This window comes from Sphingomonas sp. Leaf28 (assembly GCF_001421685.1).
Classification (GTDB): domain Bacteria; phylum Pseudomonadota; class Alphaproteobacteria; order Sphingomonadales; family Sphingomonadaceae; genus Sphingomonas; species Sphingomonas aurantiaca.
The window spans coordinates 228,148-283,840 of sequence record NZ_LMKX01000009.1 but is presented as its reverse complement, the minus strand read 5'-3'; the positions used below and the strand labels follow the sequence as shown (position 1 = coordinate 283,840).

Sequence of the window (55,693 nt, the reverse complement as noted above, 5' to 3'; positions counted from 1 at the left end):
ATAGTCGTCGCTCGCCGCACGGGTGCGATGCGTCGTCGGCGCAGGCCGTGGCACCGGTTGCGCGGACGGCACCGGCGAGGGCGCCGCAGCCGGCGGACGGACGACGATCGCCGGCGGCATCAGCGCCGGATGCTCGCACAGCCGTTCGAGCTTGCCCACGAGCGCGGCGCCGAACCGCCCCGACAGCGCCCCCGCCGACGGCTTGATCAACGTCTCCGCCGCCCCCAGCGCAAGCGCCTGGACGGAGGCCGCCGCGCCATCGTCGGCGGAGGACGACACGATCAGCACCTTGGCCCCCTGCCCTGCCGCGATCAGGTCGGGGAGCGCGGTAAGCCCGTCGACGCCCGGCATCTCGATGTCGAGCAGGATGAACTCGACCGTCGCGCGCCCCAGGAACTCCAGTGCTGCCTGCGCCGTGCCCACCGCGCCCACGACCGAGAACCGGTCGCTCGCATCGATCAGCCGCGCGATCACCGCACGCGCGACCACCGAATCATCGACGATCAGAACGCGCGCGAAACCGTCCGCCTGGGGGCCGGCACGATCGGGTCGCGGGACTGGGGGGGACCGACTGGCCATCGTCCGGACCGGATCAGGCCATGCCGACGATCTGGAGCTTCGATTCGAGCGTCTCGCGATCGAACGGCTTCATGACATACTCGTCCGCCCCCGCCTCGATCGCCGCGCGGATATACGCCATGCCGTTCTCGGTCGTGCAGAACACCACCTTCGGCCGGCTCGGGACATCGGCCTCGCGCAGCGCGCGCAGGAAATCCATCCCGCTCATGACCGGCATGTTCCAGTCGAGCAGGATCACGTCGGGGATCGACGCCATGCACGCGGCCAGCGCCTCGCGGCCATCACAGGCTTCGGTCACGGTAAAGTCGAGCGTCTCCAGGATATGGCGCGCGACCTTGCGGATCACCTTGGAGTCATCGACGACGAGACAGGTCTTCATGGAAAGCCTTCCGGGGAAAATCGTGAAACCGGTCTGCGCAGGAAAGCGTAAGCACCGGGTTAAACAGGGGAAGATTCAGGCGGCCAGGGCAGTGTCCGAAATGATCGCCGCGAGATCGAGGATCAGCAGCGGTTCGCCGTCGCGCTCGACGATACCGATCCCCGCCGACGCCCAGCCGCGATGCAGCGCCATGCCCGACGACAGCGGCAAGCGCTCGGACGGTGCGACGTCCTCGACCGAGTCGACCAGGATCGCGTAATGATGCCCTTCGAAGATGGTGATGACCGCGCGCCTGACGTCGTCCGGGGTCGGCGCCAGCCCCAGCGCGGTGCCGGTGTCGATCACCGTCACCACCCGGCTGCGTAACGCGGCCAGTCCGCGGACGAAGGCCTCCGCACGCGGGACCGCGACGATCTCGCCGATATCGACCACCGATTCGACCTGGGTTGCGGCGATGGCGACGCCGCGCCCTGCGACATGCGCCACCAGGAACAATTCGCTCACATCGCCCTCCGTGCTGCGAGCGCGGCGATCAACGCCGGCCGGTCGTACCGATAGATGCTCGGATCGTCGTCGCGCTCGGCGGTCGGCGTCCGGCGCAGCGTCACGACCGGTGCCAGCGTCTCGCGAACCGGCGAGTCCTCCATCGCGAGCGCCACCGCCGCCGTCTCGCCCGCCGCCAGCGCCGTCACGCAGCGATAGCCCGACGCTTCGAGCGCGGGTTTCAGGAACGTCTCCATCCAGCCCGATCCGTCGACCTGCAACAGGCATACCGGCAGCGAGCCGAGCGTGACCGGCTGCCCGGCGAACAGCGCATGCGGATCGACCAGCTCGATCTGCTCGCCCGCGATCATGACCACGCCGGCGATCGGTCCGGTGCCGCGTGCGGGCGCGATCTCCGCCGGCAGCGCGACGATCTCGATCGCCTCCGCAATCGCATAGGCCATTTCGCTTTCGCCATCGGTCAGCCGCAACACCGCCACCTCGGTGCGCGCACCCAGTTCGGCGACCGCGTGGAGCGGAATGATCGTCTCGCCGATCGACAGGCGCAGCGCCCCGCCCGACCAGCGGATCGCCTCGGTCGGCACCGGCTCGACACGGTCGATCACCGCCAGCGCGATCGCCCGGCGCTGGCCGTCGAGATCGTCGAACAGCAACGCGGGCACCCCCGGCACCACCTCCTCGACCACCGCCGCCGCCGCGATGACGGGCGTGAACCGCAACCCGGCCACCGCGGCGATCCCGGCGGCATCGAGCAACAGCATCGGCAAGCCGTTGTCGGGCAATGTCTTGCCCGCATAGACGCCGGTCGCCATCACCGCGGGCGACGCAGGCTTGACGACGAGCTCCTCGGTGTCGAGCACCGTATCGACGCCGAGCGCATAATCGCCCTCGCGCGTCGAGACGATCACCAGCGTCGGAGGTGAGTCGCCGTTCAGATCCAGCAGTTCGCCCAGCGATACCAGCGGCATCCGCTTGCCGCGCACCGTGACCGTGGCGGCGTCGCCGATCGTCTCGATCCGCACCTGATTGCCGCGAACCATGACGATCTCCTCGATCGCCTGGCGCGGCAAGGCGAACCGCTGCGCGCCCACGCCGACGATGATCGTCGACAGGATCGACAACGTCAGCGGCACATGGATGACGATCCGCAAGCCCCGGCCCGGATCGTTCGTCAGGACGATGCGCCCGCCAATCTGTTCGATATTGGCGCGCACGACGTCCATGCCGACGCCGCGCCCCGAGATGGCGGTGACCGTGTCGCGGCTCGACAGCCCCGGCGCGAAGATCAGGTCGAGCTTGGCGGCCTCGCTCATCGCGGCCAGTTCGGCGACGCCGTACAGGCGCTTTTCGGCGGCCTTGGCGACGATCCGCGCGACATCGATGCCCTTGCCGTCATCGGCGATCTCGATGAGGATCTGGTTGCCCGACTGCCGCGCCGACACGATCAGGCGTCCGGTCAACGGCTTGCCCGCCGCCCGTCGCTCCGTCGGTGTCTCGATGCCATGATCGATCGCGTTGCGGATGATATGGCCGAGCGGATCGCGCATCAGTTCGATCATCTCGCGATCGAGCTCGACATCGGCGCCTTCGATCACCAGGTCGATGCTCTTGGCGAGCTCGGCGCTGGTGTCGCGGACCATCCGCGGCAGTGCCGAGAACAGCGCATCGACCTTTTGCATGCGCGTGCGCGTGACGGTGTCGCGCATGTCGGCGACGGTGAGCGACAGCCGCTCGAGCGCCGCCTCGACCTGCGGATCGACGTCGCTGTCGCGCAGCCGGCGCGCCAGTTCGTTGCGCGCCAGCACCATCTCGGACATGCCGCTCATCATGTGATCGAGCAGGTCGACGTTCAGGCGGACGCTGCGGCTTGCGGCGCGGTTCAGCGGCGCGGCCTGGATCTGTGCGCGTGGCTGCGCATCGGGCGCGAGGGCGGCAATCAGCAAGTCCTCGTCCGCATCGTCGAGCGATGCGCCGGCATCGATCGCCTCGACGATCGCCGCGATCCGATCGACGATCCCCAGCACTGCGTTGACGAGCGCGGTATCGGGCGTGCGCTTGCCGTCGCGAACCGCGGCGAGGACGTCCTCTGCCGCGTGGCTCAGGCGTGCGAGCCTCGGCAGGTCGAGGAACCCGCAACTGCCCTTGACGGTGTGGACGAAGCGGAAGATCGCGTCGAGCCGCGCGCTATCGGCGGGTTCGGCCTCCCACGCGACGATCTCGCCGGCAATCGCTTCCAGCGTTTCGCGCGTCTCGGCAATGAATTCCTGTAAAAGATCGTCCATGCGAGCCCCGCGTTCGAGGCCTGTCATGCACGGTGGAGGTTAAGAGGGCGTTAGCTCTGGCGCAGGAGTGCTGGAACGGCGGACGCTGCGTCAGCGCGCCGCGAAGACCGCGCCGAAGATCATGATTCCCTCGGCCGGCTCGGACATGATCACCGTCCCGCCAGCCTCGGCGACCACCGTGTGGATCAGATAGGCCGCAGCCGCCCGCGGCGTGACGGTCTGGGCGCCTTCACCTTCGACCAGCGTGCGGCGAATCTCGGGGTCGAGGACGATCCGCGCACCCTCGATCTTCACGACGATCTCGAGCTGCCCGTCATTCTCCTCGCCGCCGACCTCCATCGTCCCGCCCCGCACGAGCGATTCGGTCGCGACGAGCACGAGGTTGAGCAGCACCTTCACCGCCGATTTGGGCATTGCCGACGCCTCGACCCCCCAGACGAACGTGATCCGCTTGTTTTCCGCGACCAGCCCCTCGATCGCGTTGCGGGCCTCATGCGTGTCGACCAGCTCGCCGAACCCGCCCGCAGCCCCGAAGGCGAGGCGGAAGAATTTGAGCTTGCTGGCAGATGCGCGCGCGCTGTCGGCCAGCAACTGCATGACGCGCTCGCGCATCGCCGGATCGGTCTCATCGGCAAGCAGCTCCAACCCATTGTTGAGCGCCCCCACCGGCGACAGCAGGTCGTGACACAGGCGCGAACAGAGCAGGCTCGCGAAATCGACCGGGCTGACCGTCATGAAAATCCCCTATTTACGGCGTGTCTTCTGGCGGTGACATTGGCGGCGCGCAAGGGTGGAGGTACGGCACGTCTCTGCCTAACCTCCGTCATCCTGACGAAAGTCAGGATCCAGGGTATCCAGCGCAACGTTCTTGGCTTTGAATCCTGACTTTTGTCACGTTCGTGGTGCGTCGGTATGTCGTGTGTCAAACGCAGCCGATCACCTCCTCGACGAACCCACCGAGCTCGACCGACCGCCAAGCCCGCGCGACACCGCCACCGAGGATCACCCATATCGCCCCGTCGCCCATCGCCTGCGCCGCATCGCGCGGCGAAGGAATCGGCAAGCCCGATGGGTGCGAATGATAATGGCCGATCACCGCCGCGCCACCAGACCTTGCCCGGCGATGTGCCGCGAACAACGCGGTCGGATCGATCTCGAACGCGCGCGCCGGATCGGTCGCGACATTCGCGCACGCCTCCGCCGCCTCGATCCGATCTCCGCCGCCCAGCAACAGCCCGCAGATCTCCGCCTCGGGCGACGCCGCCGCCTGCGCCAACATTCGCTGCAGCACTTCGCTTGAAATTGTCACGCTCATCGCCACATCGCTACGACATGGACCGGGGGGTTTCCATCGTCGAAGCATCGATCACGCCGGCCACGGATGGCTGGCGGCTCGATCGTGCGCTGGCCGAATTGCTCCCGGACATGTCGCGCGAGCGGTTGAAGACGCTGATCGCCGCGGGGCAGGTGACGCTAAACGGCCGCGAATGGCGCGATTCGGCGAAGAAGGCCGCGGCCGGCCAGGTGTTCGCGGTTGCGATCCCGCCGCCGACCCCGTTGCACAACGAAGCGCAGGATATCCCGCTCGTCATAGCCTATGAGGACGACGACCTGATCGTGATCGACAAGCCCGCCGGGCTGGTCGTCCATCCGGCGGCGGGCAATTTCGACGGGACGCTCGTCAACGCGCTGCTCCACCACTGCGCCGGCAATTTGTCGGGAATCGGCGGCGTCGCGCGGCCCGGCATCGTCCACCGTATCGACAAGGACACGTCGGGGCTCATGATCGCGGCGAAGACCGACCGCGCGCACGAAGGTCTGGCCAGGCAGTTCCACGATCACAGCATCGATCGCCGCTACAAGGCGATCGTCGGTGGCATCCCCCGCCCGCCCAGCGGTACCGTCGACGCGCCGCTCGCGCGCAGTCCGCAGAACCGCAAGAAGATCGCGATCGTCGAGGGCGGCAAACGCGCGGTGACGCATTTCTCGACTATAAAGACACTACGCGCTGCAGCGCTGATCGAATGTCGGCTCGAGACCGGGCGCACGCACCAGGTGCGTGTCCACATGGCGTCGATCGGCCATGCCTTGTTGGGCGACCCGGTCTATGGTAGAACAAAGCAGGCTCAGAAGTCGCTGCTCGATACGCTCGGGTTTCGTCGCCAGGCGTTGCACGCGGCGCATCTGGGGTTCATCCATCCGGTGAAAAGCATCGCTTTGGCGTTCGAAAGCGAAATGCCCGCAGACATGCAGGAACTGTTCACCCAGCTTGACGTATAGATAATCGACACCATGCCGCAGTGCGGCAATCGGGGTCAGAAGAAAGGGATTACGACCATGGCAGCCCGCTCCAACGTTCCAGCGACGATTCCTGCGCTCGGCAGCGAGGCGGGTCTCAATCGCTATCTCGCCGAGATCAAGAAATTCCCGCTGCTCAAACCCGAGCAGGAATATATGCTCGCCAAGCGCTTCCAGGAGCATGGCGATACCGAGGCGGCGGCGCAGCTCGTGACCTCGCATCTCCGTCTCGTGGCGAAGATCGCGATGGGGTATCGCGGCTACGGCCTGCCGACGTCGGAGCTGATCTCCGAGGGCAATATCGGCCTAATGCAGGGCGTGAAGAAGTTCGAGCCCGAGCGCGGCTTCCGTCTCGCCACCTATGCGATGTGGTGGATCCGCGCGTCGATCCAGGAATATATCCTGCGTTCGTGGAGCCTCGTGAAGATGGGGACGACCGCCGCGCAGAAGAAGCTGTTCTTCAACCTGCGCCGCATGAAGAGCCGCCTCGATGCATTCGAGGACGGCGATCTGCGCCCCGAACACGTCACCAAAATTGCGACAGATCTTGGTGTGGCCGAAACCGACGTCGTCAGCATGAACCGCCGCATGGCGATGGGCGGCGACACGTCGCTGAACGTGCCGATGCGCGAGGATGGCGAGGGCCAGTGGCAGGATTGGCTGCAGGACGACGCACCGTTGCAGGACAAGATCGTTGCCGATGCGCAGGAGGCGGATGTCCGCCACTCGATGCTGGTGTCGGCGATGGACGACCTCAACGAGCGCGAGCAGCACATCCTGACCGAGCGTCGCCTGACCGACGATCCCAAGACGCTCGAGGAATTGTCGCAAGTCTATAATGTGTCGCGCGAGCGCGTGCGGCAGATCGAAGTACGCGCGTTCGAGAAGCTGCAAAAGGCGATGATGCGGATCGCTGGCGAGAAGCGCCTGCTGGCGGCCTAAGGTGGCGCGCACCGTCGTCATTGGCGGCGGTGCGTCTGGCATTGCCGCGGCAAGAACGTTGCATGATGCTGGGCACGACGTGGTGCTGGTCGAGGCGAGCGATCGCCTCGGTGGCCGAGCCCGTAGCCTCCCCCTTGCGTCACTGCTTTCCCGTCGGGCCGTGATCCCGGACCAGCTCTCCGCCTTCGCGGAAAACCATGTCGACGCCGGTTGCGGCTGGCTTCACTCCGCCCAGCGCAATCCTTGGACTTCGATCGCGGAGGCGACAGGCTTCTCTGTCGATCGCTCCGAAGCGAACTGGCGCACACAATGGCGCGACCTCGGCTTCACATCTGAAGACCAAGCCGCCGCCTCACAGGCGTACCAGTCCTGGAACGCGCGAGCGCAGGACGCGCTGGACGGTCCGGACCGCCCTCTTTCCGACTTCATAGATGCGGACGATAAATGGCGTCCCAAGATCGATGCGATCTCCGGCTACGCCAATGGCGCGAACCTAACCCAGGTCTCGCTGCACGACTGGGCCGCATACGAAGACGCCTCGACCGACGACAACTGGACGGTGAAGGAAGGCTACGGCACGCTCGTTACCAGCCATGCCGCGGGGCTGACCGTCCGCCTCTCGATGCCCGTCACGCGTATCGATCACAGCGGCCGCCGCCTGAGAGTCGACACCCCCGCGGGCACGATCGAGGCGGACCACGTCGTCGTCTGCGTCCCCACGACCGTCCTCGCCACGTCACAGATCGTGTTCGACCCGCCTTTCCCCGACAAGCATGCCGCCGCTGCCGACCTGCCGCTCGGGCTCGCCGACAAGGTGTTCCTCCATGTCGATCGCCCCGAATGGCCTACCAACGCGCATCTCATCGGCAAGCCGTACAGCGCCTGCACCGCAAGCCACCGCCTGTCGCCATTCGGGTGGCCGATCGTCGAAAGCTTCTTCGGCGGCGACTGCGCGGAGATGCTGGAGGATCGCGACGCTGCACAGTTCGCGATCGACGAGCTTGTCGGACTGCTCGGCAGCGACTGGCGCAACCGGTTCACGCCGCTCACCGCGACGCGCTGGCGCCAGGAACCCTATATCGGCGGCAGCTACAGCCATGCGAGGATTAGTAAAGCGGCACAGCGTGGCGTCCTTGCAGCGCCGGTCGATGGCCGCATTCACTTCGCCGGCGAGGCCTGTCACCCGTATGATTTCTCGACCGCACACGGCGCGTATGAGACGGGTGTCGCGGCGGCGCGCGCGATCATTGGCGAGCCCGCCCCGATCGCTTAAGGAGCGGCGATGGGCTTCTTCCGCATTTTCGCCAAGATCGTCTTCGGGTTCGTCCTAGTCACGGTCGCATGGGTCGGCATCTATCGGTTCGTGCCGGTACCGTTCACTTGGACGATGATGGGCGACGTCCTCAACGGGCATGGCGTGACGAAGTACTGGATGCCGCTATCGGAGATGGATCCGGACATGGCGCGCGCTGCGATCGCGGGCGAGGATTCGCGGTTCTGTTCGCATCATGGTTTCGATTTCAAGGCGATCGCGGGTGCGGCGGCGCGCAATGCGCAGGGCGGGCGGATCCGCGGTGGCTCGACGATCAGCCAGCAGACCGCGAAGAACGCGTTCCTGTTCCAAGGCGGCGGCTATGTCCGCAAGGCGTTCGAGGCGTATTTTACGGTGCTGATCGAGGCGCTGTGGCCGAAGCGGCGGATCATGGAGGTGTATCTGAACATCGCCGAGACCGGGATCGGGACGTACGGCGCCAATGCCGGGGCGATCCGCTATTTCAATCATGATGCGTCGAAGCTGTCGCCGACCGAGGCGGGGCGGATTGCTGCGGTACTGCCGCTGCCCAAGAAGCGCGCGGCGATCGATCCGCATGGGTTCGTGCGCAAGCACGGAAACACGCTGTCGCGGCGGATTTCGGTGGTAAGGAATGACGGGCTGGACAGCTGCCTGCGGTGAGGCGGCCAGCGCCGCTAAACTGCCGCCCCGGTGTTGGCCGGGGCGGTACAGCCTAGATTACTGCGTCGACTTCTCGACCGCGTCGCCGGCCTTGTCGGCAGCGCCGCCGACGCTCTTGGCCGCCGAGGTGATCGCTGCGTCCTTGTTGTTCTGCGCGCCCTGGCGGCTGAACAGATAGAAGCCGCCGATCAGCACGGCGATCAGCAGGACGACCGCGATCATCGCGCCGCCACCGCCGCCGCGGCGTTCGATGACGGTGGTGTGGGTGGTCGGGGTCTCGACGATACGCTCTTCGGCCATGTTACTCTCCCTGATAACTGAGAGGCGCAACGCTGGCCGAAGACCGAATGTTCCCGTTCCGAAACGAACCCAAAGTGGTTAGAACGGCAGCTTAAAGCCCGGGGGCAGCTGAAGCCCGCTGGTCATCTTCGACATTTCGGTGCCCGACACCGCGTCCGCCTTGGCGCGCGCGTCGTTGAACGCCGCGGTCAGCAGATCCTCGAGCATCTGCTTTTCGCTCACCTGGATCAGCGAATCGTCGATCGCGATGCCGATGATCCGGCCCTTCGCCGACGCCTTCACCTTGACGAGCCCGCCGCCCGACGCGCCCTCGACCTCGATCGTGTCGAGATTGGCCTGCGCCTTTTCCAGCTCGCTCTGGACGTTCTGCGCCATGGCGAGGATTTCATCGATATTCTTCATGCGTTGCTCCTTTGACCGGGCCAATTTTCCATTCTGGTCTCGGGAAACGCTTCGCGCGCTGCCCGGACCAATGGCGAGTCCCAATATTTCAAACGGTTTGCCTCTTCGGCGGAGTCGGCCTGTTCCTTCAACGTCGGCTCGCCGGGCGCATCGACGATCGACACTTTCCACACGGTCCGCGTTACCGTCTTCAACAGCGTGTTGAGCTCGGCCAGCGTATCCGCCGACACCGGGCGACTGCCGCTGAGGGCAAATTCGGGTGGCGCATAGCTGACGATCCGCGCGCCGTGCCGCAGCCGCGCAGCGATCGCGAGACCACCTTGCTCGTCGAGCAGGTCGACCAGCGCCTCGAACGTCGGCGGCAGGATCGGACCGGTCGGTTCGGGTGCCGTCGCAACGGGGGCGGGCTGGCTGGCGGGGGTTGGCAGCGAGGGGGCGGCAGCGGGGGCCGCACCGCTGGCGATCTGGCGCGCGAGTTCGCCGGGATCGGGCAGCGTCGAGGCGTAGATCGCGCGCAGCAGCGCCATCTCCGCGGCTTCGATCGGCAGCGCGGCCTTGGCGACCTCGTCATGTCCCTTGAGGAACAGCTGCCACAAGCGGTGCAGCGCAGGGTAGCCGAGCGATGCCGCCCATTCCTCGCGTGCGGCGCGTTCCTCGGCCGGCTGCGCGGCGTCGGGCGGCGTGCCGACCTTGGTCAGCGTGATGCCATGGACGGTTTCGAGCAGCGACCGGAGCACTGACAGCGGGTCGACGCCGTAATCATATTGGCGGCGCATCGCGGCTAGCGCCCCTGCCCCGTCGCCGGCGAGGATCAGCGTGAGCAGATCACGCACCGCACCGCGATCGGACAGGCCGAGCATCTGGCGGACCGCATCCGCCGTCACGCCGCCGCCTTCGAGACCCGCATGCGCGATCGCCTGGTCGAGGATCGACAGCCCGTCGCGCGCCGAGCCTTCCGCGGCGCGCGCGATCAGCATCAGCGCCTCGGGATCGGCGACGACGCCTTCCTCGGTCGAGACCCACGCAAAATGCTTGGCGAGCTGTTCGGCGGAGATGCGGCGAAGGTCGAAACGCTGGCAGCGCGACAGGACCGTCACCGGCACCTTGTTCACTTCCGTGGTCGCGAACAGGAACTTCACATGCGGTGGCGGCTCCTCGAGCGTCTTCAGCAGCGCGTTGAACGCGTTCTTCGACAGCATGTGGACTTCGTCGATGATGTAGATCTTGAAGCGCGCGGTGACCGCCGAATAGCGCGACGCGTCGATGATCTCGCGGACGTCGTCGACGCCGGTGTGGCTGGCGGCGTCCATCTCGATCACGTCGATATGGCGGCCCTCGGCGATCGCACGGCAGGGTTCGCAGACGCCGCACGGGTCGATCGTCGGGCCGCCCTGCCCGTCGGGACCGATGCAGTTGAGCGCCTTGGCGATCAGCCGCGCGGTCGACGTCTTGCCGACCCCGCGGACGCCGGTCATCAGGAACGCATGCGCGAGCCGGTCGCGCTTGATCGCGTTGCCCAGCGTCTGCACCATCGCATCCTGCCCGATCAGCTCGGAAAAGGTCTGCGGACGATATTTGCGCGCGAGCACGCGGTAGGCGACATCCCCGGTTTGGGCTGGCGTCTTGGCCGGCTGCGGGGGTTCGCCCAGGTCGAAGGAATCTGACATTGCCGGCGTCATAGCGGGTGTGACGCGCGCTGTCGAAGGGGAGTGAAGTATAGGAAGTATAGACGCTGGGAGAGTTTTGCGCACGGCCTGTTGAGGCGGTGGCGGAGGCGTTCTGGGGAACAGGGTGTGGAGGGCGCGCGGGTCATGCGCCAGTGCTGGCACAGTGGCGGGGTGTAGGACACCGGTTCGGGCTGTCCCGGAAATCTAGAAGAAGGGCGCTGCGGCTAAGCCGCATCGTCAGACGGCGCTTTGCGCCGTTGGCCGCGCTGACATGGCTGCTCGCCATGTTCGCGGTGGGAGCCGGGACGACCCGCGGCGAAATCGTTGTGGCTGCTTCCTTCCGGATCTGACCAAGTTGGCGACGACCACGTCCGCCCGACTCCCGCGGCGCATATGGCGGGGTCGGGCGGGATGATCAAGCCGCTTTAACGCGAGCGGTTGACGCGGACCGTGCGGCAGACGCGCTGGCGGTGGTGATTGCGAACCACGTTGCGGCACACCTGGCGCGTGCGGACGGCGTGACGGCCATAGCCGGGGCGGCGATCATTGTGGCGGACGACCGTACGCTCATGGACGACGGTGCGCTGCGCCGATGCCTCTGCGGCGATCCCGACGGGCGCGAGACCGGTAAGCGCGACGAGGCCTGCTGCGGCGATGGTAAAGAACTTCATGGGGGTCTCCTACGTGACGCAAGTCCCGATGGACTGGCAACCTATGTTAAACAGAGCAGAAGTCGTTACGGTTCCGTATTATCGACGAAAGCAGCGACGAACCGGGCCGTAATAGCCACGCTCGATCCGGCACACGACGCGCGACCGGCCATAGCCGCGCGGACCGCGATACCCATAACCACTGTCGCGATAGCCGCCCCGATAGCCGCCATAGCCACGCCGCGGACCGTTCCAGCCACGGCGGTCGTCCCAGCCGCGGCGGCCATGCCAGCCCCGGTCGCCACGCGGCCCGTGCCAGTCATGATGGCCGCGCGGGCCGTCCCAACCGTAGCGCTGCGCGTCGGCGGGGGCCGCGGCGAACAGCGTTCCCGTGGCCAAGGCGCCAGCGGCGAACATTGCGATGATCTTCATGTCCGGTACTCCTCTCAAGACCTCGTACATTGAGGCGATGAGCGGATAATCGGCTTGCGGGCGTGGACGTTCCCTGAACCGCGCGTTGTCTTCCTGTAAGCTTTGTTGACCTAACCCGGAATCCGAACGGTCAGTCCATCGAGCGCGTCGGTCAGGCGGATCTGGCAGGCGAGCCGGCTGGTCCGCGTGGCGTTGTGCGCGAGATCGAGCATGTCCTCCTCGTCCTCGCTCGCGGGCGGGAGGCGCGCAAAGTCGGTGGGCTCGACGACGACATGGCAGGTCGCGCAGGACAGCTGGCCTTCGCAGGTGCCCTCGAGCGGCTGATTGTGCGCCTGCGCGGTGTCGAGCAATCGGTCGCCTGGGTTGGCTGCGGCCGTCGTGGCGGTGCCGTCGCGGGCGATGAAGCGGACGATCATGGCCATTGTCCCTCGGCAGCGGCAACGATCGCGCCGATCGCATCGCGCAGTTCGGTTTCGGTGGTGTAGCGGCCGAAGCCGAGACGGATGCTGGTGCGCGCCTGCGCTTCGGTGAGCCCGATCGCGCGGAGGACGTGGCTGGACCGACCCGATCCGCTCGCACAGGCCGAGCCCGCGGAGAAGGCGATGTCGCGCAGGTCCGACATCAGCCGGTTCACGTCGAGACCGTCGCGGCGGACGTTCAGGTTGCCGTGATAGCGGTGCTCGGTCGAGCCGTTGACGATCCAGTCGGGGCCGAGACGGTCGAGCGCAAGCGACCGTAGGGTGTCGACATGCGCGGCGTCCTCGATCGTCCGCGCGGCCATCAGCTTGGCCGCGACACCGAAGCCTGCGCAGAGCGCGGGCGAGAGCGTGCCGGATCGGCCGGGCGCTTCCTGCCCGCCGCCGTGCAACAGCGGGGCGAGGTCGACGCCGTCGCGGATCCAGAGCGCGCCTATGCCCTTGGGACCGTGGATCTTGTGCGCGGAGATCGCGATCAGGTCGACGGTGTCGGGGATCGGTACGCGGCCATAGCCCTGCACTGCGTCGCAGAGCATCAGTGCGCCGGCTGCATGCGCGAGATCGGCCAGCGCCGCGATCGGCTGGGTCACGCCGATCTCGTTGTTGACGAGCATCGCGGCGACGAGACCGGTGCCGGGGAGGATCGCGGCGCGGGCCGCATCGAGATCGACCACGCCGTCGGGGCCGACCGGGAGGACCGTGACCTGACGCCCCCTGGCCGCCTCGGCTGCAACCGTGTCGAGGACGGCGGCGTGTTCGGTCGCGAGCGTCACGATCGGGCCGGTCGTGCCCTTGATCGCCCAGTTGAGCGCCTCGGTCGCGCCGCTGGTGAAGGCGACCCGGCCGCCGGGGGGCAGCAGCGCGGCCACCTGATCGCGCGCGACCTCGACCGCGGCTTTCGCGCGGCGGCCTTCGCGGTGCGGGGAGTGCGGGTTGGCGTGCTGCGATTCGAGCCACGGCAGCATTGCGGCGAGCGCTTCGGGCGCGAGCGGGGTGGTCGCCTGGTAATCGAGATAGGTCATGCGGCTCGCTTCATGTCTCGTGCGATCCGGGTCCAGGCCTCGGCGAACCGTGCGACGTCGTCGGGTGTCGTGGTCCAGCCGAAGCTGACGCGGACGACCTCGGCGGCGGCTTCGGGGGTATAGCCCATCGCGGCGAGCACGTGGCTCGGGCGCATGCTGCCCGACGAACAGGCGCTGCCCGCCGAGACGGCGAACCCTGCCATGTCGAGGCGGATCAACTGCGCCGCGGAGCTTATGCCGGGCATGCGGTAGGAGGCGATCGTCGGGATCCTCGGCGCGTCGCGGCCGACGATCTCGCCGTCGCTCGCGAGGATGGCGGCATCGAGCGTGGCGCGGAGGTCTGTCATGGCGGCGAACCAGTCACGCGGTGCCTCCAGCGCGGCGGCGAAACCGAGCGCGGCCGGGAGGTTCTCCGTCCCACCGCGATAGCCGCGCTCCTGCCCGCCGGTCGGGTCGAGCAGCCCCAGGTCGCGGACCAGCAATGCACCGATGCCGGGGGGACCGCCCAGCTTGTGCGCCGAGACGATGACGAGGTCCGCGTCGGGGAGCGCGAGCTTGCCGGCGGTCTGCGAGCAATCGGCGATCCAGACATCGGTCGCCGTGCGCTCCGGCACACCCGGGAGGACGCCGGTTTCGCTGTTCGCGGACTGGACTGCGACGACGGCGGGCAGGTTTGCCGTTTCGATGCGCCCATCGTCGTCGATCGGCAGCATGATCGGCCCCTCGGCAACGCGCAGGATCGCGTCGTGCTCCACGGCCGCTACACCGGCGCCCGGCCGGCCGCGCAGTGCCAGCGCTGCGGACTCGCTCGCGCCGCTGGTCAGGATCAAGTGGTGCGGCCAGTCGAGTGCCGCAGCGATCCGCTTGCGCGCGCCCTCGAGCGCGGCGCGTGCCGCCCGCCCCTCGGCGTGCGGCGAGGACGGGTTCGCCCAGCGCGCCATACCCTCCATCACCGCCGCGATGGCCTCGGGTCGCATCGGCGTGGTCGCGGCGTGATCGAGGTAGATGCGGGGCGTGTTGCGGGACAGGGTCGGTTCCAATTGCGAAAAGAGGCTCGAACCCTATATAGCGCGCATAGTCCGGCACTCCACCCGAGTGCACATCCCAGCTCGCGAGTGCCCATGCCAGAAGTCATTTTCCCCGGTCCCGAAGGCCGTCTCGAAGGTCGTTTTGCGCCGGGTCCGCGCCCGCGCGCGCCCGTCGCGATGATCCTGCATCCGCATCCGTCGGCGGGTGGCACGATGAACAACGCGATCGTCCAGCAGCTGTACAAGACGTTCCAGCGGCGCGGCTTCGCGACGCTGCGGTTCAATTTCCGCGGGGTCGGCAAGAGCCAGGGCGTGTTCGACAACGGCGTCGGCGAACTGAGCGATGCGGCGAGCGCACTCGACTGGGTGCAGAGCTTCCACCCAGAGGCGCAGACGACCTGGATCGCGGGCGTGAGCTTCGGCGCGTGGATCGGCATGCAGCTGCTGATGCGGCGTCCAGAGATCCGCGGGTTCATCTCGATCGCACCGCCGGCGAACCTGTACGACTTCACCTTCCTCGCGCCGTGCCCGTCGAGCGGGATCATCATCCAGGGCGAGGGCGACGAGGTCGCGACGCCGGGTGCCACGCAGAAGCTGGTCGACAAGCTTCGCACGCAGAAGCACATCACGATCCATCACGACACGATCCCCAAGGCGAACCACTTCTTCGAGCATGAGATGCCCGAGTTGATGGGGTCGGTGGACAAGTATCTCGACATGCGGCTGGACCCGAACTCGCCGATTAGGTGACTTCTGCCCTTCTCCCCTCGGGGGAGAAGGTGGCGCGGGAGCGCCGGATGAGGGGGTGTTGGGATAGGTTCGTTCTCCCAACGCCCCTCACCCTCCCACCGCAAGGGCGGCGGGCCCCTCCCTCTCCCCCGGGGGGAGAGGGGTTTAGAGCGTCCAGATTGCTACGTTGGCTAGCAGGACCGCGGCCATTACCAGCATCAGCACGCCCTTTTTCGTGTCGCGCTTCTTTACGATGAGCATGACGCCGCCGATCAGGCAGGCGAACATGCCCAGCATGGCGATCGCAGGCGCTGCAGCGGCGATCGTGGTCAGAGCGGCGTTCATGCGACCATCGCCTTGGCATAGGCGGCCAGATCGACGTTGCCGCCCGACAGGATGACGAGCAGGCCGGGCTCGAGCTTCACCTTGCCGGCGAGCACCGCCGCCAACCCGACTGCGCCGCCGGGTTCGATCACCAGCCTCAGCTTCTCTCCCGCCCAGCGCTGCGCCGTGGCGATCTCCGATTCGCTGACCGCGACGCCGGTCGCATCGCGGCGGGAGAGGACGTCGAAGGTCAGCGGCGATACGCGCAAGGTCTGGAGCGAATCGCATGCGGTCGGCGGCGGGTTGGGTCCGACGGGTTCGATCCAGGAGGCCTCCAGCGACCGCCGCATGTCATCCCAGCCTTCGGGTTCGACGACGGTGATCGCGCTGTCCTTCAGCGCCAGCGCGATGCCCGCCGACAGACCGCCGCCGCCGCACGGTATGACGACGCGAGTCGGGACCCCCATGCCCAACGCCGCCATCTGCGCGGCCGCTTCGATCCCGGTGCTCCCCTGCCCTTCGATGATCCACGGGTCGTCGAAGCTCGGTACCAACGTCGCGCCGCGCGCTTCCGCAAGTTGCGCGGCGATCGCCTCGCGGCTTTCGGTGGCGCGATCGTAGGTGACGACCTCCGCACCCAGCGCCAGCGTCGATTCGCGCTTCAACCGCGGCGCGTCCGAGGGCATCACGATCGTCGCCGAAATCCCGAGCCGCTTCGCCGCCCAGGCCACCCCCTGCGCATGATTGCCCGAGGAAAACGCGACGACACCTTTTTTCCGCGCGCCCTCGTCCAGCGCGGTCAGCCGATGCCAGGCGCCTCGAATCTTGAACGCGCCGATTGGTTGCAACGATTCAGCCTTAAAAGCGACCGGTACACCCTTGATTTCGCAGATGAATAGCGGCGTCGGCGGGAGGATGCGGGCGATCTTTTCCGCCGCATCGCGGACCCCCGCCCGTGTCGGCTGTCGCAAAATCGTCACACACTGGCTCCTATGCAGCCAACCCTATTTACATGGGGGGCAAGCGATCCTAAATCGCGCTTCCGCTGCCCCATGGGACTTCCAACCGCAAGGCAGTGTTTTCGTAATTTGTCTCAGGACATTGGAGGTCCCTTGAATTGCACAAGCATCATAACGCGCTGGGGCTAGCGAAAGCCCATTCGACCGCCGTCTCCCCCAACGCAGGGCGCGGCATCGACATCGCTAAGGGGCGCCCGGTTGATCCGGTCACGCTCGTTCGACCGCACGCCGCTGCGCGCGCAGCCCGATTCTTCGCAGAGAAGTTTCCGGGCCGCTCGATGTACGCGGTGAAGGCGAACCCGAGCCCCGAACTCCTGCAGATTTTGTGGGACAATGGCATCACGCATTATGACGTGGCGTCGATCGCGGAGGTGCGCCTGGTCGCCCGTACGCTGCCCGAGGCGACCCTGTGCTTCATGCACCCGGTCAAGGCCGAGGAAGCGATCCGCGAGGCGTATTTCACGCATGGCGTACGGACCTTCAGCCTCGACAGCCTGGAAGAGCTGGACAAGGTCGTTCGTGCCACCAACGAAGCCGCCGACCTGACGCTGTGCGTCCGGCTGCGCGTGTCGTCGGAGCATTCGAAGCTTTCGCTCGCATCGAAGTTCGGTGTCGCCCCCGGCGAATCGAAGGAGCTGCTGTTCGCGGCCCGCCAGGCGGCGGACGCGCTGGGCATCTGCTTCCATGTCGGTTCGCAGGCGATGACCCCGGAAGCGTATTCGAACGCGATGGAGCGCGTCCGTGCGGCGATCGTCGAGGCGGCGGTCACGGTCGACGTGATCGACGTCGGCGGCGGATTCCCGTCGTCCTATCCGGGCATGGAGCCCCCGCCGCTCGAGCATTTCTTCGAGACGATCCACCGTGCGTTCGAGTCGCTGCCTGTCAGCTATTCGTCCGAGCTGTGGTGCGAGCCGGGCCGGGCACTGTGCGCGGAATATTCGTCGATCATCGTGCGCGTCGAGAAGCGCCGCGGGACCGAGCTGTACATCAACGACGGCGCCTATGGCGCGCTGTTCGATGCGGCGCATATCGGCTGGCGTTTCCCGGTCGAGCTGCTCCGCGAGCCGGACAGCCGGGCGAAGGACATTGAGTTCAGCTTCTACGGTCCGACGTGCGACGACATGGATTACATGGTCGGGCCGTTCCTGCTGCCCGCCGACATCCAGGCCGGCGACTATATCGAGATCGGCATGCTCGGCGCCTATGGCTCGGCGATGCGGACCGCGTTCAACGGGTTCGGATCGGACGAGACGGTGATCGTCACCGACGAGCCGATGGTCTCGCTGTACGTCGACCGGTATCAGGACCTCGCGTCCAACGTCGTCAAGCTGTAACCAAGCTTTAGTACCGCGCCCTTCTTCCTCCCCTCCCGCTTGCGGGAGGGGTCGGGGGAGGGCTTGTCCGCGAGCGATGGCGTTCGCGGATCGATCAGCCCCTCCCCTAACCCCTCCCGCAAGCGGGAGGGGAATTTCTGGAGAATTCAGACATGACCGAAGACACCCGCATCGACGCGCAGCGCAAGGCTGAGCTCCTGTCCACCACCGTCGAGCATATCGACATCACCAGCTTCGACGCGCGGCCGATCGTCGACGCGATGAAGAAGATGTCGTTCACCAGCCGCGACCTCGGCCGCGCGACCGACATCTACAACCAGATGCTCGCCGACAAGGACTGCACGATCTTCCTCGTGATCGCGGGCTCGACGAGCGCTGGCGGTTGCATGGACCTGTATGCCGAGCTGCTGCGCAACAACATGATCGACGGCATCGTCGCGACCGGCGCGACGATCGTCGACATGGATTTCTTCGAGGGCCTCGGCCACAAGCATTACCAGGCGCTCGAGGTGCCGCACGACGACGTGCTGCGCTCGCTGATGATCGACCGGATCTACGACACCTATATCGACGAGGAAGAGCTCCAGCACGTCGACCACACGATCTTCGAGATCGCCGAGACGCTGGAACCCCGCCCCTATTCGAGCCGCGAATTCATCCGCGAGATGGGCAAGTATCTCGTCGAGCACGGCAAGAAGGAGAACAGCCTCGTCAAGCTCGCCTATGAGCATGACGTGCCGATCTTCTGCCCGGCGTTCGTCGACAGCTCGGCAGGCTTCGGTCTGGTCAAGCATCAGGTCGATGCCGCGAAGGCGGGCAAGCCCTACATGGTCCTCGACGCGATCGCCGATTTCCGCGAGCTTACCGAGATCAAGATCAAGGCGGGCACCACCGGGCTTCTCATGATCGGCGGCGGCGTGCCGAAGAACTTCATCCAGGACACCGTGGTGTGCGCCGAGATCCTCGGCCACGACGACGTCCAGGTTCACAAGTACGCGGTGCAGATCACCGTCGCCGACGTGCGCGACGGTGCGTGCTCGTCGTCGACGCTGCAGGAGGCCGCCTCGTGGGGCAAGGTCAACACCGGCATCGAGCAGATGGTGTTCGCCGAGGCGGGTTCGGTCATGCCGCTGCTGGCATCGGACGCGTATCACCGCGGCCTGTGGAAGGACCGTCCGGTCCGCAAGTGGGGCGCGAGCTTCGACAAGGCCTGACCTCTACATCCTCCCCCGCAAGGGGGAGGTGGCGCCGAAGGCGTCGGAGGGGGCGGCGGCGATAACCTTGGTTCCGTGTCCTCCCCCTCCGTCAGGCAAGTGCCTGACACCTCCCCCTGGCGGGGGAGGATTCTTGGAACTGCGATCGGCATTGCCCCGCCCCGGCAATTGAGGCAGCCTCTCCCGGGGATAACCGGGGGAGGCTTTTTCATGCACAGCGACATCCTGCGTCCGATGGTCGTGCTGATCGCGTGGACGCTCGTCATGCTGGGCTGGGCGCTCGCCACGCGGCTGCCGGCGATGAAGGCGGCGGGCGTCGACCTGCGCACGCTCGTCGGCACCAAGGGGTCCGATGCCGACCGGTCGCTGCCCCCGCAGGCGCAGTGGAAGGTCCACAACTATAATCACCTGATGGAACAGCCGACGCTGTTCTACGCAGTCTGCACCGTGCTGGCGCTGAGCGGCTCGGGCGACGGGCCCAACGCCTGGATTGCATGGGCCTATGTCGGGTTGCGGATCATGCACAGCCTGATCCAGGCGACCAGCAACCGGGTTCGCGACCGTTTCGTTGTGTTCGTGCTGTCGAGCCTGACACTGGTGGCGCTTACGCTGCACGCGGCATTGGCAGTGTTTTGAGGATCTTGGGGCCGCTGCCGGGAAAAATCGCCGATCGCATCGCGCTCCCCTCCCCCAACGGGGTTGGATCGGCTAGCAGTCCGGCATGACCTTCGACCGCCGCTCGCTCCTCACCATTCCCCTCGTTGCCGGAGTCGCCCCCGCCGCATTCGCGCGGACCGGAGCGCAGTTGGGCGGCGGTCAGCCGCGCGAGACGGACCTGCCGATCTGGCCGCCCGCCGAGCGGTTCGCGCTCTGGCCCGGCATACCGCAGGGTGCCCCGAACCCACTGCCGACTCCGCATCCGACGATGCCGCGCTATCCCGATGGCTATCGTGATTTCCAGATGCGCGGCGTGGTGCGTCCCGAGGTCGGCGTGTTCCGGGCAGCGCGACCCGATGGCCGCGCGGTGCTGATCGTCCCCGGTGGCGGCTATGCGATCACCTCGCTCCGCAACGAGGGTATCGACGTCGCGCGTGCGCTCAACGCGTTCGGGATCACTGCGTTCGTGCTCAGCTATCGCCTGCCGGGCGAAGGCTGGGCGGACCGGGCGGACGTACCGCTCGCCGACGCACAGCGGGCGATGCGGCTGATCCGTGCCAATGCGCGCACCTATGGCATCCGCGCGGACAAGCTCGGGGTGCTCGGCTTCTCCGCCGGCGGTCATCTCGCCGGATCGCTGACCGTGCTGCCCGACTTCAACGTCTATCGGCCGGTCGATGCCGCCGACCGGCATTCTGCACGCCCCGCCTGGGCCGGGCTCATGTACGCCGTCTCGAACATGGATCCCGGGCGCAGCCATGGTGGATCACGTGCCAACCTGCTCGGCCCCGATCCGCTGCCGACGGTCCAGGCGCGCTATGCGATCGACCGCCAGCTGCGGCCCGGTGCGCCGCCGCTCTTCCTGGTCCATGCCGAGGACGACACTACCGTGCCGGTCGCCAACAGCGTCGACACGCTTGCCGCCGCGCGCCGCGCCGGCATCCCCGCGGAGGCGCACTTCCTCCAGCGCGGCGGACACGGCTTTGGCACGCGCCTGTCGCCGCGGTCGCCAGGCTCGTTATGGCCGCAGCTGTTCGATCGGTGGATGGGCGAGCTGGTCTCGCCATGACGATGCGAGTCAGGTTTACGGACCTAATATCAGTGCCGTAACGTTTAACCTGCAACTCAGGAGAGCGCGATGACCCGTCCGCATGCCGAACCCCGCGACGTCTTCCACGAAAACGGCGAGGTGATCATTGACGGGCCTAACGGCACCGTCATTGCGATGACTCCCGAAGCCGCGCTGCGGACTGCGGGGCGGCTGGACGAGGCCGCGCTGGACGAGTTGATCGCGCGCGCGCAGATCGACGCCAAGACGCCGCTTCGCCCTAACTGAACATCCGCCGCATCGATCGCTCCAGCATCACGAACTGCCACAATGTCCGCCCGTGCTCGGCCCTGCCCATTCGGTGTTCGTCCGCGATCCGCGCGATCGTCGCCATGTCGAACCAGCCGGTCTCGCCGAGCGTCCGCGACTTGGCGAGCGCGATTGCCTCGCCCGCCAGCGCCTCGCGGAACCACGCGCTGATCGGCGTGACGAAGCCCATCTTCTGGCGATAGAGTATTTCGCGCGGCAGATAGGGCTCCATCGCCTTCTTCATCAGCCATTTGCCCTCGCCGTGGCGCAGCCGCATGGTCGCGGGCAGCGTGGCGCAGAACTCGATCAGGCGGTGGTCGAGCAGCGGTTCGCGCGCTTCGAGCCCGACCGCCATGCTCGTGCGATCGACCTTCGTCAGGATATCGCCGGGCAGCCAATGCTTGATATCCGCATATTGCGCGCGGTCGATCGCATCGCGCGCGGGCGCGTTGGCCATCGTCGCAACATAGCGATCCTCCGCAGCATAGTCGCCGAGCGCAGCGCGCGCGCTCGGCGTGAAGAGCTGCATGCGGAGCTCGGGCGCAGTGACGCCGACCGAGCGGGCATAGGCCTCGCCACCGTCGCGGGCGAGCGCGAGCAATGTCGAGCGGGCGCGGAGCGGGCGCGGCGCCCAGTCGGCCTTGGGATACCAGCGGCCGAGCGTCCCGAAGACGTCCGCGCGCAGGTGGGCTGGGAGCAGGCCGCGAATGCGTTCCTCCGCGGACTGGAACTTGTAGCGGCGATAGCCGGCGAGCGCCTCGTCCGCACCATCCCCCGACAGCGCGACGGTGACGCTTTCGCGGGCGAGCGCGCAGACCTGATAGGTCGCGAGCGCTGAGGCATCCGCGAACGGTTCGTCGAAGCTCGCGACGAGCGTGTCGATCAGCGAGACATCGCCTGACTGCACGACGCGCTCGCGGTGGTCGGTGGCGAAGCGGCGGGCGACCGTGGTGGCGAAGCCGCGCTCGTCATGGCCGGCTTCGTCGAACCCGATCGTGCAGGTGCGCACCGCCTTGGGGCTTGCCTCGGCCATCAGCGCGACGACCGCCGAGCTGTCGACCCCGCCCGACAGGAACGCGCCGAGCGGCACGTCGGCGACCATCCGCGACCGCACGCCCGCGCGCATCCGATCGACGAGCTCCTCGCCCAGCGCCTTGGCCGAGCCGGTCGCGCGGTTCGAGAAATCGATGTCCCACCACCGGCGCGGCGGCGGCACCGGCCGACCGCGCTCGACGAGCAGGAAATGACCCGCGGCGAGTTTCTTCACGCCCGCGACGATGCAGGCGTCATCGGGCACGTACCCCAGCGCCAGATAATCCTCGACCGCGTGGAGATCGGGGACGCGCCGCAATTGCGGATGCGCGAGCAGGCCCTTGAGCTCGGACGCGAAGGCGAGCGAGCCGTCCGCCAGCTCGACATAATGCAGCGGCTTCACGCCCAGCCGGTCGCGCGCGAGGAACAGCGTGTGTGCGGCGGAATCGTGGATCGCGAACGCGAACATGCCGTTCAGCCGGTCGAGCATCGACGGCCCCCACGCGCGCCACGCATGGAGCAGCACCTCGGTATCGCCCGTCGTCCGGAAGATCGCGCCCTCGGCGATCAGCGCGTCGCGCAGTTCGGCGAAGTTATAGACCTCGCCATTATAGGTGATCGTCAGCGACCCGTCGGACATCGGCTGCCGCGAGCCTTCGAGGTCGATGATCGACAGCCGGCGATGCCCCAGGCCGACGCCGGGCGCGGTCCAGATGCCGTCGCCGTCGGGCCCGCGATGCGCCTGCGCGGCGATCATCGCGAGGATGCGGTTGGGCTCGACCGGCTTGGGCGTTCCCGGATGGAAGATCCCGGCGATGCCGCACATCTAGCGCATCCCCGCAGCGGTATCGGCCACCGCGTCGATCGGCCCCAGCGCGGCGAGGAAGCGGGTGATCGGTCGCGGATCGGCGCCCTCGACCGAGAGGTGGATCGCCACCGCGCGTTGCGGGCCGCCGAGCAACCGCGCCTTCATCGTCTCGATCTTCACCAGCGTCTCGTCCTGCGTGGTCACGTCGCCGACCCGGTACCACGTTGCGACGATCCGCTCTACGGGCCCCGGCGCGGTGATCCGCATCGCCGACCCGCGCGCGATGTCGGGCAGATCGGCGACGCGGACCCAGCGATCCTCCTGGCGCAGGACGCCGGTACCGTAGGCGATCAGTTCTTTGCCCTCGCGCTGGCTGCCGAACACCACGATGCCGATGTCGACGGTCGCGCCCGAGGCGTCGGCATAGCGGCCGAACAGATAATGGTCTGCGCCCGGATAATAAGGTATCCAGGGTGCGGCGGTGCTGACCGGGACGCGGTGCCAGCCGGGGATGTCGGGCAGGTCGATATGCGCGGGCAGCGGCTGCGCCCGGCCTGCGACGGCCGCGCTCCAGGCCGGGAACAGCGCGACCGTTGCGAGCACGAGTGCGGTGGCGACCAGCAGGTCGGTGCGGTGGCGCGGCATCGCCTGGAGCCGGGCGGGATCGAAGGCAGGATCGTCGGGCGCCCGGTCGAACCAGCGCCAGCCGATCGCCAGCACGCCCGCCATGACGAGCGCGAAGAACACCCAGCCATAGACGATGTGGTCGAACCCGGTGGCCGCCTCGACCGAGGTCAGGTCCGCCGCCCAGATCGTCCCGAACGCGCGGACGCCGTTGGCGATGACCGGCACGACGACCGAGACCATCAGGAAGACCGCCCGGCGTTTCCACGACACGAAGCAGAGATTGGCGACGAGCACGCCGAACGCGACCATCGCAATGACGAACTTGGCGCCCGAACACGCCTCCGCGACCTCGAAATAATAGCGGCCCGCATGGATGAGGACGCCGTCGACCACCGCGGGCACGCCGACGAGGTGGAGCAGCGGCATGACGATCCCGACCGTGATCACCTGCAACGGCGGTTCGAGGCCTTCGCCGAACGGGACGAGGAACACCGCATAAGCCAGCGGAAACAGCAGCCCGCGAGCGACGTTGGGGCCGAGGATCGTGACGACCGCGCCTTGCAGCATGATCACCAGCCCGAGCTGTCGCGCAAAGCCGACCGAGGCGGCGTCCCCCATCAGCCAGCCGAACCCGCCGATCGTGACGAGCGCGAGGCCGGGCCACCAGCCGGTCGGCGTCAGCTGGGCCAGGTCGCTGCGGCGTTGCCAGACGAGCCAGGCGACGACCGGGCCGATGAACAGGCAATGCCCGAAGGTCGTGCTGTTCCACCAGATATGCGCAAGATCGCCGACGTCGCTGCGGAAGGTCAGCAGGATCAGCGCGGACACGAACGCCAGCGCAATGCCGTGACGGCGCCACGCGCTCATGCCGTCAGACCGAGCAGCGCGTCCAGCGGGGCAAGGCGGGCATCCCAGCCATAACGTGCGATGACCTGCGCCCGCGCCGCGCTGCCGAGACGCGCAGCGGTCTGCGGCGCGTCGAGCAGCGCGAGGACTTGGTCGGCGAAGGCCTGTGTCGAGCCGGCGACCCGGATCGTGTCGGCGTGGTCGATCCCCTCCGCCGCCGCTGTAGAGGCGACGACGGGACGTGCCATCGCCATCGCCTCGAGCACCTTGTTCTGGATGCCGCGCGCGAGCTTCAGCGGGGCGACGCAGACGTCTGCCGCGGCGACCCAGCCGCGAACGTCGTCGACGGCCCCGGTGACGATGACGTGATCGCCCGCCAGCGCCTGGACGGCGGGCGGGGGCGCGCGACCGACGATCGCGAACTGCGCGGCGCGGCGTTGGCGGACGAGCGGAAGGATGTCGCGCGCGAACCAGGTGACGGCGTCGATGTTGGGCCGGTAATCCATCTGGCCGGTGAACACGATCAGTCGTGTCTTGCCGGAGCGGATACCGCCTGGGAGGTCGACGAAGGCCGCCGCCGGGTCGAACGTTACCGAATCGATACCGTTCTCGACCGCGAGGATCTGCCCGTTCGCGCCGCCATCCCGGAAGAGCGCGGCTTCGGCCTGGCTGACGAACAGGCTCGCTGAAACGCGCGCGGCAATCTCATGCTCGAACGCGCCCAGCAGCCCGGCTTCGCGGCGCATCATCCAGCGCATCGGGCCGCGCGCGTCGTCTGCAAATCCTGCGAACTTGGCCGAATCGACGTCGACAAAGTCCATGACGACGGGCGGACCGTCGGCGGGGAGATACTGCGCCATCTGGCCCGAGAAACAGTAGATGCCCGACACCTGCGGCACGATGCGGTCGACCGCGCTTTGCATCGCCGGACTGGCGAAGGCGGTCAGCGATACCGGCTTGCCGCTGGCCAACGCCTCGACGGCCGCGAGCTTCTGCGATTTGCCGCGTGGCAGGATCGTGCAGCTTGCCAGCATGTCGGTGAACGCTGCCGGCGGATCGAGGTCCGCCGCATCGTCGGCAAAGGCCACCAGATGAACGGGAGTGCGCTTCGCCAGATACTGGAGGATGTGGAAGCCGCGAATCTTGTCGCCGCGATCGGGGGGAAAGGGAATCCGGTGCGCGAGAAAGAGCAGGCTCACCCCAGGCCTCGGGAGATCCATGGCCCGGCTGCGGTGGCGGCCCAGAGCGGCAACCGCTTCCATGTCCGCACCATCAGCGCGTATTTGGGATTGAGCGGGTTCACCTCGCGCGCGGGGCCGTCGCTGCGTTTCGCATAGAGCCGCGGTTCTGGCGTGAAGCCCCAGTTCTTCTTGAACGCCGCCGCGCCCGTATCGGTCTTCGAGCGCCCGAAATCGAACCGCGTGCAGCCTTTCGCGCGCGCGTGCGCCATCAGCGCGAAATACATCCGGTCATTGGCGCGCAGCGCGCGCGCCGCATCGGTCCCGCCGCCCCAATAGGGATAGACGGTGCCGTTGAAATACAGGCTGAGCACGCTGGCGACCGCGACACCCTGATGCCGAACGGTGAGAACATCGGCGTCCATCGTGCTCGCAACACACCGGAAAAGTTTCGCGGGAAAGACCGGCGTACCGAGGTTGCGGACCGACTCGGCGTAGATCCGATAATGCTCGTCGAGCAGCGTACGGTCGTTGCCGGTCACGATCTCAAGATCGAGCCCGAGCGAACGGCGAACTTCGGCGCGCTGTTTGCGCGGGATCGCGAGCAGCTCGGCCGCCTCGTCCGCCGCGAGATCGCGCGCGAACCCGAGATAGCTGGTGTCGTCGCTGGTCCAGCCATCAGGCGCCGCGCCGCCACGGAGTTCGACCGATGGGCAGCCTAACCGCAGCGCCAGGTTCCACGCCCCCGCCGCAAGCGGTTCGATCGACGCCCCCAGTACGCCGCCATCGACGCCGAACCCGGTCGACACCAGCGCGCGCCCGAACAGCAGCGAGCGCATCTCGGTCAACGGCAGCACGCCGAGGATCGCACCGCTAGTATCCTCGGACAGCAGATAGTGCGCGCGTTGGCCACACGCCTCCTGCACGGCGCGGCTCCATTGCGGCAGATGAAACGGCGTCGCGCCATCGGTCGCCGCGACGAAGGCCGCGATCCGCGCGCACTCGGCCGGATCGCGAAGGTCTGCCTCGCGCACGCCGACGGGCATGGGTGCGGTCACGCCAGCCGGGCCGCTTCGCGCGCGACGACCGCATCGACGCGGCCCCAGGCATGACGACCGAGCAACCCGCGCAGCTTGCCCGCCATCGCGCCGAGCCGTGAATAATGGCGGATCTTGGAGCGCATCGGTGCGGCATCGACGCGCGGCTGCGATGGATCGATCTCCCACGGGTGGAAGTAGAACATCGCCGGGCGATCTTCGCGGTTGACCTGACGCACCGCGAAATCGGTGATCGCGGCCGGCAACAGGCGGAAGAAGCCGCCGCCGGTCGCAAGCTTGCGTTCGCCGAACTTGGCAACCGTCACGGGTACCTCGATCAGCGCGCTGTCGGGGAGCGGCTTGAAGCCATAACGCGGCGCGTCGAGCCAGCCATAATGGTCGTGCTTTACCGGCGCGACGCTCGACGAATAGGCATAGCCCGCGTCCGCGAGCTCGACATGCGCCCATGGCGTCCGCTGATCGATCGAGAAGCTCGGCGCGCGATAGCCCGTGACCGCCGTGCCTGCCGCATTCTCGATCGCGGTCCGCGCGCGGATCAGGTCGGCGCGAAAGACATCCGGCGTCATCGTGAAGACTCGCTGGTGATCCCAGCCGTGGCTGGCGATCTCATGCCCCGCATCGACGATCCGGCGGATCAGCGCGGGATAGCGATGCGCGACCCAGCCGAGCGTGAAGAACGTCGCCTTGGTGTCGCGCTCGGCGAACAGTGCGAGCACCGCGTCGGTGTTCGCCTCGACGCGCGGCATCAGCGAGTCCCACTCCGCCTTGTCGATGACGTTTTCGAAGGCGCCGACCTGAAACCAGTCCTCAACATCGACGGACATGCCGTTGAGGACAGGCGCTTTTACGCCGCTCATCTTACGCGGCATCATGCCAGGCAGCGACGCCGCGGATCGGCGCATAGTCGGGCTTGTCGGTATCGCTCTCGACCCAGTCGACCAGCAACGTCAGCACGCGGCGCAGCGCCTTGTCCTGCACCTCCACGCGTGCCTCGAGCGCGGCGATACGATCCTCGATCGCCGGATCGGTGCGGGGTGCTTCGGCGACGGGCGCAGGCTGCGCGATCGACGCGGCGGGCGTAGCGGCGCCCTTCCCCGTATCGGTCGCCAGCGTCGGCAGATCACCTTCGAGATCGCGTTGTACCGACCGCACGACGGCGGCATCGATGACGCGGAGATCCTCGATCGCGCCGTAGAGCATCACGCGCCCGGCGAGCAGGTTCAGGCGGCGCGGGACGCCTGCCGAGGCGGCATAGAAGGCGGCAAACGCATCGTCGGAAAAGTCGGGGTTACCGGTCCAGCCGACCACCGTCAGGCGGTGTGCGAGATAGTCGGAAACCTCATGCTCCTCCATCGGATCGAGATGGTGGATCGCGATTACGCGCTGGCGGAGCTGTTCAAGCCGGTCGGAGCCGTGCAGCCGATCGCGGAACTCGGGCTGGCCGAGCAGGACGATCTGCAACAGCGCATGGCCGCCCGCCTGGAAGTTCGACAGCATCCGCAGTTCCTCGAGCGCGGACACGGGCAAGGCCTGCGCCTCGTCGACGATCAGCAAGGTGCGCTTGCCGGTGCGCGCGACCGCGTGCAGGCCGCGCTCGATCGCGGTGAGCAGTTCGGCCTTGGTCAGCGCCGACGGATCCACCTGAAGCTCGGTCGCGACGATGCGCAGCAGGTCGTCCGCCTCGATCGCGGTCGATACCAGCTTGATCGCGTTGAGCTGCTGGTGATCGATCGTGTCCATCAGATGGCCGACGAGCGTGGTCTTGCCCGCGCCGATATCGCCGGTGATGACGATGAAGCCCTCACCCTGCGCAAGGCCATAGCCGAGATACGCCATCGCCTTGCGGTGCGTGCCGGTTTCGAACCAGAATTTGGGATCGGGGGTCAGCTGGAACGGGCGCCCCGTCAGTCCATAATGTTCGTCGTACATAAGCTGCTCGCCTTCAGAACTGGTACCGCGCACCGATCAGCGCCTGCGCCGACCAGTCGCTATCGAGATCACCGACCTTGAAGCTGTAGAGTCCGAGCGACGCGGTCGTACCGAGCCGCCCGAAATTACGATAATAGGTTCCGGTCCCGCCATAGGACCAAACGCTGGTGTCGCCCGTGATATCCTCGACGCCGCTGTCATAGTAATTCACGAACAGATCGGCGTTGATGCCCGACACCGGGGTCAACGAACGTGCGTAGAAAAGTTGCCCGTAATAGCTCTGGTCCTCGAGGCCGCTGACGACGAGGCCCGGCGCGAGCCGCGGCGAATAGAGCTTGCGGCTGGCATAACCGATGCCCGCGCCCCAGGTCGACCGCCCGCGCGTCGCGATCAGCACGCCGTCGATCCCGCGCGCGCGGTAGCTCGACGTCGATATCGACTGGAACACGTCGTTGAGGCAGGCGCCCGGCTGCGCGCCGCTGGAGCCGAAGACGCAGCCGTTGAACTGCTGGCCAAAGCCCTGTTGCTGGCCCGAGACGAAGCTCGTCGGGAGGTTGCTGAGCCCGGTGCGGAGCTGGCGGCCGAACGTCTGGACGCCGTCATAGACGTTGACCGCGAGCCCGACGGACTGCGACGCCTGATAGGTTGCGGTGCCGGTATAGCTCAGCGAGCCATAGCGCTTGCCGATATGCCCTTCGACCGAGGTGCGGCGATTGGGACGCCAGACGACGCCGGCGTCGTAATAGATGCCGTCGGTCCGGTAGGCGATCCGGCGCGGGGATGCGGCGTTGGTGACGAACCGGCCGTCCTCGTCGAGGACCGGCGCACCGGTCGCGTCGACCAGCGCGTCCTTCTGGCTGGTCTCGATCTTCTCATAGCCGACGCCCGCGGTCAGCGCGACATAGGGGGAGATCGGCTGGAGCACGTCGCCGCGGCCGTAATAGCCTTCGTAGCGCTGCTTGAGCTGGCTGGCGGTCTCGCGGTCATAGGCGCCGCTCAGCGTGACGCCGAATGGCGCGATCATGCCGGGGGCGACCGTCGCGCTGGCGGTCGCGGTGTGGCCGATCGAATCATCGTAATAATCGAGCCGCTGCCCGCCGATGTTCGTATCGGCGAAGGTCGGCGTCTCGACCTTGGTATAGCCGAGCCGGTAATTGGCGTTGAACGTGACGGGGCCGGCGACGCCGGTGAAGCTGGGGCCGGCATAGACCGCATACAGCTGCGAGACGTTGTCGACATTGCCGACGAGCAGGCCGGGCGCGGCGCCGCGGATGTCCGACCGGGTGCGCGTAGCGATGCCGCCCGCCTCGATCGTCAGGTTGCGGTTGAGCTTGGCATCGACGCGCGCCAGCCCCGAATGGATATCGCTGTCGCCGACATCGTCGTTCCACGCGAAGCGGCGTTCGTAGCGATAGCTGACCTGCCCGGCCACGCGCGGCGTCGCGATCGTCGCGTCGACGCCCGCCGCAAGGCTGGTATAGGTCAGCGTGTCGCCGCCGCTGAGATCGGCGTCGAGGATCTGGCTGGCCTCGATATAGGGCCGGACGGTGACTTGGGGCGCGTCCTGCGCGGCGGCCGGCAAGGCGAGCGCGACGAGCGTCGCCGCACTGCCCACGCACGCGAGGCTGCGAGAGGCGTGGCGGATCATTGGGCGCTGTCCTGACCGTAATAGCTGCCAAAGCGCGCGCCGCCCTGGACGTACGCGACGGCGTTGAGGACGAGCTGGATATGCTCGCATCCGTCGAGAATGTTGACCGCGGCGCGCAGTTCGCTCTCGGGCGTGCGATCGGCGCGGACGACGAGCATCACCTGGCCGACCCGCATCGCCAGCACCGATGCGGCGGAGGCGGCCAGTGCAGGCGGCGAATCGATGATGATGATCCGGCGCGGGTTGGCGGCGAGCAGCCGCGCGATGACCGCCCTGGTCCGCGCGCTGGCAAGGAGTTCGGTATCCATCGCGGTCTTCGTGCCCGCGGGGAGGATCGAGAGATGCGGCACGTCGGTCGCGATGACGAGATCCTCGACGTCGATCCGCGAATCGCTCAGCGCGTCGAGCAGGCCTGGACCGTCGATCAGGCCCAGCTGCTTGACGATATCGGGCTTTGCGACATCGGCATCGACGAGCAGGACTTCGGTGTCGCGCTCCGCCGCGATCGAGAGCGCGAGGTTGATCGCGCAGAACGTCTTGCCATCCTCCGGGCGGGCCGAGCACACCAGGATCATCCGCGCCTTGTCCGCGCTTTCGCTTTCGGCAATCCGCGCGCTGGCGATCAGCAGCTGCCGCTTGATCAGGCGAAACTCCTCCGCGAGCGGACCGACCGGTGCGCCGGGCACGATCATGCCGTTGGCGGCGAGCATCCCGCGATCGATCCGTGCGGTGTCGTCCGGATCCTCGGGATAATAGACCTCGTCGCCGAACTCGTCGCCGATCGGCGCGCGCAGTTCCTCGGGAATCGCCAGGAAGGTCGCGTCGGTGAAATCGGGAGCCGGTGCCGGGGCGGGCGCCGGCGGGGCCACCGGCGTGTCGACGACCGGCGCCACCGGCTGCGCCGGCGGCACGGCGCCGCCGCGGGCGCGCGCATGGGCGGTGAAGTCGTACACCTTGGCCGCACGTTCGAGCAGCGAGGGTTCGCGATCTGGTTTCGTCACGGTCATACCCTTCAGGCCGCCAGGCCGCGCTGGAGGATCTCTACCCCCAGCAGCAACACATAGGCGGCACCCAGCGCGGCGGTGCCGCCCAGGAACATCTTGAACTTACGGCGGCGATGGTTCGATTGCACGCGCGTAACGACCTCGCCGATCGAGCCGATGACGGGCATGCCCGCCACCTTCTCGAGCCGGCTGCTGGTCGCGAACGTCGCGCGCAACTGGCCCATCGCGAACGCCGCGCCGATCCCCGCCGCGAGCCCGGCGACCAGGACGCCGGTGAGCAGCAGCATCCGGTTGGGCGCGCTGGGCTTGGTCGGCATCGTCGGTGGATCGATCACGCTGAACTTGACGTGATCGCTCTGCGACTGCGCCTGCCCGACAATCGCCGTCTGCTCGCGCTGTTTCAGCAGTGCGTCATACTGGTCCTTGAGCACCTGGTAATCGCGATCGATCGAGCCCTGCTCGGCGGCGACCTCGGGATCGCCCGTCAGCTTCGAGTTGAGCAGGTCGAGATCGCCCTGCAACTGGCTGCGCCGCATCCGCAGCGACGCCACCGTCGCGGTGCGATCCGCGACCATCGACTGGAGCGAGGCGTAAAGCGGGTTCTGCGCGCTGCTGCCGCCACTGCCGCCCGACAAGGGCTCGCTGCGCGCCGCCGCGGTCGCGGCCGCCAGCTGGCTCTTGAGCGCGACGACGTCGGGGTGGTTTTCGGTATAGCCGCGCGCGCGCGCATCGGCGAGCTGCCCCTGGATCGCCTGGAGCCGCGCGCGCGCCGGCCCGATCGCGCCGGCGACACCCCCTGCCCCCGCGACGGTCGCCGGCGTGCCTGCCATCTGCCCCTGCACCGCGGACAGGCTCGACTGCGCGGCGGCGAGATCGCCGTCGACCTGCGACATCTGCGAACGCGCGGCGCCGATCCGGTCGCTGACCGAGCCGGTGCCCGGGAGGCTGCCGAGATAGCGATTCTGGAAATCGGCGCGCTTGGCCTCGGCATCCGCCAGCTGCTTCTGCCGGGCGGCGAGCTGCTGATCGAGGAACGTCAGGCTCTGCGTCGTCTTGGAGCGATCACCGGCAAGGTTCTGCTCGACGAACAGGTCGATCAGCTTCTGCGTGATCTGGCGCGCGAGCTTGGGGCTGGAGGCGCTCGTCGTGATCTGGAAGACATTGTCCTGCTGCGACGCGATCTTGATGTTGGGCGCCAGGCTCGCGACCCGGTCGGCGACGTCGCGGTCGCTGGAGATGGTCGCCGCCAGGTCGGTGCCGCGCACCACCTTTTCGAGGTTCACCGCCGAGATCAACGTCGTGCGGATCGTGTCGACGGTCATCGGCGTGCTCTGCGGCACGCCGTCCATCCCCGCGGGCAGGATCGTCTGCATCTGGACGAACACGCGCGACGTGGATTCGTAGCGGCTCGGGATCTGCGACACGACCAGCCAGCCGAGCACGCAGACGCCCCACGCTACCGCCAGCGCCAGCCAGCGCCGCGTCCAGATCGCATGGAGCGCGATTCGCACCTCGTCGTAGATCCCGTTCATCGCGCGTGCCTCAGAACATCGATTCGGGGATGATGATCACATCACCGGGTTCGAGCCGGACGTTGGCGGACGAATCGCCCTTCTTCAGCAGGTTGCCGATCTGCAACGCGAACTCGGTCTGCTTGCCGGTGGCCCGGTCGTAGCGGACCAGCCGCGCCTTGTTGCCCGCCGCATATTGGCTGAGCCCGCCGACCGCGATCATCGCGTCGAGCAGGGTCATGTTGGCGCGGTACGGGATCGACGCGGGCTTTTCGGTCGCGCCGACGATGCGGACCTGCTGGCTGTAGGTGCCGCTGAAATTCTCGACGATCACCGAGACGATCGGGTCCTTGATATAGGCCCCCAGCGCCTTCTTGATGTCGTCGCTGAGCATCGCCGGGGTCTTTCCGACCGCGGGCATGTCGTTGATCAGCGGCGTCGTGATCCGGCCATCGGGGCGCACCTGGACCTTCGACGACAATTCGGGATTGCGCCAGACGAAGATATTGAGCTGATCGAGCGGGCCGATCACATAGTCCTCGCCCGGCAATTCCTTGTTCGCGACATAGGCGGCAGGCGGCAGTTCTGGGCGGCCGCCGGTGCTGGTGCACGCGGACACGGTGGCACCAACAAGGCCGAGGGTCAGCAGGGATTTCGCAACGGGTCCGGAACGCATGGCCACTTTTCTCCTGGCGCCACACCGTCCGTCGATTGCCCGACGGTCGGCTAAACTCAGCCTCGGCTATGCCGGGAACAGGTGAAGATAGCGTTAGGAGCGCCCCGTAACCATGCCCCCGGCCGGCACCGGCCCCAGAATGGGACAGTAAACGACAGGCTATGATTGAGAAACGATCTCGATCGCAGGTGGATGCCCGAGAAACGCATACGGACTGGCGCTCGCCCCATAAGCCCCCGCCATGAAGATCGCGATCAACTCGCCGACCTTGGCCGTGGGCAGCGCGACCTTGTCGCCCAGCCGGTCCAGCGGGGTGCAGAGCGGACCGACCACGGACGCGGTGATCGTGGTTTCTTGACCCATGCGCGCCGCGACCGCGATCGGATAGTTGCGACGCACCACGGTGCCGAAATTGCCGCTGGCGGCGAGCTGGTGGTTGAGACCGCCGTCGACGACGACGAAGGTTTCGCCTTGGCTCTGCTTCACGTCGACGATGCGCGTGAGATAGACGCCGGCCTCGGCCACCAGCCAGCGCCCCAGCTCGATCGCGAACCGCGTCTCGCCGAGGATGGCCGCGCGAGATGCAAGCGCGTCGGCCAGCGCGTCGCCGACCCGCTCGACGTCGAGCGCCACGTCGCCGGCGAAATAGGGCACGCCGAACCCGCCGCCCAGATTGACGAGCGGTGGCGCCACGCCCGCTTCGTCGGCCAGCCGCGCGGCGAGCGCGAGCGTTGCGGCCTGCGTCTCGATGATCGCGCCGGGATCGAGCGCCTGGCTGCCGGCATAGATATGAAAGCCCCGCCAGTCCGCCCCGGCGCCGACGATCGCCGTCACGAGCGCCGCGGCACGCACCGCGTCCACGCCGAACGGCGACGCGCGTCCGCCCATCCGCATCCCCGATCCGCGCAGTTCGATGTCGGGGTTCACGCGCACCGCCATCCGCGGTGCCAGGCCGAGCCGATCGCCGATCGCGAACGCACGCGCCGCCTCGCCTTCCGATTCGACGTTGAGCGTGGCGCCCGCGGTGATCGCGGCGACGAGTTCGTCGTCGCGCTTGCCTGGGCCGGCAAAGCTGATCGCGGCGGCTGGCTTCACGGTCAGCGCGTGGGCGAGCTCACCCGAGGAGGCGACATCGAGCCCATCTACGAGCGGCGCGATCGCCGCGAGCAGATCGGCATGCGGATTGGCCTTGATCGCGTAATGCAGATCGATCGCCGGCATCGCGGCCCGGAACCGCGCGATACGCGCGGCGACGATCGCCATGTCGTAGACGAACAGCGGCGTATCGCCGGCCTGCAAAGCCCAGTCGTCAGCCGACTGGCCGGCGATCGACAGCGACCCCGACTGGCCTGCGAACTCCGGAGGAAGAGCGCCCATCGGTTTCATCGCACGTGCTCCTCGTTGCCCTGCGACCAGTGTCGCACCTCGGTCGCGATGGCAGACCTGTCGAGCTTCCCATTGGCATTGCGCGATAATTCCTCGCGCCACAGATAATGGCCGGGCTGCATGAAGCTCGGCAACGTCGTCCGCAGTCGCGCGCGCAACGCCGTCTCGCCGCCGGCATCGCCCGCCGCCATGACGACGATCGCCTGCCCAAGCCGCGCATCTGTCACGCCGACCGCGACCGCTTCGCGCGCCTCGCCGCCGGCCAGTACTGCCTCCTCGACCTCGAGCGGGCTGATCCGGTTCCCCGCGCTCTTGATCATCTCGTCATCGCGCCCGACGAACCGAAGCAGGCCGTCCGCCCCCTCGGTCACGGTATCGCCCGACCACACCGCCATGCCGCGCCCATCCGGCGCCGGCCGGAACCGCTGCGCCGTCCGCTCTGTATCCTGCCAATAGCCTTGCGCCACCAGCGGGCCTGCATGCACGAGCTCGCCCGCCTCGCCGGCCGCGGCGCGCGTGCCGTCGGGCTTCACCACGGAGACCTCTGCAAACGGGATCGCCCGCCCCATCGCATCGGGATGCGTATCGATCAGCGCCGGGTCGAGATAGGTCGACCGGAACGCCTCGGTCAGGCCGTACATCGCGTAGACATCCGCCGCCGGGAACCGCGCGCGCAGGCCCCGCACCAGCCGCGGCGTCAGCGCGCCGCCCGAATTGGTCAGCCGTTGCAACTTCGCAGCGGTCTCTGTCGGCCACTCCGCCTCGAGCAGTTGCACCCAGAGCGGCGGTACTCCTGCCAGCGTCGTCGCCCCGAAGCGCGCGACCGCCTTCACCACATCGCGCGCGACCAGATAGTCGAGCGGCGCGACCGAGGCGCCCGCCGCCCAGGTCGAAAACAGCTGGTTCTGGCCATAGTCGAACGACAAGGGCAGCACGCCGAGCACGCGGTCGGCGGGCACGAGCTTCAAATAGTGCGCGACCGAAATCGCACCGAGCCACAGATTGGCATGGCTGAGCATCACGCCCTTCGGCCGCCCCGTGGAGCCGGACGTGTAGAGGATCGCCGCCAGACGATCGGGATCGGCGTCCGACGGCCCCAGCCCGGCGCCGTTCCCGGCAATGCCATCGGCCTCGTCCGCAATCGTGCAGCCGTCTGGCACATCACCATCGTCCAGAGTCCCGGCGCGCACGGGCTGCGTCACCAGCAGCCGCGCGCCGCTATCGCCGAGAATATGCGCGACCTGCGCGCGCCGGAGCAGCGGATTGACCGGGACATGCACCAGCCCCGCGCGCGCCGCCGCCAGCGGCATCAGGCAGGCGACCCGGGTCTTGGGCAACCACGTCGCGACGCGGTCCCCTGCCGAGAGCCCCTGCCCCGCGAGCCATCCCGCCAATCGGGCGACGCCCGCCTCGAGCTCGGCGAACGTCATCGATCCCGCCTTGTCGATCAGCGCGACGTCCTGCGCCGCGCCGCGCCGCGCGATATGGTCGATGGGGTATGGAACGGGGTCGAGCACGATCATGACCGCCCTCATAGCGGCAAGCCCGCATGGCGCGAAGCCGTTGCCGAATTCGGCCCCACACGCTAGCGGGGCCCGGTTCGTAACGGTTCAGGCGATGCTCGTGATCTTCGAAGGCACTTCCCAAGTCGAAACGACGGTACGCGCCGTCCTCGCCGATATCCTCGGCCTGAGCGCCGACCGCGTTGCCGCGTTCACCGCCGACACGCCGCTGTTCGGCGCGCTGCCCGAGCTCGATTCGATGGCGGTGGCGAGCGTGCTGACCGAGCTCGAGGACCGGCTCGGCATCCTGATCGAGGATGACGAGATCGACGGCGAGATGCTCGAGACGTTCGGCGCGCTGGTGACGTTTGCCGCGGGCAAGGCGCTGGTCTAGCCGACGTCGGGGGTCTAGCCTCTGCCGGGATGACCGGTATCCGCTTCCAACACTATGACTGGGCCGGTGGCCGCGAGGCGATGCTGCGGTTCGGCCCCGACGCCGGCCCGATCGCCCTAGCCGCGCTGCCGCTGTTCGAAGAAGCGAACCGGACGCGGCAATTCGCCTGCACGATCCTGCGTGCGCTCGCCGAGCGCGGGATAGGCAGCGTCCTACCCGACTTTCCCGGCACCGGCGAAAGTCTCGTCGCCACAGCCGACGCGACCCTTTCCGACCAACGCCGAGCTTATAGCGCGCTGGCACAGCAGCTTGGCGCTGATATTTATGCGTTATCGATAAGAAGCGGCGCGCTGCTTGAGGGCGACGCGACGCTGGCCGGGCGCTGGCACCTCTCACCACAATCCGGCGAGGAGCTTGTCCGCGACCTCGAACGCGCGCGGGCCGCGGCCGGAAGAGCTGAGGGCGACTATGCGGGCAATCGCCTGTCTTCCGAGCGGATCGCCGCGTTGCGAGAGGCCGTGCCGCGGGGCGGTGGACGATGCCGGATCATACGCCTCGATACGGACCCGCGGGCGGCGGATGCGACCTATCCCAGCGCGCCGCTCTGGCGCCGGTCGGAACCGGACAACAATATCGAGCTCGCCCAGAAGCTTGCTGCCGATATCGCGCATTGGATCGCAGCATGAGGCGGTTCGTCGCGGTCGCGTGTGAAGGCGAAACGCTCGCCGCCACGCTGGACGAGGCGGACGGGACGACGGGGCTGCTCATCGTATCCGGCGGCAACGAGATCCGTAGCGGCGCGCATCGCGGGATGGCGGATCTCGGCCAGCGGCTTGCCGCTGCGGGCACGCCGGTATTTCGTTACGACCGGCGCGGTGTCGGCGATTCGACGGGTGATAATCGCGGATTTCTTAACGCCCAGCCCGAACTGGTCGCGGCCGCGGCCGCGTTCCGGAGCGCGGCACCGCATGTTACGCGCGTCGTCGGTTTCGGCAACTGCGATGCGGCTAGCACGCTTGCGCTGTTCGGGCGGTCGGCGGGGCTCGAGCGGATCATTCTCGCCAACCCCTGGGTGATCGAGTCGATCGATGACCTGCCGCCCGCCGCGGCGATCGGTGCGCGCTATGGCGAGCGGTTGCGCGATCCTGCAACGTGGCGGCGGGCCGTCTCAGGGCAGGTCAGCCTGACTAAGCTTTTCAGGGGTTTGAGACGGGTAGCTGCCGCGAAGACCGAAACACAGGCGCCGCTTGCGACCCGGGTGCTCACTGCGCTTGAGGAGTGGCGCGAGGACGTTGCGATCGTCCTTGCGAGCGGAGACGCGACCGCGATTGCGTTTGCCGCTGCGTATCGCGGGGCCGCAAACGTGACGCGGCTGGACACGGCGTCCCACAGCTTTGCCGGGGCGGAGAACGCAGCGGCACTGTACGCCGTGATCGCTGCCGCCATTGCTTTCCGTCATCCTGACGAAGGTCAGGATCCAGAGCCGTAAGCGCTATTGCCTGGAACCCTGGATCCTGACTTTCGTCAGGATGACGGCTTAAGTGTCGGCCCTTCCCATCGTCAGGATGACGGTGGCCGCGAGTATTATTCCGCGGCTTCGGCCATTTCGGCGAACTCGGCGGCCGCGAGGAAGCGCTCGGCGTCGAGCGCCGCCATGCAGCCCGTTCCTGCCGCGGTCACCGCCTGGCGGTACACCTTGTCCGCGACGTCGCCGCACGCGAACACGCCTTCGACATTGGTGCGCGTCGAGCCGGTCTCCACCGCGATATAGCCGTCCGAATCGAGTTCGAGGTGCCCGCGGAACAGCTCGGTCGCCGGGTGATGGCCGATCGCGACGAACCCGCCATCGACCGCGAGCCGCGAGCGCTCGCCCGTCACCGTGTCCTCGAGCTCGAGCGCGACCAGCCCGGCATTGCCGCCGCCGTCGACGAACTCGCGGACTTCCTTGTTCCACAGCACGGTCACGCCCTTGTGCGCGAACAGCCGCTCCTGGAGGATCTTCTCCGAGCGCAGCGAATCGCGGCGGTGGATCAGCGTCACGTCGGGCGAATGGTTGGTGAGGTAGAGCGCCTCCTCGACCGCAGTGTTGCCGCCGCCGATCACCGCGACCTTCTTGCCGCGGTAGAAGAACCCGTCGCAGGTCGCGCAGGCGCTGACGCCCTTGCCCTTCATCGGCTCCTCGCTGTCGATGCCGAGCCATTTTGCCTGCGCACCCGTCGCGATCACCAGCGTGTCGCCCTCATACACGTCGCCGCTGTCGCCGATCAGGCGGAACGGGCGGCTGGTGAGATCGACCTTCACGATCGTGTCCCACATCATCCGCGTGCCGACATGCTCGGCCTGCGCCTGCATCTGCTCCATCAGCCATGGGCCCTGGATGACGTCCTTGAAGCCGGGATAGTTCTCGACGTCGGTCGTCGTGGTCAGCTGGCCGCCGGGCTGGATGCCCTGCACGACGATCGGCGCCATCCCGGCTCGCGCGCCATAGATCGCGGCGGAGAGGCCGGCCGGGCCCGAGCCGAGGATAAGCATGCGGGTCGTGTGCGTCGTCATCGTGATTCCTTGGAGATTCCAACCCCATCTAGGCGATCGGCATCCGGATTTGAACCGTCGGTAAATCTGTTGGCCTTGCATCGAAAGCTTTGCCGCTTCGTTCGTGTATCAAAAGCGGAGATGAGCATGAGCGACGACCGGACCGTAGAGATCGAGAACTACACGGCACCAGCAGGCGGCTGGGGATCGATGAAGTCGCTGGTGGAGATATCCGCGCGCGAGAAGGTCGGGCCCGAGGTCGTCCGCGAACTCGCCCGCCAGAACAAGCCCGACGGCTTTGCGTGCGTCAGCTGCGCCTGGGGCAAGCCCGCGCATCCGCATGTCGCCGAATTCTGCGAGAACGGCGCCAAGGCGACCGCGTGGGAGCTGACCTCGTTCCGTGTCACGCCCGCCTTCTTCGAACAGCACACCGTCAGCGAGCTGATCGGCTGGAAGGATTATGATCTCGAACAGGCCGGACGCCTGACGCATCCGCTGAAATATGATGCGGCGACGGACAAATATGCCGCGTGCAGCTGGGACGAGGCATTCGCAGGGATCGGCGCCAAGCTGAAGACCTATGATCCGACCAAGGTCATCTTCTACGCCTCGGGCCGCGCCAGCCTCGAGACGTCGTACATGTATAGCCTGCTCGCGCGGATGTACGGCAGCCAGAACCTGCCCGACAGCTCGAACATGTGCCACGAGACCACGTCGGTCGGGTTGAAGTCGGCGATCGGCTCGGCCGTCGGCACGATCCACCTGTCGGACTATGAGAAGTGCGACGCGATCTTCTATTTCGGGCAGAACCCCGGCGTGAACAGCCCGCGGTTCCTGCACCCCTTACGCGACTGCGCGAAGCGCGGCGTCGAGATCGTCGTGTTCAATCCGCTGAAGGAGCGCGGGCTGGAGAAATTCCAGGATCCGCAGAACCCGATCGAGATGGTGACGGGCAAGTCGACCCCGATCGCCTCGCAATATCACCAGCTGAAGACCGGCGGCGACGTCGGCGCGATCATGGGGATGTGCAAATACCTGATCGAGGCCGACGACAATGCGAAGCGCATCAATGGCCTGCCGGTCCTCGATCACGCCTTCCTCAGTGAGCACACCACCGGGTTCGAGGCGTTCGCCGATGTCGCCCGCGGCACCGACTGGGCGACGATCGAGCATGAGAGCGGCCTGGCCCGCACCGAGATCGAGGCGGCGGCGAAGGTCTATGCCAAGTCGAAGGCGGTCATCGCGGTCTACGGCATGGGGCTGACCCAGCATGTCGGCGGGATCGACAACGTCCACATGGTCGTCAACCTGATGCTGCTGCGCGGCAATATCGGCAAGCCCGGCGCGGGCATGGGCCCGGTCCGCGGCCATTCGAACGTGCAGGGCCAGCGTACCGTCGGGATCACCGAAAAGCCCGAACTCGCGCCGCTCGACCTGCTGGCCGAGCAATATGGCTTCGAGCCGCCGCGCAAAAAGGGCTGGGACACGGTCGAGGCGTGCGAGGCGGTCCTGGACGGCACCGCGCAGGCGTTCATCGGCCTCGGCGGCAATTTCGTGCGCGCGATCCCCGATCATGCGCGGATGGAGCCGAAATGGCGCGGGCTCGACCTGACGGTCCACATCGCGACCAAGCTCAACCGCTCGCACCTGCTGCCCGGCGAGACGTCGTATCTGCTCCCCTGCCTCGGCCGGATCGAGACCGACATGCAGGGCACCGGCCCGCAGAGCGTGTCGATCGAGGATTCGTTCAGCCAGATCTATGGCTCGAAAGGCAAGGCGACGCCTGCCGCCGAGACTTTGCTGTCCGAACCCGCGATCGTCGCCGGGATCGCCAAGGCGACGCTCGCCCCCAATCCGAAGCTCGATTGGGATGCTTGGGTGCGCGACTATGCGCGCGTTCGCGATGCGATCGAGGTGACGTATCCGGATCTGTTCAAGGACTTCAACGCGCAGATGTTCACGCCCGGTGGCTTCTGGAAGGGCGTGCCCGCAGCGCATCGCGAGTGGAAGACCGAGAGTGGCAAGGCGGAGATCAACATCCCGCAGGCGTTGAACGTCACGGGGTTCGAGGAAGCCGAGGGCCGCTTCCGCCTGATGACGTTGCGGTCGAACGACCAGTTCAACACGACCGTCTATGGCTATCACGACCGGTTCCGCGGCGTGAAGGGTACGCGCGACATCGTGTTCATGAACCGCAGCGACATGATCCGGATGGGCATCACCGATGGTGACGACGTCGATCTGGTCGGCGACGCAGGCGGCAATTCGGATCGCCGGCTGAACAAGCTTCGCGTGGTCGAATATTCGATCCCCGAGGGGTGTCTGGGGGCCTATTACCCCGAGTGTAACCTGCTCATGCCGGTCGCGCATCACGCGCGCGAAAGCCATGTTCCGGCGGCAAAATCGGTGCCGGTGCGGATCGAGAAGACGCGCTGACCGGCCAGCGCATCCTCGGCGTCGTCCTCGCCGGCGGACAGTCGTCGCGCTTCGGGTCCGACAAGGCGCAGGCGGTGCTGGACGGGCGTGCGCTGGCCGAGCATGCGCGTGCCTTGCTGGCACCGCATGTCGATTGCGCGGTGATCGCGGGGCGTGACGGGACGATCCCCGACCTTCCGGGTCCGGGGCTCGGACCTTTGGGCGGCATTGCCGGCGCGCTCGGCTATGCCGCCGGGCTGGGCTTCACCTCGGTGCTGACGATCGCGTGCGACATGCCGCGGCTGCCCGAGGGGTTGCTGTCGGCGCTCGCGCGCAGGGCGTCTGCCTATTGCCCCGATGCGCCGGTGCTCGGGCATTGGGAGACACGGTTGTTCGGGCACCTGCTGACCCATATCGAGACTGTGCCACGGCGCTCGGTACGGGGGTGGGCGGAGGCGATCGGCGCTATTCCTATCCCGGCGGGGACACGCATCCCGAACGTCAACACGCCGCAGGACCTCGATACCCTATGACGACTTCGCGCACGCAAGCGATCAAGATCCTCCGGCCGGACTCGATCACCGCGGGCGAACGCGCGATCGCGGTCGAGGTCCCGGTCGCGATCGAGATCGACGGGCTCGGCTATGCGGTGATGATGATGACCCCGGCAGACCTCGCCGAATTCACCACCGGCTTCCTGCTGACCGAGCGGCTCGCCGACAGCGCCGACGATGTGCGCGACATCGATATCTTCGAGGCGGAGGCGGGCTGGATCGTCCGCGTCGGGCTGTCCGATCGGTGCAAGGGGCGGATCCACGACCGCGTCCGCCACCGGACCAGCGACACGAGTTGCGGGTTGTGCGGCATCTCCGGGCTCGAACAGCTCCGCAAACCGGTCCCCAGCGCCCCACCAAGACCCGACACGCCCGTCGAGGCGCTGTTCGCCGCGCTCGGCGGTCTGCGCGCGCACCAGCCCCTCAACAGCGCCACCGGGGCTATCCACGCCGCGGCCGCATGCGATCGCAGCGGGCGGATCACCGCAGCCTTTGAGGATGTCGGCCGGCATAACGCGCTCGACAAGCTGGTCGGCGGGCTGGCGACCGCACGGCAGCGGGTCGACGGGTTCATCCTGGTGACGTCGCGAATCAGCTTCGAGATGGTCGACAAGGCGCTGATCGCGCGCGCGCCAATGCTGGTGGGAATCTCCGCGCCGACCAGCCTGGCGATCGATCACGCACGCGTGCACGGACTGACACTGCTCGCGCTCGCGCGGAGCGATGCGATCCTGGTCGTCAACGACCCATGGGCCGTCTTCAGCGACTGAAACTGTCTTTGAGAATGGTAGCGAAGGAGGGACTTGAACCCCCGACCCCAGGATTATGATTCCCGTGCTCTAACCAACTGAGCTACTTCGCCGTACCGTCCGTCAGGGAAGCGTTCTTCCCTGCGAGGCGCGGCCTATAGGAAGCGGATTCGAGGCGGTCAAGCGAACATGTGCCGAGAAATCGCTTCCCAGGGTCCGCCGCGATACCACCACGCCCCCAGACCGGCGATTTCGACGTCCTTCGGGGAGAAATCGCGTTGCAGATTGCCGAGCAGGAGCTTGGCCACCTGCGGGCTGACCTTGTTCTGGATCGTGACGTGCGGACGCCAGCCGCCGGCATCCTGCGGGGTGAGCATGCCGGTGAATGCGTCGGCCAGCCGGGCGCGAATGCCGACCAGGTCGGGGGACTCGATCCGGTAGGCAACGCCGCGGCCGAGCGACATCAGGCCGCCGACGCGGGCCTGTGGCGTGCGAATGCCACGCGTCTCCTGGTTGAGGCGGTGCTTCAGCTCGTCGAGCCCCGACGGTGGCAGATGATGGAACAGCGTGAGATGCGCGTCGAGCTGGTTGCGCTCGGGCGGAAAATGCTCGCGGCGCATCGAATCGAAGAACGCGGTGTCCTGGCGACCGAACAAGGCGGTGACGATGATCGGCGCGACTTCGGTCACTTGCGTGGTATTTCCCATTATTCTCAATCCCTCCCCGGCGGAGGCCGGGGTCCAGTTGGGAAACGTTGCTGACGTCCGCCGCGCTCCGTCACTGCGACCTTATCCACCTGGACCCCGGCTTCCGCCGGGGAGGTGCATGTGTTGGGCAGCGCGTGGTGGCGTTACGACAACGGTCAGATCTCGATCTGGCTGCCGAGTTCGACCACGCGGTTGGTCGGCAGGCGGAAGAACTCCATCGCGCTTTCGGCGTTGCGCAGCATCCAGGCGAACAGCTTTTCGCGCCAGATCATCATCCCGGGCTTATCCGACGCCAGCAGCGTCTGGCGCGACAGGAAGAAGCTGGTGTCCATCATCTTGAAATCCGCGCCGCAATTATGGACCTGGCGCAGCGCGGCAGGCACGTCGGCATCCTCCATGAAGCCGTAGCGCAGCACGAGGCGGTGGAAGCCGTCGCCAAGCTCCTCGCGCACCGCACGGTCGTTGGCGGGCCAATAAGGCTGGCCGACGATCTTCACGGTGAGCAGGATCACGCGCTCGTGCAGCACCTTGTTGTGCTTGAGGTTGTGGAGCAGCGCGTGCGGCACGCCGTCCGCGGTCGAGGTCATGAACACCGCGGTGCCGGGCACGCGCGAGGCGGAGCTGGCGGCCGAGCCGATGAACACCTTGATCGGCATCGCGGCCTCATGCATCCGGTCGATCATCAGCTGCCGCCCCTTCGACCACGTCGTCAGGAAGGTGAAGATGATGAAGCCGACCAGCAGCGGGAACCAGCCGCCGGCGGGGACCTTGGTCAGGTTCGCCGCAAAATAGGCGCCATCGACCGTGAAGAAGATCGCCAGCAGCGGGATCGCGGCGATCTTCGGCCAGTTCCAGAGGCGGAACAGCACGACGCCGAGCAGACACGTATCGATGAACATCGCGCCGGTCACCGCGATGCCGTACGCGCTCGTCAGGTTCGACGAGGTGCGGAAGAACAGCACGAGCAGGATCACCATCACCATAAGCGCGCCGTTGACGAGCGGGATGTAGATCTGCCCCTCGGTCGATGCGCTGGTATGCTCGATGCGAAGCCGCGGGATGAAGCCCAGCTGGATCGCCTGCTGCGTGACCGAGAACGCGCCGGAGATCACCGCCTGCGACGCGATCACCGCGGCCATCGTCGCGAGGATGACGAGCGGGAGCTGGAGGCTCTCGGGCGCGAGATTGTAGAACGGGCTGACGAGCGCGGCCTGGCCATCACGGAACAGCAATGCGCCCTGCCCCATATAGTTGAGGATCAGCGCGGGCAGGACGAAGAACAGCCAGGACAGGCCGATCGGCTTGCGCCCGAAATGGCCCATGTCCGCATACAAAGCCTCGGCACCGGTGACGGCGAGCACGACCGAGCCGAGCGCCAGGAACGCGCGCTCGGGGTCGATGAGGAAGAACTCGACCGCAAAATGCGGCGACAGCGCCCAGAGCACGCCGGGCGTCTGCACGATGCTGAGGATGCCGAGCACCGCGATGACGCTGAAATAGACCAGCATGATCGGCCCGAACACCAGACCGATCCGCGCGGTGCCGCTCTTCTGCACCCAGAACAGCGCGATCAGGATGACGATCACGATGGGGAGGACCAGCCCCGCAAACGCAGGTGCGGCGACGGCCAGGCCCTCGACCGCGGACAGCACCGACACCGCGGGGGTGATCATGCTGTCACCGTAGAACAACGCCGTCGCGAAGACGCCGAGCAGGATGATGCCCTTGCTCCAGCGCCGCGTCTTGGTCTTGCCCGACACGAGCGCCAGCAAGGCGAGACTGCCGCCCTCGCCCTTGTTGTCGGCGCGCATGATGATGATGACGTATTTGACCGTCACGACGATCATCATCGACCAGAACATCAGGCTGATGACGCCCATGATGTGCGCCGAATCGAGCGCGAGCTTGTGATGGCCCGCGAAGGTTTCGCGAAACGCGTAGAGCGGGCTGGTGCCGATATCGCCGAAGACGATGCCGATCGCGCCGAAGGCGAGCTTCAGCATGCCGTCAGAATTATGATGCCCCGTTTCCGGATCGAGGCCTGCGGGTGGCACGGTCGACGCCGCGGCGGTCTGGTCGACGCTCACTGGACGGTGAATCGAACCGGAAGTGCAGCAATCATCATCGAATTTCCGATTTCACTCTGTGCCCCAAGCGCGCGCATTTAGCATGAGGGGTAGAGGGCGGCAACGGCGGCGCCGGCAACGTGGATTAACCCATGCTGATCATACGCGCGTGACGACTTCACGGATGACGAAATGCGAGGCGAGCCGCGTGACGCCGGGGAGTTGCGACAGCGTCTCGCGGTGGATGCGCTCGAACGTCTCGCCGTGGCGGATCTCGACATGGAGCATATAGTCCGCCTCGCCGCTCATGAGGAAGCATTGCACGACCTGCGGACAGTCGACGATCTCCGCCTCGAACGCCGCCATCGTCTCCTTGCGCTGGTCGCGCAGCGTCACGTTGACGAGGACGATGCTCGGATCGCCACGCGCCGCTCGCGAGAGGACTGCGCGATAGCCGGTGATCGCGCCGCTCTCGCGAAGTTGCGCGACGCGGCGATGGGCGGCGCTTGCCGACAGGCCGACTGCATCGCCGAGTTCGGCGCTCGTAAAGTCCGAATTGGCGGCGAGAAGGTCCAGAATGCGGCGCTCGATCATGTTGCTCAAGATTTTCCCACCCTATCAATGCTGGATGCAATAATATCGTGAATTCGATAGTGGGTTGCGACGAGTTTGCGAACCCTTCCCGTCCGATGCACGCTACATTGCGGCAACGATAATGGAGTGGAATCAATGCGCGTCGGTGTCCCCAAGGAAATCAAGAATCACGAATATCGCGTCGGCCTGACGCCGCCATCGGTCGCCGAACTGGTCGCCGCGGGGCACGAGGTCGTCGTCGAGACGCAGGCCGGCTCGGGGATCGACTTCGAGGACCAGGATTATATCGACGCGGGTGCGACCATCCTGCCGACCGCCGCCGCGGTGTTCGCCGGCGCGGACATGATCGTGAAGGTCAAGGAGCCGCAGCCGAGCGAGATCGCGATGCTCGAGCCGCGCCACCTGCTCTTCACCTATCTCCACCTCGCCGCGGACAAGCCGCAGGCCGAGGGGCTGATGAAGTCGGGCGCAACCTGCATCGCGTACGAGACAGTCACCGACAATCGCCGCGGTCTGCCGCTGCTCAAGCCGATGTCCGAGGTCGCGGGCCGCATGTCGGTACAGGTCGGCGCACATTACCTTGAGAAGGAGCAGGGCGGACGCGGCGTGCTGCTCGGCGGTGTCCCCGGTGTGGCGCCGGCGAAGGTCGCAATCCTCGGTGGTGGCGTCTCGGGCGTCAACGCCGCGCAGATGGCGGTCGGCATGCGTGCCGACGTGACGATCTACGACATCTCGAACGATCGCCTCGCCGAGCTCGACATGTTCTTTTCCAGCCAGATCAAGACGGCGTACGCGTCGAAGGCGGCGATCGCGGCGGCGGTGAAGAATGCGCATCTGGTGATCGGCGCGGTGCTCGTCCCGGGCGCAGCGGCACCCAAGCTCGTCACGCGCGAGATGCTCAAGACGATGAAGCGCGGCTCGGTGCTGGTCGACATCGCGATCGACCAGGGCGGGTGCTTCGAGACGAGCCACGCGACGACACACGAGGATCCGGTGTTCGAGGTCGACGGCGTGATCCATTATTGCGTCGCCAACATGCCCGGCGCGGTCGCGCGCACCTCGGCGTTCGCGCTGAACAACGCGACTCTGCCGTTCGCACTGAAGCTCGCCAATCTGGGGGCCGAGGCGGCGATGAAGGCGGATCCGCATCTCGCCAACGGGCTAAACGTCTACAAGGGCAAGATCGCCTATAAGGCGGTCTCAGATGATCTAGGTTTACCTTACGAAGCTTGGGTTAGCTGATCGGGAACGGATACGGAACAGGGGTGTTGGGCAAGGGAAAGGAATTTCCAATGTCCGACACCCCGAACCCCAAGTCCGAACCCTTCTCGAACGCCGAGAAGGATCCGGATGACTGGACCACCGGCGACGAGAAGATGACCGGTGCACAGGCAAGCTACCTCAAGACGCTGTCGGAAGAAGCGCATGAGGAATTCGACGAGTCGCTGAGCAAGGCGGACGCATCGAAGAAGATCGACGAGTTGCAGTCGAAGACCGGCCGGGGCCAGTAACCCCACCGAATTCCCTTCCCCGTCATCCTGGGTCAAGCCCAGCATGAAGGGGTCAGGGTTGTGCCGCTCCAGCGTCCTGCATCGCCAGAAACCGGTCCAGCAGCGCGAGCCGCGTGGCGATCTCGCCGCGGTATGAGATATCAGCGGGCGTCAACGCCAATGCTCTTGCCCAATAGGGGCGAGCCTTCGCGAAATCGCCTGCCCTTACATATGCCAGCCCCAAGAAGAACGGCGGTGCCGGGTGCTTCGGCGCCAGTCGCATAGCCTGCTGGAACGCGAACAATGCCGGCGGCGATACTTGATTTGCGTCGTGCGCGGACAGTGCGTTGGCCAGCCCCGTCCACAGGACCAGGCTCTTCGGCGCGATCCGGATCCCGCCCAGCAACACCTGCACCGCAGCCCGCCGATCGCCGATCCGCGTCATCGCATCCGCAGCGACGAGATAGGCCGCTGCCCCCGTATAACGCTCCAACATCTGATCGCGCAGATCGAGCATCGCGCTGTCGTCGGGCGTCGGCGCCAACCCGGTCGTCGCCGGATGCCCGGCAAGCGCCGGCTGGCCCTGCCAGGCATAGCCCGCCGCGCCCAGCATCAGCGCGGAGGCGACCATCGACCATAACAGGCGATCGACCTTCATCGCGGCGAGCAGCGCGCAGACCGCCGCCGCGATTACGGCCAGCCAGAGATATCCCATCAGCGTGTCCTCCGCCGAAAGCTCGACCGTGCGATCCAGCCGCCGATGCCGAGTAGCAGGATCGGTGCAAGCCACAGCGGCCAGGTCAGCCCCGACAGCGGCGGATCATAGGTCACGTAATCGCCGTAGCGCGCGATCAGCCAGTCGCGGATCGAGGCGGGCTTCTCTCCCCGCTCGATCCGCTCGCGGACAAGTGCGCGCATGTCCGCGGCCATGTCGGCATCGCTGTCCGCGATCGACTGCCCTTGGCAAACGAGGCAGCGCAACGTCTCCATGAGCGCGCGCGCGGACTGTTCTTTTGCGGGGTCGGCGAGCTGGACGTTCGCGTAACGGGCTGGCGGGGTGACGGGCTGCGCGGCGGCTGGCGCAATGCAAAGCAAAAGTGCCGCAAGCACCTCCCCTCCTGCTCGCGGGAGGGGAACTCGGTTGCGCTCGTTCACCGTGCGTCCTTCACGGCCTGGGCGATCTCGGCGATGTTCTCCGGCCGGATATCGCCGATGATCTGCTTCACAACGATCCCGCGTCCGTCGATCACGAACGTCTCGGGGACGCCCGACGACCCGAGCGCGAGCTGAACCTGGCTGGCCCGATCGCTGCCGATCCGCGCATAGGGGTCGCCGTTGCGGCGCAGGAATCCTGCGATCGCCGGTGCGGTGTCGCGGATCGCGATCGCGTCGATCGGTATGCCCATTGCCTTCAGCCGCATCAGCTGCGGCGCCTCGGCAATGCACGGGATGCACCAGCTCGCGAACACGTTGAGCAGGCGCGGCTGGCCCTGCCGGAACGACGCGCTGGTCAGCCCCGGCTTGCCCGGGACCATCGCCGGCAGCGCGAAGTCGGGAATCGGCTTGCCGACCATCGCCGACCGGACGACCTTCTCCGCCGGCCGGAACAGCCCGCTTGCCACCACCGCGAACAGAAGTGCGAAGATCGCAAGCGGCGCCCAGAGTGCGAACCGCTTCATGCCCATGCACTCCGTATCGCGGCCCGGCGCTCGCGCCGGACCCGGCCGAGCAGCGACAGCGCGCCGCCCAGCGCGATCAGCACGCCGCCGAACCAGATCAACGTCACGAACGGCTTCCACCAGAGCCTGAGCTGCCACCGCCCCTGCCCGTCAGGCTGGCCGAGCACGGTATAGAGCTGCCCGTCGAGCGCCGTCAGGATGGCGGATTCGTTCGTGCTGGTCGGCGGGTTGGCGAAGAAGCGGAGCTGCGGGCGCAGAATGGTCTCGCTGCCGCTGCGCGTGGCGGTCAACCGCGCCTCCAGCGCCGACCAGTTCTCGCCGATCACCGGCGAAATGCCGTCGAGCGTCACGGTGTAGGGGCCGATCCGGGCGGGCTCGCCGGCGCGCACGGCGACGAGCGTTTCCTTGGTGAAGGCGCTGTCCGACGCCATTCCGGCGAGGCCGACCGCGATGCCGAGATGCGCGACAACCATGCCGTAGGTGAACAGCGGCGTCCGTGTCAGCTTGCGCTTCCACAACGGCGCGACGCTGGCGACGGCGAGCCCGGCGGACAACGACAGACCCGCCCAGGGGAGCACGCCCGGCCAGATGAACAGAAGCGCGATCGCGGCCGCCAGCGTCGCGCCGATCGGCAGCATCACGCGGCGCAACACGGCCTTCGCGTCGTCACGCCGCCAGCGCAGCAACGGCCCGACCGCCATGACCGCGACGAGCAGCAACGCGATCGGCCCGGCCGCCTTGTTGAAGAAGGGCGGGCCGACGGACAGTTGCACGCCGAAGCTCGCTGCGACGATCGGGTAGAGCGTGCCGATTAGGACGATCCCGAGGATCACCGACAGCAGCAGGTTGTTCGCGACCAGTCCGCCCTCGCGGCTGACCGGATCGAACGTGGTGCCGGCGCGGACGGTGCCGATCCGCGCGGCGAACAGCGCCAGCGCGCCGCCGATATAGAGCGCGAGCAAGGCGAGGATAAATGCGCCGCGCTCGGGATCGACCGCGAAGGCGTGGACGCTCGTCAGGATGCCCGAGCGAACGAGGAACGTGCCGATCATCGACATCGAGAACGCGACCACCGCGAGCATGATCGTCCAGGCGCGTAAGCCGTCGCGCGTCGCCAGCACGGTCACCGAATGGAGCAAGGCGGTCGCCGCGAGCCACGGCATCAGCGAGGCGTTCTCGACCGGGTCCCAGAACCACCAGCCGCCCCAGCCCAGCTCGTAATACGCCCAATACGACCCCGCGGTGATGCCGAGCGTCAGGAAGATCCAGGCGATCAGCACCCAGGGCCGCATCGCCTTGGCAAAGGCTGGCCCGACGTCCCGCGTGACCAGCGCCCCGACCGCGAACGAGAAGGCGACCGAGAGGCCGACATAGCCGGTGTAGAGCGTCGGCGGATGGAACGCCAAGCCCGGGTCCTGCAGCAGCGGATTGAGGCCGAGGCCATCGGCCGCTGCCGGGTTCAGACGCGCGAACGGGTTCGAGGAGAAGAGAAGGAACGCGTAGAAGCCGAGCGCGATTGCCGCCTGCGCGCCGAGCGTCGCGGTGAGCGTGCGTTCGGGTAGCGAGCGCTCGAAGATCGCGACCGCTCCGCCGGCCAGTCCAAGGATCGCCACCCAGAGGAGCATCGAGCCCTCGTGGTTTCCCCATGCGCCGGCGAACTTGTAGAGCCAGGGCTTGGCCGAATGGCTGTTCTCGACGACCAGCTTCACCGACATGTCGGAGTTGAGGAAAAGCGCGATCAGCAGCGCCATCGCCAGTAGCGCGAGCAGCCCCTGGACGATCGCCACGGGCCGCACGGCTGCGGCGACGTCGTGGCGACCGCGCGCGATGCCGATCGCCGCCATCACGAGCTGCAACGCCGCCAGTGCGCTGGCGAACCACAGCGCGGCGAGGCCTGCTTCGGCGATCATTGCTTGGCGTCCGGCTCGAGCGTCTTGGTCTCGTGCATCTTGCCCGCCATTTCGGGCGGCATGTATTTCTCGTCATGCTTGGCGAGCAGGTTCGACGCGACGAAGTGACCGTTCGGCTCGAACCGGCCTTCGGCGACAACGCCCGATTTCTCGCGGAACAGGTCGGGGACGATGCCGGCGAAGACGACGGGCGTGGTGGCCTGGCCGTCGGTGACGACGAAGTGGACGGTGACACCATCCGCCGCGCGCTTCACCGAGCCGCCCTCGACCATACCGCCGAGCCGCACGGCGCGACCGAGCGGCAAACCGTCGCGACGCACGTCGGACGGCGCGTAGAAGAACGCGGCCTGGTCCTTTAGCGCGGACAGCGCGAGTAGCCCCGCGACGACGACCGCGCCGAGTGCCAGCAGCGCTAGCGTCAGGCGTTGATGCTTGGCCTTCATTTCTCGGCCTTTCGCATCGCCAGATAGCTGACCAGCGCAATGATGGCGCCGCCGCCGAGCGTCACGACATAGGCGGCAGTCACGAACGGCCAGGGGTTCATGGTCTGGCCATCCTGCGCATCCGGGCCTCGGTCTTCGCAACCGCCAGTATCGTCCGCATCCGCATCAGCACGATTCCCGCGAACACGAACGTAAAGCCGGCCAGCATGATCGGCAGCGGCCACAGGATCGAGCCGGCGATCGTCGATTGGGTGAGGCCGATGCTCGGCCCCTGATGCAGCGTGTTCCACCACACCACCGAATAGCGGATGATCGGCAGAAGCACCGACCCGGCGATCCCGTACAGCGCAGGGATCCGCCCATCGCCGCCGCGGTCCGCATCGGCTTTCGCGAGCGCCATGTAGCCGAGATAGACGAAGAACAGCAGCAGCATCGACGTCAGCCGGCCGTCCCATTGCCACCATGTTCCCCAGGTCGGGCGACCCCAGATCGAACCGGTCATCAGGCAGAGTGCCGCGAAGACCGCGCCGGGCAGCGCGATCGCGCGCGCGGCCACGCTGGCGAGCGGATGGCGCCAGACGAGGAACATGATGCTGGAAATCGCGATCCCGCTCCACCCGCCCATGCCGAGCCAGGCGGCGGGGACGTGAATATAGAGGATGCGGACGGTTTCGCCCTGGAGATAGTCGGGCGGGGTCTGCGTGAGGCCCGCCCAGCAGCCCAGCACGACCAGCGCGACGCCGGCCCAGAAGAGCGCAGCCGTCATCGGCTTGGCGATCTTTAGGAAGCGCGCGGGATTGGCGAAGGCGTGTAGGGTGGCCACTGGGCATACCCATTATGGCAACAACACGAGGCTGTCACCTCGGACTTAAGCCTCACACCTTGCGGGGCAGAGGCATAGGGCCATTCCTTTCATACCCCGTCATCCTGACGAAAGTCAGGATCCAGAGCCGCATAGGGCGGTGCTTCGTCACTCTGGATCCTGACTTTCGTCAGGATGACGGAGGTATTCGAAGCACCGCCCTTTGGCAGGAAGAATGGTCGCCCGGGTTAGCGGCCGATCAGGCGCTTTGCGATCGAGTCCGCCACGTCGGAGGCCGGCTCGCCCGAACGGTCGCTCTCGTTCCAGACCTCGATCAGGCGATCGGGGATGCGCGCGATCCGCGCCTTCACCTCGGCCTCGTCGCCATGGCCGAGATATTCGAGGCCGACGTTGATGATCCCGCCCGCGTTGATGACATAGTCCGGCGCATATAGAATGCCGCGCGCATGCAGACGCGCGCCGTCCTCGCGGACGCTCAACTGGTTGTTCGCACCGCCTGCGACGACCTTGGCCTTCAGCGCGGCGATCGACATCTCGGTCAGGATCGCGCCGAGTGCGTTCGGGCTGAAGATGTCCGCGTCGGTCGTCAGGATCGCCTCTGCGGCGACCGCGGTCGCGCGGAGTTCATCCGCGAGCTTCTGCGCGCGCGCCTCGTCGACATCGGCCAGCGTCAGCACCGCGCCGTCCTTGGCGAGCAACCGCGCGAGACCGCCGCCGACCGAGCCGACGCCCTGGATCGCGACGCGAACGCCCTTCATATCGGTCGCGCCGAGGCCCCGCTGCGCCGCCGCCTTCACGCCGAGATAGATGCCGAGCGCGGTGTACGGCCCGGGATCGCCGCCGGCAGCGCCGCTCGCGACCGGCAGGCCGGAGACGTAGCGCGTCTGCGTCGCGATCACCTTCATCCGCTCTTCGGACATGCCGACGTCTTCCGCCGTCACATAGCGCCCGCCGAGCGAATCGACCGCGCGGCCGAATGCCTCGAGCTGCGCGGTGGTGATGACGTCGCCGGGCTTGGCCGCGAGGACCACGCCCTTGCCGCCGCCCAGTTCGAGCCCGGCCATCGCGTTCTTGAAGCTCATGCCGCGCGACAGGCGCAGCGCGTCGGTCACCGCGCGACCGTTATCGGCATAATGCCAGAAACGCGTGCCGCCTGCGGCAGGCCCGAGCTTGGTCGAGTGCAGCGCGATTACCGCGCGCAGACCCGATTCAGGATCGGTGAAGGCATGAACGCCCTCGTGGTCGTCGAAATCGGGAAGGTCCCAAACCGCTGTCATCGCCGGCTCCTGAGGAGAATAAAATTACCGGGGAGCGAAATATTATTTTCTGGGGCGTTTTACCAGCCCAAAGCGCCCGCGATGCGGGGCTTCCTTGAAAATACTGAAAAAATGGGGCGACCGACGGGACTTGAACCCGCAACATCCGGCATCACAAGCCGACGCTCTAACCAATTGAACTACGACCGCCGCGTAGGCGTCGCCCCTAGCGGGGGTCGGCGTCATCCGTCAACCGCCGACTTGCACAAATCTGTCAAAAACGTCCTTCGATCGCGAGCCGGTACCCGTTTGGCCCCGCCACGAACCCGGCCTGTTCGAGCTTCTGCACCGCGAGCGGATCGGACGGACGCAGCGACAATTCGGCGCGGTAGGTGCCCGCACCCTCGATCCGCAGCGCGATGCTTTCCGTCCCGGCCTGGCTCGCCAACGGGAGCAGGAGCGCGGTGCCGTCGCAGCGCGCGCTGCCGCTGACCGATTGCGGCAACGCGATCCCGCCGACGTCGCCCGCCAGCGTCGCGCGGACCCGGCCCTCGGCCGCGTCGCACTGGCCGTCGCGGAACCGGACCGAGACATCGTCGAGATCGAGCGCGGCGACGGGCACCGGTGCGAACAGCCGTCCGGTCGCGACCGACGCGGTCATGTGGTCGACACCAAAGCCGTGCCGGCTGACGCTCGCCCACCCGCGCAGTGGCTTTGCCGATACCGAGTCCGGACCCGCGAAGACGATCGTCGCGCGGCCGACGAGCAGCGGCAGCGGCGAAAGCCGCGCGTGGAGATCGCCCAGCGCGAGATCGCCGAACCGTGTTTCGGTGAGCGTGGCGCCCCAGATCGTGCCCGAGACGCGCCGCGCGACCAGTCCTTCGTCGCCGATGCCGGTCCAGCCGAGCACCGCGCGCATCGGCAGGAAGACGATCAGCGCGACCAGCAGCATCATTCCGAACAGTGCGGCGGGGCCAGTGCGCAAACGAATCCGCCTCATGCTGCGCGCGCCTTCAGCGTGAGCGCGACGCCGACGGTCTTGTCGCCCTTGTCGGTCATCGCCACCGAATCGACGAGGATGCCGAGGCGTTCGAGCCGCGCCAGCCACGCGACGAGCGCCCCGGGCCGCGCCGACTGGATACCGATACGCACCCGGTCCGCCCCGTCCTGATCGAGCGTGGCGAGCGCGAAACCGGCCTGATCGGCCTCCGCCCGCACCGCGTCGGCCAGCGTGCCGGTCAACGGCGTCGCGCGGTTCCGCTGGATATCGCGCAACGTCGCGACCTGCGCGCGCGTCTCGCCGAGCCGCGTGACCGCGTTGGCATGA

Annotated in this window: 59 protein-coding genes, 2 tRNA genes and 1 other RNA gene (2 of these 62 running past the window's edge); 18 read left to right on the top strand and 44 right to left on the bottom strand. The window is 67.2% G+C overall.

Annotated elements, in window-relative coordinates; translation table 11 throughout:
- The 6 genes from cheB to ASE79_RS14430 form a co-directional block, all read right to left on the bottom strand.
- Positions 1–579, bottom strand: partial view of a chemotaxis-specific protein-glutamate methyltransferase CheB gene (gene cheB / locus ASE79_RS14455; protein WP_082445328.1) — the 5' portion only. Its footprint begins 570 nt before the window's first position; 579 of the gene's 1,149 nt are visible here — the first part of the coding sequence; the start codon lies at positions 577–579; its stop codon lies beyond the left edge, outside the window.
- A 13-nt stretch (positions 580–592) separates the two neighbouring features.
- Positions 593–958, bottom strand: coding sequence for a response regulator (locus ASE79_RS14450; RefSeq protein ID WP_056417956.1), 366 nt, complete (start codon positions 956–958; stop codon positions 593–595).
- Positions 959–1,033: 75 nt separating this feature from the next.
- Complete coding sequence (locus tag ASE79_RS14445) at positions 1,034–1,462, bottom strand: chemotaxis protein CheW (protein WP_056417954.1); 429 nt, start codon at positions 1,460–1,462, stop codon at positions 1,034–1,036.
- Complete coding sequence (locus ASE79_RS14440; protein ID WP_056417952.1) at positions 1,459–3,744, bottom strand: chemotaxis protein CheA; 2,286 nt, start codon at positions 3,742–3,744, stop codon at positions 1,459–1,461. The genes ASE79_RS14445 and ASE79_RS14440 overlap by 4 nt, the downstream gene beginning before the upstream one ends.
- Before the next feature lie 90 nt (positions 3,745–3,834).
- On the bottom strand, positions 3,835–4,479 hold the full coding sequence (locus ASE79_RS14435; RefSeq protein WP_056417949.1) for a histidine phosphotransferase family protein: 645 nt from the start codon (positions 4,477–4,479) through the stop codon (positions 3,835–3,837).
- 187 nt (positions 4,480–4,666) lie between these two features.
- Positions 4,667–5,059: a M67 family metallopeptidase gene (locus ASE79_RS14430; protein WP_056417945.1), complete on the bottom strand. Its 393-nt coding sequence runs from the start codon at positions 5,057–5,059 to the stop codon at positions 4,667–4,669.
- Between the two features lie 17 nt (positions 5,060–5,076).
- On the opposite strand from ASE79_RS14430, the gene ASE79_RS14425 reads away from it, so the two are divergent.
- From ASE79_RS14425 to mtgA, 4 genes are read left to right on the top strand one after another with little or no spacing between them, the layout of a single operon-like run.
- The gene (locus ASE79_RS14425) at positions 5,077–6,024 is read left to right on the top strand and encodes an RluA family pseudouridine synthase (RefSeq protein WP_056417943.1); all 948 of its coding nucleotides are present in this window, start codon (positions 5,077–5,079) and stop codon (positions 6,022–6,024) included.
- 57 nt (positions 6,025–6,081) lie between these two features.
- A complete protein-coding gene (gene rpoH, locus ASE79_RS14420) occupies positions 6,082–6,984 on the top strand; it encodes an RNA polymerase sigma factor RpoH (RefSeq protein ID WP_056417940.1) in 903 nt (300 codons plus the stop codon).
- A gap of 1 nt (position 6,985) precedes the next feature.
- Positions 6,986–8,257, top strand: coding sequence for a flavin monoamine oxidase family protein (locus tag ASE79_RS14415; RefSeq protein ID WP_056417937.1), 1,272 nt, complete (start codon positions 6,986–6,988; stop codon positions 8,255–8,257).
- A 9-nt stretch (positions 8,258–8,266) separates the two neighbouring features.
- Positions 8,267–8,938 carry a monofunctional biosynthetic peptidoglycan transglycosylase gene (gene mtgA / locus ASE79_RS14410; protein ID WP_056417934.1) on the top strand — a complete coding sequence of 224 codons (672 nt, stop codon included), beginning with the start codon at positions 8,267–8,269 and terminating at the stop codon, positions 8,936–8,938.
- 57 nt (positions 8,939–8,995) lie between these two features.
- Here the strand turns inward: mtgA and ASE79_RS14405 are convergent, their stop codons facing one another.
- The 9 genes from ASE79_RS14405 to ASE79_RS14370 form a co-directional block, all read right to left on the bottom strand.
- Positions 8,996–9,238 (bottom strand): hypothetical protein, encoded by a 243-nt coding sequence (locus ASE79_RS14405; RefSeq protein ID WP_056417933.1) that lies wholly within the window; start codon positions 9,236–9,238, stop codon positions 8,996–8,998.
- Between the two features lie 78 nt (positions 9,239–9,316).
- Positions 9,317–9,640: a YbaB/EbfC family nucleoid-associated protein gene (locus ASE79_RS14400; RefSeq protein ID WP_055878059.1), complete on the bottom strand. Its 324-nt coding sequence runs from the start codon at positions 9,638–9,640 to the stop codon at positions 9,317–9,319.
- Positions 9,637–11,307 (bottom strand): DNA polymerase III subunit gamma/tau, encoded by a 1,671-nt coding sequence (locus ASE79_RS14395; RefSeq protein WP_056418558.1) that lies wholly within the window; start codon positions 11,305–11,307, stop codon positions 9,637–9,639. The genes ASE79_RS14400 and ASE79_RS14395 overlap by 4 nt, the downstream gene beginning before the upstream one ends.
- 290 nt (positions 11,308–11,597) lie before the next feature.
- An RNA gene (gene ffs, locus ASE79_RS20430) (signal recognition particle sRNA small type) lies at positions 11,598–11,693 on the bottom strand.
- Positions 11,694–11,732: 39 nt separating this feature from the next.
- The gene (locus ASE79_RS14390; RefSeq protein WP_056417931.1) at positions 11,733–11,978 is read right to left on the bottom strand and encodes a hypothetical protein; all 246 of its coding nucleotides are present in this window, start codon (positions 11,976–11,978) and stop codon (positions 11,733–11,735) included.
- 78 nt (positions 11,979–12,056) lie between these two features.
- Positions 12,057–12,389, bottom strand: a complete 333-nt coding sequence (locus ASE79_RS14385; RefSeq protein WP_056417928.1) for a hypothetical protein — start codon at positions 12,387–12,389, stop codon at positions 12,057–12,059.
- 110 nt (positions 12,390–12,499) lie between these two features.
- On the bottom strand, positions 12,500–12,805 hold the full coding sequence (locus ASE79_RS14380) for a 2Fe-2S iron-sulfur cluster-binding protein (protein ID WP_056418555.1): 306 nt from the start codon (positions 12,803–12,805) through the stop codon (positions 12,500–12,502).
- Entirely contained in the window at positions 12,802–13,887 is a 1,086-nt protein-coding gene (locus ASE79_RS14375) for a cysteine desulfurase family protein (RefSeq protein WP_056417926.1), read from the bottom strand. Before ASE79_RS14375 ends, ASE79_RS14380 begins: the two co-directional genes overlap by 4 nt.
- The gene (locus ASE79_RS14370; protein WP_268796168.1) at positions 13,884–14,927 is read right to left on the bottom strand and encodes a cysteine desulfurase family protein; all 1,044 of its coding nucleotides are present in this window, start codon (positions 14,925–14,927) and stop codon (positions 13,884–13,886) included. The genes ASE79_RS14375 and ASE79_RS14370 overlap by 4 nt, the downstream gene beginning before the upstream one ends.
- Positions 14,928–15,008: 81 nt before the next feature.
- Between ASE79_RS14370 and ASE79_RS14365 the strand changes: the two genes are divergently transcribed.
- Entirely contained in the window at positions 15,009–15,665 is a 657-nt protein-coding gene (locus ASE79_RS14365; RefSeq protein WP_031395613.1) for an alpha/beta hydrolase, read from the top strand.
- A gap of 144 nt (positions 15,666–15,809) precedes the next feature.
- On the opposite strand, the gene ASE79_RS14360 is transcribed toward ASE79_RS14365, so the two are convergent.
- Together ASE79_RS14360 and ASE79_RS14355 are read right to left on the bottom strand one after the other, a co-directional pair.
- Positions 15,810–15,989, bottom strand: coding sequence for a hypothetical protein (locus ASE79_RS14360; RefSeq protein WP_056417923.1), 180 nt, complete (start codon positions 15,987–15,989; stop codon positions 15,810–15,812).
- On the bottom strand, positions 15,986–16,948 hold the full coding sequence (locus tag ASE79_RS14355) for a threonine ammonia-lyase (protein ID WP_056417921.1): 963 nt from the start codon (positions 16,946–16,948) through the stop codon (positions 15,986–15,988). The genes ASE79_RS14360 and ASE79_RS14355 overlap by 4 nt, the downstream gene beginning before the upstream one ends.
- 137 nt (positions 16,949–17,085) lie before the next feature.
- Between ASE79_RS14355 and ASE79_RS14350 the strand changes: the two genes are divergently transcribed.
- The 5 genes from ASE79_RS14350 (at position 17,086) to ASE79_RS14330 (ending at position 21,528) form a co-directional block, all read left to right on the top strand.
- On the top strand, positions 17,086–18,321 hold the full coding sequence (locus ASE79_RS14350; RefSeq protein WP_082445327.1) for a type III PLP-dependent enzyme: 1,236 nt from the start codon (positions 17,086–17,088) through the stop codon (positions 18,319–18,321).
- 152 nt (positions 18,322–18,473) lie between these two features.
- Positions 18,474–19,535, top strand: a complete 1,062-nt coding sequence (locus ASE79_RS14345; protein ID WP_031396469.1) for a 1,9-bis(guanidino)-5-aza-nonane synthase — start codon at positions 18,474–18,476, stop codon at positions 19,533–19,535.
- 210 nt (positions 19,536–19,745) lie between these two features.
- Complete coding sequence (locus tag ASE79_RS14340) at positions 19,746–20,171, top strand: MAPEG family protein (protein ID WP_056417915.1); 426 nt, start codon at positions 19,746–19,748, stop codon at positions 20,169–20,171.
- Positions 20,172–20,256: 85 nt separating this feature from the next.
- On the top strand, positions 20,257–21,261 hold the full coding sequence (locus tag ASE79_RS14335) for an alpha/beta hydrolase (RefSeq protein WP_056417912.1): 1,005 nt from the start codon (positions 20,257–20,259) through the stop codon (positions 21,259–21,261).
- A 69-nt stretch (positions 21,262–21,330) separates the two neighbouring features.
- A complete protein-coding gene (locus ASE79_RS14330; protein ID WP_056417909.1) occupies positions 21,331–21,528 on the top strand; it encodes a hypothetical protein in 198 nt (65 codons plus the stop codon).
- On the opposite strand, the gene ASE79_RS14325 is transcribed toward ASE79_RS14330, so the two are convergent.
- The 12 genes from ASE79_RS14325 to ASE79_RS14270 all read right to left on the bottom strand — a co-directional run bounded on the left by ASE79_RS14325 (position 21,521) and on the right by ASE79_RS14270 (position 36,775).
- Positions 21,521–23,407 carry an XrtA/PEP-CTERM system amidotransferase gene (locus ASE79_RS14325; RefSeq protein WP_056417906.1) on the bottom strand — a complete coding sequence of 629 codons (1,887 nt, stop codon included), beginning with the start codon at positions 23,405–23,407 and terminating at the stop codon, positions 21,521–21,523. The genes ASE79_RS14330 and ASE79_RS14325 overlap by 8 nt on opposite strands.
- Complete coding sequence (gene xrtA / locus ASE79_RS14320) at positions 23,408–24,883, bottom strand: exosortase A (RefSeq protein WP_056417903.1); 1,476 nt, start codon at positions 24,881–24,883, stop codon at positions 23,408–23,410.
- A complete protein-coding gene (locus ASE79_RS14315) occupies positions 24,880–26,061 on the bottom strand; it encodes a TIGR03087 family PEP-CTERM/XrtA system glycosyltransferase (RefSeq protein ID WP_056417901.1) in 1,182 nt (393 codons plus the stop codon). Before ASE79_RS14315 ends, xrtA begins: the two co-directional genes overlap by 4 nt.
- Positions 26,058–27,086: a FemAB family XrtA/PEP-CTERM system-associated protein gene (locus tag ASE79_RS14310; RefSeq protein ID WP_416354516.1), complete on the bottom strand. Its 1,029-nt coding sequence runs from the start codon at positions 27,084–27,086 to the stop codon at positions 26,058–26,060. The genes ASE79_RS14315 and ASE79_RS14310 overlap by 4 nt, the downstream gene beginning before the upstream one ends.
- A gap of 8 nt (positions 27,087–27,094) precedes the next feature.
- Positions 27,095–27,955 (bottom strand): XrtA system polysaccharide deacetylase, encoded by an 861-nt coding sequence (locus ASE79_RS14305; protein WP_235516947.1) that lies wholly within the window; start codon positions 27,953–27,955, stop codon positions 27,095–27,097.
- A gap of 1 nt (position 27,956) precedes the next feature.
- Complete coding sequence (locus ASE79_RS14300) at positions 27,957–29,027, bottom strand: ExeA family protein (RefSeq protein ID WP_056417894.1); 1,071 nt, start codon at positions 29,025–29,027, stop codon at positions 27,957–27,959.
- A 13-nt stretch (positions 29,028–29,040) separates the two neighbouring features.
- Complete coding sequence (locus ASE79_RS14295; RefSeq protein ID WP_056417892.1) at positions 29,041–30,675, bottom strand: hypothetical protein; 1,635 nt, start codon at positions 30,673–30,675, stop codon at positions 29,041–29,043.
- On the bottom strand, positions 30,672–31,682 hold the full coding sequence (locus ASE79_RS14290) for an AAA family ATPase (protein WP_056417888.1): 1,011 nt from the start codon (positions 31,680–31,682) through the stop codon (positions 30,672–30,674). Before ASE79_RS14290 ends, ASE79_RS14295 begins: the two co-directional genes overlap by 4 nt.
- A 5-nt stretch (positions 31,683–31,687) precedes the next feature.
- On the bottom strand, positions 31,688–33,211 hold the full coding sequence (locus ASE79_RS14285; RefSeq protein ID WP_056417885.1) for an XrtA system polysaccharide chain length determinant: 1,524 nt from the start codon (positions 33,209–33,211) through the stop codon (positions 31,688–31,690).
- Between the two features lie 10 nt (positions 33,212–33,221).
- Positions 33,222–33,866, bottom strand: a complete 645-nt coding sequence (locus ASE79_RS14280; RefSeq protein WP_056417882.1) for an XrtA/PEP-CTERM system exopolysaccharide export protein — start codon at positions 33,864–33,866, stop codon at positions 33,222–33,224.
- A gap of 159 nt (positions 33,867–34,025) precedes the next feature.
- The gene (locus ASE79_RS14275; protein ID WP_056417879.1) at positions 34,026–35,252 is read right to left on the bottom strand and encodes a pyridoxal-dependent decarboxylase, exosortase A system-associated; all 1,227 of its coding nucleotides are present in this window, start codon (positions 35,250–35,252) and stop codon (positions 34,026–34,028) included.
- Positions 35,249–36,775, bottom strand: coding sequence for an AMP-binding protein (locus tag ASE79_RS14270; protein WP_056417877.1), 1,527 nt, complete (start codon positions 36,773–36,775; stop codon positions 35,249–35,251). The genes ASE79_RS14275 and ASE79_RS14270 overlap by 4 nt, the downstream gene beginning before the upstream one ends.
- A gap of 94 nt (positions 36,776–36,869) precedes the next feature.
- Between ASE79_RS14270 and ASE79_RS14265 the strand changes: the two genes are divergently transcribed.
- From ASE79_RS14265 to ASE79_RS14255, 3 genes are read left to right on the top strand one after another with little or no spacing between them, the layout of a single operon-like run.
- Positions 36,870–37,148, top strand: a complete 279-nt coding sequence (locus tag ASE79_RS14265) for an acyl carrier protein (protein ID WP_107957435.1) — start codon at positions 36,870–36,872, stop codon at positions 37,146–37,148.
- 29 nt (positions 37,149–37,177) lie between these two features.
- The gene (locus ASE79_RS14260; protein ID WP_056417873.1) at positions 37,178–37,834 is read left to right on the top strand and encodes a hypothetical protein; all 657 of its coding nucleotides are present in this window, start codon (positions 37,178–37,180) and stop codon (positions 37,832–37,834) included.
- Entirely contained in the window at positions 37,831–38,637 is an 807-nt protein-coding gene (locus tag ASE79_RS14255) for a hydrolase 1, exosortase A system-associated (protein ID WP_056417870.1), read from the top strand. Before ASE79_RS14260 ends, ASE79_RS14255 begins: the two co-directional genes overlap by 4 nt.
- A 95-nt stretch (positions 38,638–38,732) precedes the next feature.
- Here ASE79_RS14255 and trxB read toward each other — a convergent pair whose 3' ends face one another.
- Positions 38,733–39,701 carry a thioredoxin-disulfide reductase gene (gene trxB, locus ASE79_RS14250; RefSeq protein WP_056417866.1) on the bottom strand — a complete coding sequence of 323 codons (969 nt, stop codon included), beginning with the start codon at positions 39,699–39,701 and terminating at the stop codon, positions 38,733–38,735.
- Between the two features lie 126 nt (positions 39,702–39,827).
- On the opposite strand from trxB, the gene ASE79_RS14245 reads away from it, so the two are divergent.
- Genes ASE79_RS14245 through fdhD form a run of 3 tightly spaced genes read left to right on the top strand, consistent with a single transcriptional unit; the run spans position 39,828 to position 43,419 of the window.
- The gene (locus ASE79_RS14245; protein WP_056418545.1) at positions 39,828–42,116 is read left to right on the top strand and encodes an FdhF/YdeP family oxidoreductase; all 2,289 of its coding nucleotides are present in this window, start codon (positions 39,828–39,830) and stop codon (positions 42,114–42,116) included.
- Entirely contained in the window at positions 42,083–42,628 is a 546-nt protein-coding gene (mobA, locus tag ASE79_RS14240) for a molybdenum cofactor guanylyltransferase (RefSeq protein ID WP_321163341.1), read from the top strand. The genes ASE79_RS14245 and mobA overlap by 34 nt, the downstream gene beginning before the upstream one ends.
- Entirely contained in the window at positions 42,625–43,419 is a 795-nt protein-coding gene (gene fdhD, locus ASE79_RS14235) for a formate dehydrogenase accessory sulfurtransferase FdhD (RefSeq protein WP_056417862.1), read from the top strand. Before mobA ends, fdhD begins: the two co-directional genes overlap by 4 nt.
- Before the next feature lie 15 nt (positions 43,420–43,434).
- Here the strand turns inward: fdhD and ASE79_RS14230 are convergent.
- The 4 genes from ASE79_RS14230 to ASE79_RS14215 form a co-directional block, all read right to left on the bottom strand.
- Positions 43,435–43,511, bottom strand: a tRNA-Met gene (locus tag ASE79_RS14230).
- 66 nt (positions 43,512–43,577) lie between these two features.
- A complete protein-coding gene (locus ASE79_RS14225) occupies positions 43,578–44,105 on the bottom strand; it encodes a 2'-5' RNA ligase family protein (RefSeq protein WP_056417859.1) in 528 nt (175 codons plus the stop codon).
- A gap of 155 nt (positions 44,106–44,260) precedes the next feature.
- Positions 44,261–46,159: a potassium transporter Kup gene (locus tag ASE79_RS14220; RefSeq protein WP_056418541.1), complete on the bottom strand. Its 1,899-nt coding sequence runs from the start codon at positions 46,157–46,159 to the stop codon at positions 44,261–44,263.
- Positions 46,160–46,330: 171 nt separating this feature from the next.
- Positions 46,331–46,765, bottom strand: a complete 435-nt coding sequence (locus tag ASE79_RS14215) for an Lrp/AsnC family transcriptional regulator (RefSeq protein WP_321163340.1) — start codon at positions 46,763–46,765, stop codon at positions 46,331–46,333.
- A gap of 135 nt (positions 46,766–46,900) precedes the next feature.
- Between ASE79_RS14215 and ald the strand changes: the two genes are divergently transcribed.
- Both ald and ASE79_RS14205 read left to right on the top strand, forming a co-directional pair.
- Positions 46,901–48,007 (top strand): alanine dehydrogenase, encoded by a 1,107-nt coding sequence (ald, locus tag ASE79_RS14210; RefSeq protein ID WP_056417853.1) that lies wholly within the window; start codon positions 46,901–46,903, stop codon positions 48,005–48,007.
- Between the two features lie 50 nt (positions 48,008–48,057).
- Entirely contained in the window at positions 48,058–48,276 is a 219-nt protein-coding gene (locus ASE79_RS14205) for a DUF3072 domain-containing protein (RefSeq protein WP_056417851.1), read from the top strand.
- A 52-nt stretch (positions 48,277–48,328) separates the two neighbouring features.
- On the opposite strand, the gene ASE79_RS14200 is transcribed toward ASE79_RS14205, so the two are convergent.
- From ASE79_RS14200 to gspM, 10 genes are all read right to left on the bottom strand, one after another.
- Positions 48,329–48,970, bottom strand: coding sequence for a tetratricopeptide repeat protein (locus ASE79_RS14200; RefSeq protein WP_056417848.1), 642 nt, complete (start codon positions 48,968–48,970; stop codon positions 48,329–48,331).
- A complete protein-coding gene (locus ASE79_RS14195; RefSeq protein ID WP_056417846.1) occupies positions 48,970–49,365 on the bottom strand; it encodes a cytochrome c-type biogenesis protein in 396 nt (131 codons plus the stop codon). Before ASE79_RS14195 ends, ASE79_RS14200 begins: the two co-directional genes overlap by 1 nt.
- Before the next feature lie 41 nt (positions 49,366–49,406).
- Positions 49,407–49,934 carry a DsbE family thiol:disulfide interchange protein gene (locus ASE79_RS14190; protein WP_056418537.1) on the bottom strand — a complete coding sequence of 176 codons (528 nt, stop codon included), beginning with the start codon at positions 49,932–49,934 and terminating at the stop codon, positions 49,407–49,409.
- A complete protein-coding gene (locus ASE79_RS14185) occupies positions 49,931–51,844 on the bottom strand; it encodes a heme lyase CcmF/NrfE family subunit (protein WP_056417843.1) in 1,914 nt (637 codons plus the stop codon). The genes ASE79_RS14190 and ASE79_RS14185 overlap by 4 nt, the downstream gene beginning before the upstream one ends.
- Positions 51,841–52,287, bottom strand: a complete 447-nt coding sequence (gene ccmE / locus ASE79_RS14180; RefSeq protein WP_056417840.1) for a cytochrome c maturation protein CcmE — start codon at positions 52,285–52,287, stop codon at positions 51,841–51,843. The genes ASE79_RS14185 and ccmE overlap by 4 nt, the downstream gene beginning before the upstream one ends.
- Before the next feature lie 97 nt (positions 52,288–52,384).
- Positions 52,385–53,110 carry a heme ABC transporter permease CcmC gene (gene ccmC / locus ASE79_RS14175; RefSeq protein WP_056417837.1) on the bottom strand — a complete coding sequence of 242 codons (726 nt, stop codon included), beginning with the start codon at positions 53,108–53,110 and terminating at the stop codon, positions 52,385–52,387.
- Positions 53,111–53,337: 227 nt separating this feature from the next.
- Complete coding sequence (locus ASE79_RS14170) at positions 53,338–54,387, bottom strand: Leu/Phe/Val dehydrogenase (protein ID WP_056417834.1); 1,050 nt, start codon at positions 54,385–54,387, stop codon at positions 53,338–53,340.
- A gap of 112 nt (positions 54,388–54,499) precedes the next feature.
- Positions 54,500–54,576 (bottom strand) — tRNA-His (locus ASE79_RS14165).
- A gap of 64 nt (positions 54,577–54,640) precedes the next feature.
- Positions 54,641–55,366, bottom strand: coding sequence for a type II secretion system protein N (gene gspN / locus ASE79_RS14160; RefSeq protein WP_056417831.1), 726 nt, complete (start codon positions 55,364–55,366; stop codon positions 54,641–54,643).
- A protein-coding gene (gspM, locus tag ASE79_RS14155) for a type II secretion system protein GspM (protein ID WP_055878142.1) crosses the window boundary here: on the bottom strand, positions 55,363–55,693 show its 3' portion. It continues 146 nt past the right edge of the window; only the last 331 of its 477 coding nucleotides appear in the window; its start codon lies off the right edge, out of view; it ends in the stop codon at positions 55,363–55,365. The genes gspN and gspM overlap by 4 nt, the downstream gene beginning before the upstream one ends.

Coding starts and splice junctions, on each gene's coding strand:
- ASE79_RS14450 (WP_056417956.1), bottom strand. CDS start 958: ATGAAGACCTGTCTCGTCGTCGATGACTCCAAGGTGATCCGCAAGGTC.
- ASE79_RS14440 (WP_056417952.1), bottom strand. CDS start 3,744: ATGGACGATCTTTTACAGGAATTCATTGCCGAGACGCGCGAAACGCTG.
- ASE79_RS14435 (WP_056417949.1), bottom strand. CDS start 4,479: ATGACGGTCAGCCCGGTCGATTTCGCGAGCCTGCTCTGTTCGCGCCTG.
- ASE79_RS14430 (WP_056417945.1), bottom strand. CDS start 5,059: ATGAGCGTGACAATTTCAAGCGAAGTGCTGCAGCGAATGTTGGCGCAG.
- ASE79_RS14425 (WP_056417943.1), top strand. CDS start 5,077: ATGGACCGGGGGGTTTCCATCGTCGAAGCATCGATCACGCCGGCCACG.
- rpoH (WP_056417940.1), top strand. CDS start 6,082: ATGGCAGCCCGCTCCAACGTTCCAGCGACGATTCCTGCGCTCGGCAGC.
- mtgA (WP_056417934.1), top strand. CDS start 8,267: ATGGGCTTCTTCCGCATTTTCGCCAAGATCGTCTTCGGGTTCGTCCTA.
- ASE79_RS14405 (WP_056417933.1), bottom strand. CDS start 9,238: ATGGCCGAAGAGCGTATCGTCGAGACCCCGACCACCCACACCACCGTC.
- ASE79_RS14400 (WP_055878059.1), bottom strand. CDS start 9,640: ATGAAGAATATCGATGAAATCCTCGCCATGGCGCAGAACGTCCAGAGC.
- ASE79_RS14395 (WP_056418558.1), bottom strand. CDS start 11,307: ATGTCAGATTCCTTCGACCTGGGCGAACCCCCGCAGCCGGCCAAGACG.
- ASE79_RS14390 (WP_056417931.1), bottom strand. CDS start 11,978: ATGAAGTTCTTTACCATCGCCGCAGCAGGCCTCGTCGCGCTTACCGGT.
- ASE79_RS14385 (WP_056417928.1), bottom strand. CDS start 12,389: ATGAAGATCATCGCAATGTTCGCCGCTGGCGCCTTGGCCACGGGAACG.
- ASE79_RS14380 (WP_056418555.1), bottom strand. CDS start 12,805: ATGATCGTCCGCTTCATCGCCCGCGACGGCACCGCCACGACGGCCGCA.
- ASE79_RS14375 (WP_056417926.1), bottom strand. CDS start 13,887: ATGACCTATCTCGATTACCAGGCGACCACCCCGCTCGCGCCCGAAGCG.
- ASE79_RS14365 (WP_031395613.1), top strand. CDS start 15,009: ATGCCAGAAGTCATTTTCCCCGGTCCCGAAGGCCGTCTCGAAGGTCGT.
- ASE79_RS14360 (WP_056417923.1), bottom strand. CDS start 15,989: ATGAACGCCGCTCTGACCACGATCGCCGCTGCAGCGCCTGCGATCGCC.
- ASE79_RS14345 (WP_031396469.1), top strand. CDS start 18,474: ATGACCGAAGACACCCGCATCGACGCGCAGCGCAAGGCTGAGCTCCTG.
- ASE79_RS14340 (WP_056417915.1), top strand. CDS start 19,746: ATGCACAGCGACATCCTGCGTCCGATGGTCGTGCTGATCGCGTGGACG.
- ASE79_RS14335 (WP_056417912.1), top strand. CDS start 20,257: ATGACCTTCGACCGCCGCTCGCTCCTCACCATTCCCCTCGTTGCCGGA.
- ASE79_RS14330 (WP_056417909.1), top strand. CDS start 21,331: ATGACCCGTCCGCATGCCGAACCCCGCGACGTCTTCCACGAAAACGGC.
- ASE79_RS14325 (WP_056417906.1), bottom strand. CDS start 23,407: ATGTGCGGCATCGCCGGGATCTTCCATCCGGGAACGCCCAAGCCGGTC.
- xrtA (WP_056417903.1), bottom strand. CDS start 24,883: ATGAGCGCGTGGCGCCGTCACGGCATTGCGCTGGCGTTCGTGTCCGCG.
- ASE79_RS14310 (WP_416354516.1), bottom strand. CDS start 27,086: ATGCCCGTCGGCGTGCGCGAGGCAGACCTTCGCGATCCGGCCGAGTGC.
- ASE79_RS14305 (WP_235516947.1), bottom strand. CDS start 27,955: ATGAGCGGCGTAAAAGCGCCTGTCCTCAACGGCATGTCCGTCGATGTT.
- ASE79_RS14300 (WP_056417894.1), bottom strand. CDS start 29,027: ATGTACGACGAACATTATGGACTGACGGGGCGCCCGTTCCAGCTGACC.
- ASE79_RS14295 (WP_056417892.1), bottom strand. CDS start 30,675: ATGATCCGCCACGCCTCTCGCAGCCTCGCGTGCGTGGGCAGTGCGGCG.
- ASE79_RS14290 (WP_056417888.1), bottom strand. CDS start 31,682: ATGACCGTGACGAAACCAGATCGCGAACCCTCGCTGCTCGAACGTGCG.
- ASE79_RS14285 (WP_056417885.1), bottom strand. CDS start 33,211: ATGAACGGGATCTACGACGAGGTGCGAATCGCGCTCCATGCGATCTGG.
- ASE79_RS14280 (WP_056417882.1), bottom strand. CDS start 33,866: ATGCGTTCCGGACCCGTTGCGAAATCCCTGCTGACCCTCGGCCTTGTT.
- ASE79_RS14275 (WP_056417879.1), bottom strand. CDS start 35,252: ATGAAACCGATGGGCGCTCTTCCTCCGGAGTTCGCAGGCCAGTCGGGG.
- ASE79_RS14270 (WP_056417877.1), bottom strand. CDS start 36,775: ATGATCGTGCTCGACCCCGTTCCATACCCCATCGACCATATCGCGCGG.
- ASE79_RS14265 (WP_107957435.1), top strand. CDS start 36,870: ATGCTCGTGATCTTCGAAGGCACTTCCCAAGTCGAAACGACGGTACGC.
- ASE79_RS14260 (WP_056417873.1), top strand. CDS start 37,178: ATGACCGGTATCCGCTTCCAACACTATGACTGGGCCGGTGGCCGCGAG.
- ASE79_RS14255 (WP_056417870.1), top strand. CDS start 37,831: ATGAGGCGGTTCGTCGCGGTCGCGTGTGAAGGCGAAACGCTCGCCGCC.
- trxB (WP_056417866.1), bottom strand. CDS start 39,701: ATGACGACGCACACGACCCGCATGCTTATCCTCGGCTCGGGCCCGGCC.
- ASE79_RS14245 (WP_056418545.1), top strand. CDS start 39,828: ATGAGCGACGACCGGACCGTAGAGATCGAGAACTACACGGCACCAGCA.
- fdhD (WP_056417862.1), top strand. CDS start 42,625: ATGACGACTTCGCGCACGCAAGCGATCAAGATCCTCCGGCCGGACTCG.
- ASE79_RS14225 (WP_056417859.1), bottom strand. CDS start 44,105: ATGGGAAATACCACGCAAGTGACCGAAGTCGCGCCGATCATCGTCACC.
- ASE79_RS14215 (WP_321163340.1), bottom strand. CDS start 46,765: ATGATCGAGCGCCGCATTCTGGACCTTCTCGCCGCCAATTCGGACTTT.
- ald (WP_056417853.1), top strand. CDS start 46,901: ATGCGCGTCGGTGTCCCCAAGGAAATCAAGAATCACGAATATCGCGTC.
- ASE79_RS14205 (WP_056417851.1), top strand. CDS start 48,058: ATGTCCGACACCCCGAACCCCAAGTCCGAACCCTTCTCGAACGCCGAG.
- ASE79_RS14200 (WP_056417848.1), bottom strand. CDS start 48,970: ATGGGATATCTCTGGCTGGCCGTAATCGCGGCGGCGGTCTGCGCGCTG.
- ASE79_RS14190 (WP_056418537.1), bottom strand. CDS start 49,934: ATGAAGCGGTTCGCACTCTGGGCGCCGCTTGCGATCTTCGCACTTCTG.
- ASE79_RS14185 (WP_056417843.1), bottom strand. CDS start 51,844: ATGATCGCCGAAGCAGGCCTCGCCGCGCTGTGGTTCGCCAGCGCACTG.
- ccmE (WP_056417840.1), bottom strand. CDS start 52,287: ATGAAGGCCAAGCATCAACGCCTGACGCTAGCGCTGCTGGCACTCGGC.
- ASE79_RS14170 (WP_056417834.1), bottom strand. CDS start 54,387: ATGACAGCGGTTTGGGACCTTCCCGATTTCGACGACCACGAGGGCGTT.
- gspN (WP_056417831.1), bottom strand. CDS start 55,366: ATGAGGCGGATTCGTTTGCGCACTGGCCCCGCCGCACTGTTCGGAATG.